The following is a 56,115-nucleotide window of genomic DNA, read 5'->3' as shown; positions in this document are numbered from 1 at the left end:
GGCGCTGAACGACGAGGCGAACGCCGTCCTGTCCGGGCGCCCGGCGGCGGAGGTGGTGCGGCTGGGCGTGCCGGAGGATTACGCGGTGGAGCGGCTGCCCCGCCTGCTCGCCGATTTCGCGCGGGCGAATCGGCGGCTGCGGCTGGACGTGCGCTGCGACCTGTCGGTGCGGCTGCGCGCCGATGTGGAGTGCGGCGACCTCGACATCGCCCTGGTCAAGCAGGAGCCCGGCCACCCCGGTGCGCGGCGCGCGTGGCGGGAGCCGCTCTGCTGGGTCGGCCCGGCGGCGGAGGAGCTGCACCGCGAGGACCCGCTGCCGCTGGTGCTGTTCCCGCAGGGCTGCGTCTACCGCAACCGCGCGGTGCATGAGCTGGAGCGCGCCGGACGGCGCTGGCGGGTCGCCTATTCCAGCCCCAACCACGCCGGGGTGCGCGCCGCAGTGTCCGGCGGGCTGGGCGTCAGCGTGCTTCCCCACAGCGCCCTGCCGCCCGGGGCGCGCTTCCTCGGCGTGGCGGACGGCCTGCCGGCGCTGCCGGAGACGGAGCTGGCGCTGCTGATCGGCGGCGCGGCGCGGCGCGCAGGGGTGGAGATGGTCACCGCGTTGCTGACGGAGAGTCTTCCCGAACCGGTGTGGGCGTGAGGGGCACGGCGGGGCGGACCAAGGGCGGGTTACCCCTTTCGCGCACCCCAAAAAGATCACGCCCCATGCGGCGGTCGGATGGATGAAGACTCCGCTCCCGGATGTTCATTCGGGTGAGACGTATCCTGGAGCCATCATGACGCACATCCGCTTCACCCCCAAATCCCTCGCCATCACGCTGCTCGCCGGTGTGGCGGCCTTGGGCGCTGGAGCGTCCCCGGCCCTCGCCGATCCGCCCGACTGGGCGCCGGCCCACGGCTGGCGCGCCAAGCAGGAGCGCCATGACCGCGACCGGCATGACCATGAGCGGTACGAGCGGCCCCGCTATTACGAGCATGGCTACATCGACGGCGGCTATGGAAACGGCCGCGTGGTCATCGTGCGCCGCCCCCCGCCGGTGGTGGTCTATGAGGAGCCGCCGGTCGTGCATTACGCCCCGGCCCCCGTCTACATCGAGGAGCCGCCGCCGGTGATCGTCCAGCAGCGCCCGCGCGTGGTCCGCGCCGCGCCTCAGGTGGTGGAGTGCGGGCCGCTCGACGGCGACCTGATCGGCGTGCTCGGCGGGGCGGCTGTCGGCGGGCTGGTCGGCTCGCAGTTCGGGCGCGGCGACGGCAAGCTGGCGGCCACCGCCGCCGGCACGCTGGGCGGCGCCATGCTGGGCGGCGCGATGACGCGCGGCGGCGGCTGCTAAGCCCACAGAGCGGTCAGCCCGAGAGGGTCAGCCGACGCCCCAGCCGCCGGTGTCCGGGAAGGGGACCGGCGGCGCCGGGGCCGCGGTGACCGCGGACGGTGCCGTCAACCCCTTGGGCAGCGGCGGCGCGTCCACCGGGGTCGGCAGCAGCCGGGCGGCCTTCGCCCACCAGCGCGGCCGCGCCGCCTGGATCGACCGGGCCGCGGCGGCGGCATGCTCCGCATCGGCGTAGAGGCCGAAGCAGGTCGCGCCGCTGCCCGACAGGCGGGCCAGCAGGCAGCCGTCCGTATGGTCCAGCGCCGCCAGCACCTCGGCGATCACCGGAGCGACGGTCAGCGCCGGCTCGGTCAGGTCGTTGCGCCGCTCTTTCAGCAGCGCGGCCAGCGCCGCGGCGTCGGCGGGCGCCTCGGTGAAGCGGGCCGGGGCGGAGAAGGCCCCCCGGCGCGCCTTGAACACGGCGGGGGTCGGCACCGGCACGCCGGGGTTGACCAGCACCGAGTAGGTCTCGGGCAGGGCCGGCGCCTCCTCCAGCACCTCCCCCACGCCGCCGAAATAGCAGCTCCGCCCGGCGACGCAGACCGGCACGTCGGCGCCCAGCGACGCCGCGACCTCGTAGAGGCGCTGGTCGGCCACCGGCACGCCCCACAGCCGGGCCAGGGCGCGCAGCGTCGCGGCGGCATCCGCCGAGCCTCCGCCGATCCCCGAGGCCACGGGCAGCACCTTCTCCAGCGCGATCATCGCGTCGGCCTCGTGTCCCAGCGCGGCGGCCAGCGCGTAAGCGGCACGGATGACGAGGTTCTGTGCCGGGTTCTCGCCCATCAGCGCCGGGCCGAAGGGGCCGGAGATGGCCAGCCGCGGCCCGACCGGCGGCAGGTCGACCCCGCGCAGCGCGATCCGCGCCACACCCGGCTGCACCGTCACCCGGTCCGCCACCTCGGCGAAGGCGACGAGGCTGTCCAGCTCGTGATAGCCGTCGTCCCGGCGGCCCACCACATGCAGATAGAGGTTCAGCTTGGCCGGCGCGGCTTCGGCGATGGCGCTCATGGTCGGGTCCCCGCAAACGAAAAGCCCTTCCTCCCGGCAGGGGGAAGACGGGCTTTATGCGGCATGGGTGCGGCGAGCGCCAGTCCCCGCATGACCGGGCATCGGACAAAGGGTCAGCACCGGCGCGTCATCCGCCCTTGACGCCTCGCCCCTCCGCGCCTAGCTTTCCGGCCATGACGACGCGCACGCACCACTTCAGCCGTTATTATACGCTGCTCCCATAGGGCGGCGCGTTCAGTCTTGACCACTTGAACCATGCCGCCGCTGACCGGCGGCATGTGCTTCGACAGATGATCTCCGGGACGCGGCCCTTCCCTTCCGGAGATCAGCATCATGGCGACCCCCGCCGCTTCCAGCCCCTTCCAGTCCGACTTCCTGCGCGTGCTCGACGAGCGCGGCTTCCTGCATCAGGGCAGCGATCTGTCGGGCCTCGACGCCCTGCTGCGCCGGGGGCCGGTCGGCGCCTACATCGGCTTCGACGCCACGGCGGACAGCCTGCATGTCGGGCATCTCGTCTCGATCATGGTGCTGCGCTGGTTCCAGAAGACCGGCAATCGGCCCGTCGTGCTGATCGGCGGCGGCACCACGCGCATCGGCGACCCCAGCTTCCGCGACACCAGCCGCCCCATGCTGGACGACGCGCAGATCGCCGCCAACATGGGCGGCATTGGCCGGGCCTTCACGCAATACCTGTCCTTCGGCAGCGAACAGCCGAACGGCGCGGTGATGGTCGACAACGCCGACTGGCTGGACGAGCTGCGCTACATCCCGATGCTGCGCGACATCGGGCGCCATTTCACCGTCAACCGGATGCTGAGCTTCGATTCCGTCAAGCTGCGGCTCGACCGCGAGCAGCCGCTGACCTTCCTTGAGTTCAACTACATGATCCTCCAGGCCTTCGACTTCCTGGAGCTGTCGCGCCGCCACGGCTGCCGGCTGCAGATGGGCGGGTCGGACCAGTGGGGCAACATCATCAACGGGATCGAGCTGGCCCGCCGCGTCGATGGGACGGAGCTGTTCGGCCTGACCACGCCGCTGCTGACCACCGCGTCGGGCGCCAAGATGGGCAAGACGGCGGCGGGCGCGGTGTGGCTGAACGCCGACCGGCGCAGCCCGCACGATTTCTGGCAGTTCTGGCGCAACACGGAGGACGCCGACGTCGGCCGCTTCCTGCGCCTGTTCACCGAACTGCCGCTGGACGAGATCGCCCGTCTGGAGGCGCTCCAGGGATCGGAGATCAACGAGGCCAAGAAGATCCTCGCCCATGAGGCCACATCCCTCTGCCACGGCGCGACGGCGGCGGCCGAGGCCGGGGAGACCGCCCGCCGGGTCTTCGAGGAGGCCGGGGCGGGCGATGGCCTGCCGGTGGTGGAGGCCGCCCGCGCCGACCTCGCCGCCGGCCTTCGGCTGGCCGACCTGCTGGCCGCCGCCGGGCTCGCCGAGTCCAAAGGGGCGGCAAGGCGGCTGATCCGCGACGGCGGGGCGCGGGTGAACGGCGCCCCCGTCACCGACGAGGCGGCGCTGCTGACCTTGGCCGATCTCGACGGCGAGGGGCAGGTCCGCCTGTCCGCCGGGCGCAAGCGCCACGCCCTGCTGCGGACACGTTGAGCGGAACCGGAGCCGGGGCGCCCTCAGCGGCTCCCGGCTTCGGCCACCACCTGCTTCAGGTGATGGGACGACACCGGCTTGTGCAGGATGGCGAAGCCGCTGCGCTGGGCCTCGACGATCCGTTCGGGGGCGGTGTCGCCGGTCAGGATGATGCTGGGGATCGGGAACCGGCAATGGGCGTGGATGGCGCGCAACGCCTCCGGCCCGGTCTTGCCGTGGCGCAGCCGGTAGTCGGCCAGGATGACGTCCGGCCGCCGCCCGGCCTCGTCGAGCAGGCGGATCGCCTCATCCCCCGCGGTGGCGGCGATGACCTCGTAACCCCACCCCTCCAGCATGGCGCGCAGCCCCATCAGGATGATCACCTCGTCGTCGATGATCAGGACGAGCCGGCACCCGCCGCCCTCCGTCCGTCCGACCGCCGGAACCGTCGTCACGGCGGGCCTCGGCGGTTCGGCGACGGGGACGGTGACCAGGAAGGTCGATCCGCTGCCCGGCCGCGACCGCAGGGCCACGGAGTGGCCGAGCAGAGCGCACAGCCGCCGCACGATGGCGAGGCCGAGGCCCAACCCCTTCTCGCGGTCGCGCTCCGGGTTGCCGAGCTGGGTGAACTCTTCAAAGATATCCTCCTGGCGGTCCGGCGGGATGCCGGCGCCGCTGTCGCACACGGCGATGTGGAAGCGGCGGCGCGATCGCCGCACGCCCAGCACCACCCCGCCCCGCCCGGTGTAGCGCAGCGCGTTGTCCAGCAGGTTGCGGATGATGCGCTCCAGCAGCATGGGGTCGCTGCGCGCGTGCAGCGTGGTCGGGACGACGCGCAGGGTCAGGCCGCGCCGCGCCGCCTCCGGCGCGTATTCGGCGGCGAGGCGCTCGAAAAGGGGCTGGATCGCCACGGTGGTGGTCACCGGCTCGACCACCCCGGCGTCGAGCTTGGAGATGTCCAGCAGGCCGTCGAGCAGGCGCTTCAGCGCCTCCAGCGCCTGCTGCATGGTCGTCAGCGTGCCGTGGCCCGGGGTGCCCTGAATCTGCTCGCCCAGCGCCGAGGTGAGGAAGAACAGCGACTGCACCGGCTGGCGCAGGTCGTGGCTGGCGGCGGCGAGGAAGCGCGACTTCGCCCGGTTGGCCCGCTCCGCCTGGTCCTTGGCGCGGCGCAGCGCCGATTCGGTGCGCTTGCGCTCGGTGATGTCGCGCAAAATGGCGGTGAAGAAGCGGTCGTCGCCATCGCTCCAGGCCGAGAGCGACAGCTCCAGCGGCACCGCCAGCCCGTCGCGCCGCCGCCCCTCGACCTCGCGGGCGACGCCGTCGGCCAGCCGGTCCGGGCTGAGGGGTTCCGAAATCAGGCCGCCCGGGATCAGACGGCGCACGTCCATCCCGACCGCGTCGGCCGGGCGATGGCCGAAGATGCGCTCCGCGCCGCGGTTGTAGGTATGCACCGTGCCATTGGCGTCGACCAGAAGGATCGCGTCGGCGGCGGTTTCCAGCAGGGAGCGGTGACGCTCCACGGCCCGCCGGATCGCCCGTTCGTCCTCCTTGCGGCGGGTCACGTCCTGGGCGTAGACGGCCAGCCGGTCGCCGGTGGCGAACAGGCGCAGGGCGTACCAGTCGCCACCGGCCCGTTTCTCGTCACCGGCCAGCCGGATTTCGAACTCCTCCGGCTCTCCCCGGTCCAGAGCGTCGCGGAAGCGCGCGGTGAAGGACTCGGCCACGCCCGGCGGCAGCAGGGCCACGAAGACGTGCCCCATGAGGTCCCCGCCACCGCCGAACAGGCGCGCCGCCTTCTCGTTGGCGAAGGTCACGCGGCCCTCATGGTCCAGCTCCACCACCGCGTCGGTCGAGGCGGCGAGGGTCGCGGCCATGCGGTGTTCGGCGGCGTGGGCGGCGTCGCGGGCCAGTTCCCGCGCCTGGAGTTCCTGAGCCATCGCGTCGAAGGCGCGGCCCAGGGCGCCGATCTCCGACCGGTCGCCCGGCCGCCCGATCCGGGCAGCCCGGTCCCCGGCGCTCCAGCGCCCGACCACCCGCTTCAGCCGGGCCACCGGGCGCAGCACGAACAGGCGCGCGCCGATCCAGGCCGCGGCCAGGGACAGCGCCGCCGCCAGCGCCAGCAGGAAGGCGCTCCGCTCGGCCGCGGCGGTGACCGGGCGCAGCGCTTCCGTCCGGTCCAGCCCCACCGCCAGGAACAGCTCGCGGACCTTCTGGTCGACCGGGGCGTAGGCGAGGATCCGCGGCTCGCCATCCAGGCCGGCGACCTCCGCCACGCCGTCGGACGGCGCGCGCAGCAGGGCCATCAACGGTTCGGGCAGCGGCATGCCCACCCGCTGGTCGTCGCTGCCGGGGAAGCGGCCCAGCAGCGTGCCGTTGCGGTCGGCCAGCACCAGCATGGCGTTCGCCGGCAGCGGCTTCTCCGCCAGATACTCGCGCAGCCATCCGGCGTCGAGCGCGATGGACACCACCCCCGCCATGCGGCCCGCCCCGTCGGTGTAGGGCGCCGCGAAGGGCAGCACGGGGCGCCCGTCCAGCCGCCGCACCGCGTAGTCGCCGACGACGAAGCCCTGCCCGTAGAGCGCCATGCGGATGTGCGGCAGCGCCGCCACCATCAGGCCGTTCAACCTCGAATCGCTGGCGCAGCGGACCGAGCCGTCGAGATCGGTCAGGGCGATGCCCTTCACCCGCGGCAGCCGGCCGCGCAGGCGGTTCAGGGTGGAGGAGCATTGCTGGGGGTCGATGGCGAGCCGCGGCGCCATCTCGGCCACCGTCACCAGAACGCCGCGCATGCCCTCCACGACCCGCTGCTGCTCGTCCTGGATCAGGGTCAGCAGGCGGCGGGCTTCCGCCTCGGCCTGCCGCTCCCCCGCCTCGACGGCGGCCAGGCTGTTGTGGGCCAGGATGCCGATGGCCGGCAGGCTGGCGAGGAGAACAAGCAGGACGAGACGTGTGAGAATGCTCATCGGCGGCCCGGGAACAGCACGGCGGAAGGGAACGGCACAACCCTGCACTTCCCAAGGGACGCATGGCACCCCGGGTCCGATGCACGCCGTCGTATCCGCGGCAGCGGTGCCCCGCCACCTCGCCGGCCACATCCTTACCTTTGCGTTTACCAAATGGGAGGACCGCGCTCAACCGACTATTTCGCATACGAATTATAAAGGCGCCGGAGCAAGGGGTGCCCCGATGCTCTGGCGCCGCGGGCTTGTCCGCCCGTCCTCAGGCGGATTCGGCGATGGTCTCGACGCTGCCGTCGAGCGCCATCAGCAGCAGTTCCACCTCCAGATCGGGATGCCGCGCCTTGATCGCGGCGCCCAGCGCGCGCAGTTGCTCGGCGTGGGCGGCGGTTTCCTTTTCCGGGTCCGCCACCAGATCCGTCCCCAGGAAGACGCGGTAGGCGCCGCAGTCGCGGTGATCCATGACCATCACGCGCCGGATTCCGTGCAACTGCTTGGCGACCGCCACATGGTCCCAGAAGGCCTCGCCCCACGCCTTCTTCCGGTCGGTCAGGGCGCCCAGCGACGCGCCGGCCAGGATCACATGGTCGTAGCGGTTGGTCAGCCCGCGCCCGTCCATGTAGCGGCCGATGTCGTCGATCAGCCGGTAATCCATGCAGGAGAGCAGAAGCGCGTCCACCGCGCCGCCGGGCTGGGCGGCGCCGGCGGCGCCGGAGGTCAGCGGCGCCATCAGCGCAGCCCCGGCGCCCAGCGCGGCGATCTTCAGAAAGGTCCGGCGGGAGTCGTGCCGAAGGCCGCCGCAACAGGTCGAGCCGACGTCAATTCCGGTGCTTTGTCGGTACTGCATGAGGTCTCCGCGTCGTTGAGGTTTCGTGGGGCCGAACGCCCGTGGAGACCGCAGTACCTCACAGCTTCCGAGACCGCATTATTCGTAGACGAATCTTTCATGGACCAGAAGGGCACAGCATGGTGACAGGATTATCCGGACAAACTGGAACGAGAACCTTCGGCCGGTTCGCCGGGCGCCAAAAAGAAACGGGCCGCTTCCCAGGTGGGAAACGGCCCGTTCGGCATGGTGCTGCCGGTGTTGCGTTGCTGGTATCAGCCGCGGGTGCTGCCCGAAGCCCGGTCGCCGGTGGCGACCGTGTCGCTGGCCGGCTTTTGCGTGCCGGCGCTGGCGCTGTGGCTGGAGGAGCAATCCGCGCTGGCGACCCCCGCCGTCAGGAGGGCGGCGAGACCGAACAGAACGGCTACCGGCTTGGCTCCATGAGACATTGGATCACCTCCTTTCAAAACTGTTGAACACCGCAACAGCATGTGAGGACGATCCGGCGCGAGTCAACGCCTTATACCGCCCGTACAGGGTGCGGCGCGCAACGGCGACCGCCTCAGTTCGCGGTCTCCAGCGCCTCGCGCATGGTGCGGAACAGCTCCGCCTTGTCCTCGAAGCCGATGCCCGGCTGGTCCGGCAGGCGGACCCGCCCGTCCTCGACCGCGATGCTGTCGGCGAAGCCGCAGAAGGGCTTGAACACGTCCGGGTAGGACTCGTTGCCGCCCAGATGCAGGCCGGCGGCGATGTTCAGCGACATCTGGTGGCCGCCGTGCGGCACGACGCGGCGGCTCGACCAGCCGTTCTCCGCCAGCATGTCCAGCGTGCGCATGTACTCGACGAGGCCGTAGCTGAGCGCGCAGTCGAACTGCAGCCAGTCGCGGTCCGGCCGCATGCCGCCGTGGCGGATCAGGTTGCGGGCGTCCTGGTGGCTGAACAGGTTCTCGCCGGTCGCCATGGGGCGGTCGTAATGGTTCGCCAGCTCGGCCTGGAGCGCGTAGTCGAGCGGGTCGCCGGCCTCCTCGTACCAGAAGAGGTCGTAGGGCTTCAGCGCCTCGGCGTAGGCGATGGCGGTCTTCAGGTCGAAGCGGCCGTTGGCGTCGACGCAGAGGTTCCGGCCGTCGCCGACCACCTCCAGCACCGCCTCGATGCGGCGCAGGTCGTCCTCCAGCGAGGTGGCGCCGATCTTCATCTTCACGACCTTGTAGCCGCGGTCGCGGTAGCTGCGCATCTCGTCCTGGAGCGCCTCCACCCCCTTGCCGGGATAGTAGTAGCCGCCCGCGGCGTAGACCCAGACCGACTCGTCCGCCACGCCGCCGCGGTAGCGGTCGGCGAGCAGGCGGTAGAGCGGCTTGCCGGCGATCTTCGCCACGGCGTCCCACACCGCCATGTCGATGGTGCCCACCGCGACCGAGCGTTCGCCATGGCCGCCCGGCTTCTCGTTGGTCATCAGCCGCGCCCAGATCTTGAACGGGTCGAGGTTGCCGTTCGCCTCGTCGATCAGGCTGTCGGGGGCGGCCGAGGTCAGGCGGGGGATGAAGCGTTCCCGCATCAGGCCGCCGGCGCCGTAGCGTCCGTTAGAGTTGAAGCCGTAGCCGATCACCGGCTTGCCGTCGCGCACCACGTCGGTGATGACCGCCACGGTGGAACAGGTCATCTGGCTGAAATCGATGTAGGCGTTGGCGATGTCGGACTTGATGCCGACGGTCTTTTCCCGGATCTCGACGATGCGCATGGCGCTGCTTCCCTTTGGCTTTTCCGATGCCCTGGGCCGCAGGATAGGGATGGACGGGACCGCCGGGCCAATGCCAGTTTCAAATCGCGTGATGCGCATCCGGCATGGGCTGAAGAGTCACCGATGGAACTGAACTGGCTCGAGGATTTCCTCGCCCTGGCGGAGTGCGGCAACTTCTCCCGCGCGGCGGAGGGACGCAACCTGACCCAGCCGGCCTTCAGCCGCCGCATCCGCGCGCTGGAGGACTGGACCGGCACGCCGCTGTTCGACCGCAGCACCCAGCCGGTCGGGCTGACCGAGGCCGGACGCCGCTTCCGTCCCTTCGCCGACGAGACGGTGCGCCGCCTTCTGCAGGGGCGGGAGGAGGCACGGCTGGCCGGGGGCGCGGCGGCCACGACGCTGCGCTTCGCGGCGACGCACGCGCTGTCGCTGACCTTCTTCCCGACTTGGCTGAGCCGGCTGGAGGGACAGGCGCGGCTGGGCGCCATCCATCTGCTGTCCGACAGCATGCAGGCCTGCGAGCAGGTGATGACTCAGGGGCAGGCGCAGTTCCTGCTCTGCCACGCCCATGCGGCGGCCCCCTCCCGGCTGGAGGCCGGGGCCTTCCGCTCGACCGCGGTGGGGAGCGATCGCTTGGTGCCGGTCTGTGCGCCCGACGGGTCCGGTGCCCCCCGGTACCCATTGTCGGGTGGGGCTGTGTCCAGCGGCGGGGTCGCCCTGCCCCATCTCGCCTACAGCCCGGAATCGGGCATGGGACGCATCGTCACGGCGGCGCGCGGCGGCTTTCCGGCGCCGCTGGCGCTCGATACCGTCTTCACCTCGCACCTCGCCGCGGTGCTGCGCACGCTGGCCCGCGACGGCCGCGGCGTGGCGTGGCTGCCGGACAGCCTGATCGGCGAGGATCTGGCGCAGGGACGGCTGGTGCGGGCCGGCGGGGCGGGTTGGGAAATCGCGGTCGAGGTGCGGCTCTACCGCCCGCGCGCCCGCCAGAGCCCGGCGGCGGAAGCCTTCTGGGCTTTGGCGGCGGAACAGGCACCCCAGGACGGGAGGGATCGGGAATGAGCGGAGCGGGTTACAGGCTTTATGGGGCCCCCGGCTGGGGGTCCGTCCTGACGGAAGCGATGCTGGTCCAGTGCGGCGTCCCCTTCGTCTTCGAGGACGTCGCGGGTTTCGACGCGCCGGGCGCGGCGCGGCAGCGGCTGCTGGCGCTGAACCCGCTGGGGCAGATTCCAACGCTTGTCCTGCCGGATGGGACGGTGATGACGGAAAGCGCGGCCATCGCGCTGCTGCTGGCCGAACGGCACCCGGACGCCGGACTGGCCCCGCTGCCGGACTCGCCGGAGCGCGCGGCCTTCCTGCGGCTGCTGGTCTGGCTGGTGGCCAACATCTACCCGACCTTCACCTACGGCGACTATCCGAAGCGCTGGGTGACGGAGGCTCCGGAGACGCTCGGCGCGGCGATGGTGGAACACCGCAAGACGCTGTGGCTCTGGCTGGAATCTCAGCTGGGTGATGGCCCGTGGGTGCTGGGGGAGCGCTTCAGCGCGCTCGACATTTACGTCGGGGCGATGGTGCACTGGCGGCCCCGCCGCGCTTGGTTCGCGGAGCATTGCCCGAAGTTGTCGGCCGTGGCGGAGCGGGCGCTGACCCTGCCGACCCTGGAAGCGGTCTGGAGTCGGAACTTCACGCCGGCATCCTGAACCGGGATGCAACGGTTTCAATACAACACGGGGGGCGACCGCTGGGCCGCCCCCCGTTTCACAATCAGCGCTCGTTGAGGGCACGATACACGATGTAGGCCGGGGTCGCGCGCAGCCAGGCGGCGAGGAACTCGCGGACGGCCTGGAGGGCGGAGGACTGGGCGCGGTCGTTGCCGATGTGGCTGTAGGTCGAGCTGTTCATGATGGTCTCCAATCGTTGGGAGGCGTTATCGGGGGTGTTGTTCGTTGAGATCAATATGCCCTGGTATACCTAATACCACACGCGCGCTTCTTGCAGGGCAGACCCCAAAAAATGCAACGCTTTCAATGCTTTAATCATCAGACATTCCGCCCTGGAAACTGTTTGCTGCGCGGACCCGAAATTCTTGCCGCATCGCGGCAGGCGGCGGCCTAGCCAAGGCCGCCGCACCACCCCACTTCTGGTGTCATGCCGCGCGACGACAGCCAGCCCCGCTTTCCCGCCGTCCCGTCCGACCACTGGGACGGGCGCCGTTTCTTCAACCCCCACGCCGACACGGACAAAAGCCCGCGCGAGCTGTGGCGGCTCTACAAGGCGCGCGGCCCGCGCTGGACGCCGCCGGACCCGCAACCGCCCCGCCCTTTCCGTGCCGTCACCCCGGCGCGCGGCGAGGTGGCGGTCACCTTCATCGGGCAGGCGACCTTCCTCATCCAGATCGGTGGAGCGGCCTTCCTGACCGACCCCGTCTATTCCGACCACGCCGGCCCCTTCGGGCGGCTGGGGCCGAAGCGGGTGCGCCCGCCCGCGGTGCGCATGGAGGATCTGCCGGCCATCGACGCGGTGCTGCTCAGCCACAACCACTACGACCATCTCGACGCCCCAACGCTGCGCCATCTGGCGCGGCGGCGCGGCGTTCCGCAGGTGATGACGGGGCTCGGCAACGGGCCGATGATGCGCCGGGCCGGCTTCGACGCGGTGCATGAACTGGACTGGTGGGACAGCCTGCCCGGCCCGCACGGCACCCGGATCACCTTCGTCCCGGCGCAGCACTGGTCCGCCCGCACGCCCTTCGACCGGCGCCGGACCCTGTGGGGCGGCTTCGTGGTCGAAACGCCGGAGGCCGCCGTCTATTTCGCGGGCGACAGCGGCTATTGCCCACATTTCCGGGAGATCGGGCGGCGGTTCGGCGCCATCGACGTCGCCCTGCTGCCGATCGGCGCCTACGAACCGCGCTGGTTCATGGCCGCCCAGCACATGAACCCGGCCGACGCCGTGCGAGCGCACCGCGACCTGGGGGCGCGGCACAGCGTCGCCATGCATTTCGGCACCTTCCAGCTGACCGCCGAGGGCATCGACGCTCCCATCCGGGCGCTGCACCACGCGCTGGCGGAGCAGGCGGTCGACCCCGGCCATTTCGCCATCCCCGGCTTCGGCGAACCCATGCGCTTCCGCCGCCCTTCGGCCTAGTGGGCAGGGGGCTTCGCCCGGCGGCCTATGGCGCAAGCCCGATGGACGCGAGCGCGCGGATCGGAGTAACGCCTTGCGGGACAACAGCCATCACACAGGCGGAGCCGGGCGTAAATGCAGTTGGAAATCAGTGCCTTCGTCAGTTCCCTCGGCAGCGAATCGGACCATGGCCCCGACGCGTTGGAGCGGGTGCGGGACAGCATGCGATCCCTGGTGGACACGCTCGCCGCGCTGAACCTGGGCATCGTTCTGGAAGTGCGCGACGTGCAGCGTCTGCAGACCGTCACCCGCATCGTCCAGGCCGACGCGCCGAACCGCTGACCGCCTATCGCCGCAGCGGACAGGCCCGGCGCGCCAGCCGGGCGTTCAGGTCGCCCGTCTCCACCACCGGCTCGCCCTGGCTGCGCATCACGAAGCCGAAGGTGTCCATCACGCGGTCCAGGACGATCTCCTGGTCGTCCGGGCGGCGGCTGACCATCACCACGGCGTAGCCGGCGGACCGGGCCACCGCCGGCTCCCCGCGCAGGCCGCGCACGCCCCAGCCGGCCAGCGCGCCCTTGCAGCGGAACAGTTCCACCGACAGGCCGGCGCCCCCGGTCGCCCCGGCCACCACATAGCCGGCAGCCACCGCCAGCGGGGCCAGCAGCCCATCCCAGTCCAGACAGTCCTCCCGCGACACCCACATGCCGCCGACCGAGCAGGGGGCGGCGCCGATGGCCTCGCCCAGCCCGGCGCGGAAGGCGCGCAGCACCTCGACCGCGTCGGTCGCGGGCATCGGCTCCACCCGGTTGCCGTCCGGCATCAGCATCAGACGCCCGGCCCACTCGGTGGAGGGGGGAAGCTGTTCGGTGAGGCGGGCGAGGAGGGCTTCGCGCGCCTGGGCGAAGGGAACGACCTTGGACATGGGGAACGGGGACCAGCGGCAGATGACGGGAACCGGGGCCGGAAGGAAGCGAAAGCCGCGCCCTCTGTCAACCGGCGCGCGAGGGCTTCGCCACATTTCGGCCCCATTGTCACGGCCCCGCATCGCCGCCCCGGCTGCCGGACGGAAAATCCCGTCGCCCGTTCGTTTTCCCCTTGCCAGCCCCCGGAAAGGGGCTTATAAGCCGGCCTCCGTTCCGGATTAGCTCAGTCGGTAGAGCAGCGGACTGTTAATCCGCGTGTCGCTGGTTCGAGTCCAGCATCCGGAGCCATATTGCGGGTGTAGCTCAGTTGGTTAGAGCGCCGGCCTGTCACGCCGGAGGCCGCGGGTTCAAGTCCCGTCACTCGCGCCACCTTCCCTCATCGGTGGCCTTTCTCAAACTCCCCCTCATCGCATCACGGTGACCGTGGCGGCCTCCGTCCGGCTGATCACCACCTCGTCGCCGGGCTTCACCGTCTCCAGCCCCTGCACATCCGGCGGCACCGGAACCGTGCGCACGCGCCCCTGCGGCCCGCGCAGCGTGACCGTCCGCCGGTTGAGGTCGATGGCCTCGACGACCTCGGTCACCCGGGTGGTGGTGATCGCCGACGCGTGCGGCATCTCGCCGACCGCCGCGCGGTCCGTGCTGCTGCGTTGCGTGGCGCCCGGCCCGCCGTTCGGCGGCTGGGTGACGATGTTGGTCAGGCGGGCGTACTCGATCTGCACGGTGTCGCCGACCTTGATGCGGTCGAAGTTCCGCACGGCGGTGCCGGCGGTCACCGCCTCCTCCCGCCCGTCCTGGAATTGCAGGATCACCGTCCGCGCCGCCTTGTCGACACCGCGCACCTTGGCGGTTGAGCGGACGTTCTCGACCATGGACAGCCGCGGCGTGGGCTCGATGCTCGCCGGAGCCAGGACGGCGGACGGCGGCGCGGTCTCGGACGCCGGCGCGCAGCCGGTAAGGACCGCGCCGGTCAGGAACACGGCCAGGACGGCATGGGTCTGGTGTTTCATGGGATCGCCTCCACCTCTTCTGGGACCGGCTTCCGGGCCTATGGCCGGTTCGCTTTGGTCCGGTTCGGGCGCTGGAACGGCGCGGTCGCGCGGATGTTCCGCATCCCCGCCCCGCTGGCGGGTGCAACTTACCGTATGTTCGCTCCCTCGACCCGTCCGGCGGAGGGCCGCCGTCACCCGGAAGGGTCAGAATTTGAACACCGCCTCCATCCCGACGAAGTGGATCGTCTTCGCGGGGCCGGTGTCCTGAAGGAAGGCGCCGGGCCGGAACAGCGAGTAGGACAGCAACCCCTCGACCGTGCGGCCGGCGGCGTAGGACAGAACAAGCTCCCCCTGCGTGCCGATGTGGCGCGACCGCGACCCGGCGCCGGAGCGCAGAAGGTTCCCCGACAGGTCGTAGACGCCGTCCTCCAGGCTCATCCGCCAATAGGCGATGGCCGAGGCGGACAGGCTGAAGTCGTCCGACAGCGCCACATCCACGGAGGGATGCAGGTTCATCAGGTTCAGCGGCCCGACCGGAGTCAGCTCCCCGAAATACTTCGCGCGAGGGAAGAGGGGATTGAAGGTGCCCAGCCGCCCGTCGCCGGGATCGCGGTCGCCGCTGGCGATGTTGGCCTTCAGCCCGAGCCGCGGGCGCAGCGGGACACTCTCCCAACGGTGTCCGGTGTCGCTGGCGATCGACCAGGCGGCAATGGTTTCCCCGTCAATGCGCCCGGTCTGGAGCATCGCCTCCCAGTTCCAGTCCCAGCCGTCGGCCTTGCCGAACAGGCGGGTGCCCAGTGTGTGCCGCTCCTCCCGCCCCTGCCCGCCCTCGAAGGACGCCGCCCGGTTGCCGTAGCCGATATAGTAGGCGTCCAACCCCGTGCCCCAGCCCGCGCCCGCGCCGCGCGTGGCGTACAGCCCCCAGGCGGAGCGCCCGCCGTCGCGCCGGTCATCGAACAGGTCCGGCGCCGCGCGGACCGGGCGGCCGAGGAAGCCGTCCACCCGCCAGGGGCCGGACCGCAAGATGCCGGTCACCGCGTCGAAGGCGCGCGGCACGTTGGCGCCGTAGCGCAAACTGATCAACCGCTCCGACCCGTAGGCGAGCATTTGCCGCCCCGCCCGCAGCGTGCCCTGCGCGCCCCCCAGCGGGACGGAGAGGTCGGCGAAGCCCTGCAGCAGGTCGGCGCGGTCGACGTCCGGCGCCCCCTCCGGCCCGAGCTTCCCCGCCGAGCCGGCCATGATCAGTTGCCCGAAGACGCGCAGGGCCGACCCGGCGCGCAGATCGGCGTAGGGCAGCAGGCGCCACAGGCCGTAGGCGTCGTTCCTCGGCTCGTCCTGCCCCCAGCCACTGTTGCGCACCGCCTCGCCGCGCAGCCGCGCCTCCAGTCCGCTGGACAGGGAGACCGTGCCGCCGGGCGTGAGCGGGATCGCCTTGAAGCGCTCCCAAAAGGCGCCGCTGCCCGCCGCGGGGTCGAGGAGGTAGCGGTAGTCCTCGTCGTAGCGGGTGTTGGTGAGGGGCGGCGGCGTCTCCGCTGGGGCCGGGGCGGACGGCAGCAGCAGAGCCGCGACCAGCACCCCGCGCCAGCGCCTCACGAGGCCGGCCCCGCGTGGTGCTCCAGCGCCAGGAAGTGCGACACCCGCGGCGGCCCGTCACCGCGGTGGAAGGCCAACGCCTCCTTCTGCACGTCCGCGTCGGCGTTGGACACGCGGCGGTGCTGGCGCTGGTGCTCGGCCCAGGATTCGACAAAGAACCACTCCAGCACCCGTTCCGGATCGCCGGAATCCTGACTGACGCCCCAGGCGTAGGCGCCGTCCCGCCGCCGCGCCTCCGACAGGCGGCGGAGCGCCGCATGGAAGGCGTGCTGGTCGGCGGCGGCCACCCGGTACTCGATGGTGATCAGCACCGGGCCGCGATCGTTGCGCACCGGCTCGGCGGTCAGCGGCTCCGGCCAATGGTTGGAGGGGGTGAGGTCGGCCTCGCCCTCCGGCAGCGGCACCGCGCGGGACAGCACCGCGACGGCGAGCAGCCCGACGGCGCTGACCCACAGGGTGGCCGGAACGCCGATGGCGTCGGCCAGCGCGCCCCAGCCCAGGCTGCCCGCCGTCAGGGCGCCGTTGAACACGGTCAGGTACAGCGCCAGCCCGCGCCCGCGCACCCAGTTGGGCAGGATCGCCTGGGTGGTGGCGCTCAGCGTCGTCAGCACGGCGATCCAGGCCGCCCCGGCGCCCAGCAGGACCGGCAGGGCCAGCCAGCGCGGCGGGGCCAGGGCGAGGATGCCCATGACGACGGCGGTGACCAGCGCCGCCGCCAGCATCAGGCCGTCCGCCCCCAGACGCTCGCGCAGGCGCGGCAGGACGGTCGCCCCGCCGATGGCCCCCGCCCCCACGGCGCCGAGCAGCAGACCGTAGAAGCCCGGTCCGCCGCCCAGCATCGGCCCGGCGACGATGGGCAGCAGGGCCCACAGGGCGCTGGCGCAGGCGAAGAACAGGCCGGCGCGCAGGAAGACGCGGTGCAGTTCCTTGCTGGCGCGGGCGTAGCGCAGCCCGGCGCGCAGCGCGCCGCCGAACTGCTCCGACAGATCGTCGCGGGGGTCGGGGGTGCGCCGCCACCACAGCAGGGCGGCGATGACGATGATGTAGGAACTCACATCCACCGCGTAGGTGGCGGCGGCCCCGGCGGCGGCCAGGATCGCGCCGCCCGCCGCCGGGCCGATGGCGCGGGCGATGTTGATGCCCAGGCTGTTCAGCGCGACGGCGCCCTTCAGCTCGCCGCGCGGCACCAGCTCCGGCACGATGGATTGCCAGACCGGCGCCATCAGCGCCGCCCCGACGCCGCCGAGGAAGGTCAATCCGGCGATGGAGGCGACGCTGGCGACGCCCAGCCACGCCTGGATCATCAGCGCGGCGCTGACGCAGGCGAGCAGGCACTGGATGACGATCAGCATCCGCCGCCGGTCCATGATGTCCGACAGCACCCCCGCCGGGATCGCCAGCAGGAAGATGGGCAGCGAGCCCGCCGCCTGGATCAGCGCGACGGTGGACGGCGATCCCGACAGGTCGAGCACCAGCCACGCGCTCGCCACGTCGCGCATGAAGGTGCCGACGTTGCCCAGCACCGCCGCCACCCACAGCACGGCGAACAGCCGGTTGCTCAGCGGCGCGAAGGCTCCGGCGGGCTTGGAGGCGGGCGGCTTTTTCCCGGGGTTCGGGACGGCCTCGGCGGTCATGCGCGCCCTCCTCGGCGGTGGGTCAGCACCGCGGCGGCTGCGAAGCCGCCGACGATGGCCAGATGCTCCAGAAAGGTGGCGGTCTGCCGCGCGCGGTCCGGCCCCTCAAAGGTCCAGAAGGCGTGGGCGAGCAGCGTGGCGACCACCGTGAAGCCGGCGAGGATCCCGGCGCCGAGCCAGCACCAGCGCCGCGTCAGGAACAGCGCCGACCCGCCGAGCTGGGTGACGATCACCGCCACCGCGACGAGGACCGGCAGGCCGAGCCCCAGCCCCGCCGCCTCGGCCACGGCGCCGTTGAAGTCCGTCAGCTTGACGAGCCCACTGACGACGAAGGGCGCCGCCAGCGCGAGCCGGGCGAGCCAGGCGGTCCCCGGCCAGTCGAGCAGGGCGGCGATCGGCGCAGCGGCGGCGTCCTTGCGCGTGGAGAGGGTGTCGGCCATCGTTGCGCTCCCCCTCAGACCGCCCAGCAGCCGCAGCCGAACACGCCCCAGAAGCTGCGCGCGTCGGACGAGGGCACGTCGGCGCCCAGCGCCGCCGCGTGGTCGTGGCCGTGCACGGCGCAGCCGGAATGGCAGCCGCACTCCGCCGCCTGCCGCTGCACCGTCTTGGGATCGCGGTGATAGCCGCCGACTGTGGCGACCGGCGACCAGTCGGGCATCGGCTTGGGCAGCGGCGGGGCGAGCGTGTCGTAATCGCCCTCGCCATGCACCACGGCGCCGCCCAGCAGGGTCAGGACCGAGCGGATGTGGGGGATGCGGTCCTCCGCCACCGCCATGTAGTCGTCGCTGAGCAGCGCCGCGTCGGCGAGCTGCCCGGCCTCGATCCGGCCCTTCTTGCCCTGCTCGTTGGAGAACCAGGTGTTGGCCTCCGTCCACAGGCGCAGCGCCGTCTCGCGGTCCAGCCGGTTGGCCATCGGGTAGAGCGACAGCCCGCCCACCGTCTTGCCGGTGACCAGCCAGGACAGCGAGACCCAGGGGTTGTAGCTCGCCACGCGGGTGGCGTCCGTCCCGGCGCCCACCGGCACGCCGGCGGCCATCATCTTCGCGATGGGCGGCGTGGCCTCGGCGGCCTTGGCGCCGTAGCGCTCCACGAAATACTCGCCCTGATAGGCCATGCGGTGCTGCACGGCGATGCCGCCGCCGAGCGCCGCGATGCGGTCGATGTTGCGGTCGCTGATCGTCTCGGCGTGGTCGAAGAACCAGTTCAGCCCTTGCAGCGGGATGTCCCGGTTGACCTTCTCGAAGACGTCGAGCGCCCGGCCGATGGTCTCGTCGTAGGTGGCGTGCAGCCGCCACGGCCAGCGCCGCTCGGCCAGCAGGCGGACCACCGGCTCCAGATCCGTCTCCATGTTGGGCGGCATCTCGGGGCGGGCGACGCGGAAGTCCTCGAAGTCGGCGGCCGAATAGACCAGCATCTCCCCCGCCCCGTTCAGGCGGTAGCGGTCGTCGCCGTCGCCCGGCTTGACCGTGTCCGACCAGGTGGCGAAGTCCTGCAACTCCTCCTTCGGCTTCTGGGTGAACAGGTTGTAGGCGATGCGCAGCGTCATCTCGCCGTCGGCGTGCAGTTTCTCGATGATCGCGTAGTCGTCGGGGTAGTTCTGGAAGCCGCCCCCGGCGTCGATCACGCTGGTGACGCCCAGACTGTTCAGCTCCCGCATGAAGTGGCGGGTGGAGTTGACCTGATACTCCTCCGGCAGCTTCGGCCCCTTGGCGAGGGTGGAGTAGAGGATCATCGCGTTGGGCAGGGCGAGCAGCAGGCCGGTCGGGTTGCCCGCGGCGTCGCGCTGGATCTCGCCGCCCGGCGGGTTGGGCGTGTCCTTGCCATAGCCCACCGCCCGCAGCGCCGCGGCGTTCAGCAGCGCGCGGTCGTACAGGTGCAGGATGAAGACCGGCGTGTCGGGGGCGGCGGCGTTCAATTCCTCCAGCGTCGGCAGGCGCTTCTCGGCGAACTGGTGCTCGGTGAAGCCGCCGACGACGCGCACCCATTGCGGGGCCGGGGTGCGGGCCACCTGGGCGCGCAGCATCGCCATGGCGTCGGCCAGCGTCGGCACGCCGTCCCAGCGCAGCTCCATGTTGTAGTTCAGGCCGCCGCGGATGACGTGGATGTGGCTGTCGATCAGGCCGGGAATCAGGCGGCGTCCCTTGGCGTCGATCACCGTGGCGTCCGGAGATGCGGCGGCACGCACCTCGGCCTCCCGCCCCACGGCGAGGAAGCGCCCGTCGCGGATCGCCACGGCGTCGGCCTGCGGGTTGGCGCGGTCGAGCGTGGTGATCTTGGCGTTGACGATCAGAAGGTCGGAAGAGGGCATGGCGGCATTCCCAAGGCGGGTGAGCAGGGGCGAGGCGAGCAGAGTGGCGGCGGCGCTTCCGGCGATGGCGCCCCGGCGGCCAATGCCGGGACGACCGGTCCCGGTCATGCCCGGCCCCGCGGGGGTGCGTCCGCGGCGGGGACGGGCGGGCTCGCGGCATCAGGAGCGGCGGCGCCGGCCTGCGGCCCCAGGATGTGGCGGGCGCAGTCGTTCTGGATGAAGGCCAGCACCGGCTGCCCGGCGATCAGCCGCTTGACCACCGGCACCGCCTGCTCGCCGACCAGCATGCCGAGCAGGCCGATCAAGGCGATGGTGGGCGGCGCGGGGGAGCGGACGCCGAGCAACGCGTAGAGGACGCCGACCAGGATGCCGGCGCCGAGGGAAAGCAGGTAAGGCATCATGGCGTGCCTGTTCTTCGTCCGGATGGGCGGGAAGAGGCGGACCGGCCCCGGGGAGAGTCGGAACCGGTCCGCCGCGGCGCGGAGCTTTCGGCGCCGCGAAGCCAATACCCTTGGTCAGGCGGCGGCGCTGTGGCCGCCTTCCGACGCGCCGAACATCGTCTTGGCGTAGATGATGCCCAGGCCATAGGCGCCGCCGTACTTCTTGGCGATGCCAGTGGTCATCTCGTAGGTCTCGGTGCGCGCCCAGTCGCGCTGCAGTTCCAGCATGTACTGGAGCGAGGTCATCGGGCGGACGCCGGCCTGGACCATGCGGTCCATGGCGCGCTGGTGCGCCTCGACCGACACGTCGCCGCAGGCGTCGGCGATGACGTAGACCTCGAAGCCCTGGTCCAGCGCCGACAGGGTCGGGCCGACGATGCAGACCGAGGTCCACAGGCCGCAGAAGACCAGCCGGGTCTTGCCCAGGCCGTTCACCCGCTTGATGACGTTCGCGTCCTCCCAGGTGTTCATGGAGGTGCGGTCGGTGACCTCCGCCCCCGGGAAGGCCTCGGTGATCTCGGAGAAGATCGGGCCGGAGAAGCTCTTTTCCGCGACGGTGGTCAGGATGGTCGAGACGCCGAAGCCGGCGGCGGCGTGGGCGACCAGCGCGGTGTTGGTGCGCAGCGTCGTGGCGTCGATCGAATGGGTCGCGAAGGCCATCTGCGACTGATGGTCGATCATGATCAGCGCGTGGTCCTTCGGCGATACGAGCAGTTTGCCGGGAGTCGCGGTGGCGGTGATGGTCATGTCTCTATCCCCGTTGTTTTTGGCGCCGGTGCCAATGGCGTTGCCTCTGGCGAAGTCTGTGGCCCGGCGGTGTGTCGAAGCATCGGTCAGGGACGGAGGACGGCGACATTGAACTTGCGTTTGCCGGCCCTATACCTTGGTATATCAGGCCAAGGCGCCGCTCGCCGCCGGTGCCGGTCAGGGTAAAGGGACGGGGTAAAGGACTGGGCTTGAGGGTTGAAGGCGGACGTGACCCGACGGGCGGGCGAGGGTGATGCGCACGAGCGATGACCCCGGAGACCAACGGTTTCTTCTGGCGACCCTGCCCCCACGGGCGGGTCAGACGCGGCTGGCCGTCGGTACCGTGGCCGGGCTGCTGGTCGCCCTGGCCGTCGCGGCGCCATTCGCCCGCCTGACGCTGGACGGAACGGCGGTCCTGCTGCCCGCCTACGCCACCGCGGTCCTGCTGACCGAGCTGATGACCGCCGTGCTGCTGTTCGCGCTCTACGCCACGCAGCGCACGCCGGCCCTGCTGGCGCTGGCCGCCGGCTATCTGACGACGGCGCTGCTGATCGTCCCCTGGGCGCTGACCTTTCCCGGGGTCTTCGCGCCGACCGGGCTGCTCGGCGCCAGCCTGCAGAGCACCGCCATCGTCGCCGCCGGGCGCCGCATCGGGCTGCCGCTGTTCATCCTGGCCTACGCGCTGCTCAAGGCCGCGGAGGCCGGGCCGCGCGAGGCGCACCGCCCGGCCCTGCCCGCCATCGCCGGCGGCATGGCGCTGGCGGCGGTCCTCGCCGGGGGCCTCACCGCCTTCGCGCTGGCCGACGAGGCCCTTCTGCCGCGGCTGATGATCGACAGCCTGCGGGAAACGCCGCTGTGGATGGTCGTGCCGGTGACCGCGCTGGCGCTCTGCGCCGCCGCACTGGCCGTCCTGTGGCGGCAGCGGCGCTCCGTCCTGGACCTGTGGCTGATGGTCGTGCTGGCCGCCTGGGCCATCGAGACCTGCCTGCTGAGCTTCATCAGCGGCGGGCGGTTCAGCGCCGGCTGGTGGTCGGGACGGGTCTTCGGGCTGGCCGCCTCCAGCATCGTCCTGCTGGTCCTGCTGGCCGAGATGACGACGCTCTACGGGCGGCTGGTCCGTTCGGTGGCGGCGGAGCGGCGGGTGCGCGACGCCCGCTTGGCCAGCCTGGAGGCGCTCTCCGCCTCCATCGCGCACGAGGTCAACCAGCCGCTGGCGAGCATGGTCACCAACGCGGGCGCCGGACTGCGCTGGCTCGACCGCCCGTCGCCCGATCTGGATGAGGTGCGGGCGGCGCTGAAGCGGATTTCCGACGACGGGCACCGCGCCGCGCGGGTGATCGCCTGCATCCGCGATTCCTTCCGCAAGGCGCCGCCCCAGCGCAGCCGGATGGACATCAACGGCGTGATCCGCAGCGCGCTCGACCGCACGGAGGGCGAGCGCCGCCTGAACCGCATCGCCGTGCGCACCGACCTTCAGCAGCGCCTGCCGGCGGTCAACGGCAGCGCCGTGCAGCTCGAACAGGTGCTGCTGAACCTGATCGCCAACGCCGACGACGCCATGGCCGCGGTCACCGACCGTCCGCGCGTTCTGAGCATCCGCTCGCGCCGCCGCGGGCTCACCGACGTCATCGTGTCGGTGGAGGACACCGGCACCGGCCTGCAACCGGCCCAGGAGGAGCGACTGTTCGAACCTTTCTTCACCACCAAGGAGCATGGGATCGGCATGGGCCTGACCATCTGCCAGTCGATCGTGGAGGCCCATGGCGGCCGGTTGTGGGTGGCCGCCAACCAGCCCCACGGCGCCGTCTTCCGCTTCACCCTGCCCGCCGACGACGAGCCGGAGCGGCCGGAGGCCGGAGCGGCGCTGGAGCGGACACCATGAGCGACCGGTCCATGTCCGACCGCCCCCCTTCCGACCGGTCCGCCATGGCCGTGGAATCGCCCTTCGTCGCCATCATCGACGACGATCCGTCCATCCGGGAGTCGCTGGTCAGCCTGCTGCGCTCGGTCGGGCTGACCGCCCTGCCCTTCGCCTCGGCGCAGGAGTTCCTGCAGCAGCGCCTGCCCGACGCGCCCGGCTGCCTCGTGCTCGACGTCCGCCTGCCCGGCCAGAGCGGGCTGGAGTTCCAGCGCGAGCTGAGCGGGACCGACATCCGTCTGCCGGTCGTCTTCATCACCGGTCACGGCGACATTCCCATGTCGGTGACGGCGATGAAGGCCGGGGCCGTCGAGTTTCTGGCCAAGCCCTTCCGCGACCAGGACCTGATCGACGCCGTCCACACCGGCATCGAGCGCGACCGCGACCGCCGCCGCGCCCTGGACGCGCTGTGCGACCTGCGCGAGCGCTTCCGCAGCCTGACCCCGCGCGAGCGGGAGGTGATGCAACTCGTCGCCGCCGGGCAGCTCAACAAGCAGATCGCCGCCGAGCTGCAGCTCAGCGAGATCACCGTGAAGGTCCACCGCGCCAGCGTGATGCGCAAGATGCAGGCGCGGTCCCTGCCCGATCTGGTGCGCATCGCCGACAAGGTGACCCTCGCCGGCGACGCCTGACCGGTCCTTGCCTACGCCCCCTTGATGAAGGCGAGCACATCGGCGTTGAAGCGGTCCTGGTGGGTGGCCGTCAGGCCGTGCGGCGCCCCCTCGTAGACCGTGAGCGTCGCCTGCGGCGCAATCTCCACGGCGCGGCGGGCCGACGCGTCGATGGGCACGATCTGGTCGTCGTCACCGTGGATGAGCAGCGTCGGGATCGCCATCTTCTTCAAATCCTCGGTGAAGTCGCTTTCCGAGAATTGCTGGATGCAGTCGTAGGCGCCCTTGATCCCGGCCATCATGCCCTGCAGCCAGAAGGAGTGCCGCAGCCCCTCCGACACCTTGGCGCCGTCGCGGTTGAAGCCGTAAAAGGGCATGGTCAGGTCGAGAAAGAATTGCGAGCGGTCGTCGTAGGTGCCCTTGCGGATGCCGTCGAAGACCTCCATCGGCAGGCCGCCGGGGTTGGCCGCGGTCTTCAGCATGATCGGCGGCACCGCCCCGACCAGCACGGCCTTGGCGACGCGCCCGGTGCCGTGGCGCCCGATGTAGCGGGCAACCTCGCCGCCGCCGGTGGAATGGCCGACCATCACCGCGTCGCGCACGTCGAGCGCGTCGAGCAGTTCCGCCAGATCGTCGGCATACTGGTCCATGTGGTTGCCGGTCCAGGTCTGGTCCGACCGGCCGTGGCTGCGCCGGTCGTGCGCGATGACCCGGTAGCCCTGCTGGCCGAAGAACAGCATCTGCCCGTCCCAGGCGTCGGCGCTGAGCGGCCAGCCGTGCGAGAACACCACCGGCTGCCCGCTGCCCCAGTCCTTGTAGAAGATGCGGGTGCCGTCCTTGGTGGAAATCGTGCTCAAAACCCCCTCCTTTTTTGGACGCGCGACAGATCCGCGACGGGATCGGCCAGACGGACGAGGGCCGCTCCATGGATGGCGCGGACCGTTGTCTTCCTCACAACTTTGCCGGAGGTCGGCCGGCCTGGATACTATACGGAGGTATCGGTGGACCGGATGCATCGGCGGGCGGCCCGTGCAGCGGGTCCGAGCCACGGCTGCCCGCGGCCCCCATCCCGACCACACGGGAAGGTTTCCTTGGAAATGCCGACATCCGCATGGAGCGCCTCACCGACCCGGAAGAAACGCGAGCCCTTGCGGACATTTCTCGCCCGACAGTGGAAATGTTTCGTTTTTTCAATCAGTTCCGGTGCCATTCATGAGGATTTGCTGTCCTTTGCGTCTTCCGAAGCGGCGCAGCATCGTTTATTGTCGGCTGACGGTGGGCACAAAGCCTATCCATCTGGGAAATAAGCTCACGGTTTCTTGGAGGAGTAGAGCTTGCGGATGCTCGTCGCCGTGGCCGATGAACTGCGCCGGCAGAGCCGCAGCATCATCGTCCGTCTTATGCTGTTTGGACTAGTCTTGGTCTTCGTCGGCGCCTGCGCGCGCATCTGGGTCCTGTCATCCTTCTTGGAGGACAAGATCAACAACCTGACCTCGTCCCAGCAGCAATCGACGGCGTCCTACGTCGCCCACGACATCGACGAGAAGATCAAGGCGCGGCTCGATCTCCTGCGCCGCGCCACCGGAAGCCTGCCATTGGCAGCCCTCGACGATCCCACGGCCCTGCGCGACTGGCTGAAACGGCATCAGGACATCGCGCCTTTGTTCTCGCGCGGGCTGATGGTCGTCCGGCCCGACGGCCACGAGGTCATCGCCGATTATCCGGAACGGCACCGGTCGCCGGATTTCGACGTCTCAAGCCGCGATTGGTTCCAGGCGGCGCTGGCATCCCGTGAACCGGTGATCGGGCGGCCCGCCCGCTCCTCCCTCGACGGCGAGCCGATGATGGTCATGGCGATGGCCGTCACCGACGCCGCCGGCCGCCCGGTCGCGGTCCTGAGCGGCGCCACGGCTCTCTCGTCGCCCGGCTTCCTCAATCTGGTGCAGGGAAACCGCATCGGGCGCAGCGGCGGCTTCCTCCTGGTGTCCCCCCGCGACAGGCTGTTCGTGTCGGCCAGCGACCACGGGATGATCCTGACCGCGACCCCGCCGGAGGGGGTGAACCCGCTACACGACCGGGCCATGGCCGGTTACCGCGGCACCGGCGTCACCGTCAACGCGGCGGGGGTGGAGGAATTGTCCGCCATCGCCGAGGTCCCGACGGCGGGCTGGTTCCTGGTCGCCCGGCTGCCCACGGCGGAGGCCTTCGAAGGGGTGCGCGACCTCCAGGCCTTCATCGCCACCAACAGCCTGATGATCGCCACCTTCGCCGCGACCGTGCTGTTCATCGGCATGCGCCGCTTCTTCCGCCCGCTGACCGAGGCGGCGCGGCGGATGCACCAGATGGCCGATGGGCATGTCGAGCTGGCGCCGCTGCCGGTCCGCCGCATGGACGAGGTCGGGGAGTTGGTGCACGGCTTCAACTATCTGCTGGGCAAGCTGCGGGAGCAGGAGGCCGCCCTGCGGGCGAGCGAGGCGCGGATGGCCCACATGGCCCATCACGACGCGCTGACCGGCCTGCCGAACCGCACCATGTTCCACGACCGTCTGCAACAGGCCATCGACCGGGCGGAGCGCGCCGGCTCCCTGTTCGCCCTGCTCTACATCGACCTCGACGGCTTCAAGCCGATCAACGACACCCACGGCCACAGCCGGGGCGACGAGGTGCTGCGCGTGGTGGCGCGGCGCCTGTCCGGCCTGCTGCGCAAGTCCGACCTGATCGCCCGCATCGGCGGCGACGAGTTCGCCATCGTCCTGGAAGTGGATGTGACCCGCGCCGGGGCGGACACGGTGGCCGACAAATGCCAGGCGGCGCTGGAGGAGCCCATCCTCGTCGACGGCCTGCGGCTTCCGCTCGCCTTGTCCATCGGTGTCGCCGTCTACCCTGAGGACGGGCGGGATGCACAGCAACTCATCGTCCACGCCGATCAGGCGATGTACGCGGTCAAGCGGGGGGCCGCCCGCGTCCCAGCCCTGTAGGGGCTCCGGCTCAATGGCAGCCTGAACCGCCGCCGGCCGGGCCGCAGCCCTTGCACCCGCCGCCGCAGCCAGAGCCCTTCGGCGCGGCCCTGCCCAGCAGGCGGGCGCGCAGCCCGGCCGGCAGGATCACTCGCCACACCGTCCACGCCGCGGCCAGCGCCACCACCACGGCGACCAGCAGATCCTGCCACATGGCCGTGCCCTCCCCTTCCCTTACAGCAGCGCCCCTCACAGCAACGCCAAGGCGACGCGGTAGGTGATGAAGCTCGCCCCGTAGGCCAGCGTGATCATGTAGACGAACATCACCGCCGGCCAGAACCAGCCGTTGGTCTCCCGCTTCACCACCGACAGGGTGGCGACGCATTGCGGTGCGAAGACGTACCAGGCGAGCAGCGACAGGGCGGTCGGCAGGCTCCAGGAGGCGGCCAGCGCCCCGGCCAGCGAGGATTGCAGCGCGTCGCCGCTCTCGCTCAGCGCGTAGATCGTGCCCAGCACGCCGACCGCCACCTCGCGCGCCGCGATGCCCGGCACCAGCGCCACGGCGATCTGCCAGGTGAAGCCGATGGGCGCCAGCAGCGGTTCCAGCGCGTGGCCGATCATGCCGGCGATGGAATACTGGATGGCCGGCTCGGTCGCCCCCTCCGGCGCGCCGGGGAAGCTCGCCAGGAACCACATGACGATCATCAGCGCGAAGATCGTCGTGCCCGCGCGCGCCAGGAAGACCTTGGCCCGCTCGAACAGGCCCAGCGCGATGTCGCGCGGGTTGGGCAGGCGGTAGGCCGGCAGTTCCATCAGCAGCGGCTCGCGCGCGCCCTTGAACACCGTGCCCTTCAGAACGAAGGCGACGGCCAGCGCCGACAGGATGCCGGCGGCGTAGAGCGCGAACATCACCAGCCCCGGAAGCCCGACCAGCCCGCCCAGCAGCGGACGGTCCGGCACGAAGGCCGCGATCAGCAGCGTGTAGACCGGCAGCCGGGCCGAGCAGGTCATCAGCGGGGCGATCATGATGGTCGCCAGCCGGTCGGCCCGGTTCTCGATGGTGCGCGCCGCCATGACGCCGGGCACCGCGCAGGCGAAGCTGGACAGCAGCGGGATGAAGGCCCGCCCGTGCAGCCCCACCCCGCCCATCAGCCGGTCGAGCAGGAAGGCGGCGCGGGCGAGATAGCCGGTCGCCTCCAGCACCAGGATGAAGAAGAACAGCACGAGGATCTGCGGCAGGAAGATGACCACGCTGCCCACCCCGGCGATGATCCCGTCGGTCAGCAGGCTGCGCAACGCGCCGTCCGGCAGGGTGGCGGCGACCCAGTCCTTGAGCCCGCTGACCGCGCCGTCGATCAGGTTCATCGGCGCCTCGGCCCAGGCGAACACCGCCTGGAACATCAGGAACAGCACGAGGAACAGGAAGGCCAGCCCGAACACCGGGTGCAGCAGGACCGCGTCCACCCGCCGGGTCGCCAGCGGCGGCAGGCCGGCGTCAGCCACACAGCCGGCCAGCAGCCCCTCGACCTCCTGGTGGTAGGCCCGAAGGTCGCGCGAGGACGGTTCGCTCCAGCCGCAGGACGCAGGATTCTCCGCCGCATCGGTCGCCATGGCCATGGCGCCATCGATCTGCTCCAGCAGCGGCTGGACGCCGCCGCGGCGGATGGCGACGGTCGGCACCACCGGCACGCCGAGCGCGGCCGACAGCGCCGCCGCGTCGATGCGGCAGCCGCGCTTCTCCGCCGCGTCCATCATGTTCAGCGCCAGGATGATCGGACGGCCCAGCCGCTTCAGCTCCACCACCAGCCGCAGGTTCAGGCGCAGGTTGGTGGCGTCGGCGACGCAGACCAGCAGGTCGGGGCTGTCCTCGTGCGAGAAGCGGCCGAGCACGACGTCGCGGGTCACCTCCTCGTCGGGGGAGCGGGCGCGCAGGCTGTAGGTGCCCGGCAGGTCGATCACCTGGACGCGGCGGCCGAGCGGGCTGACGAAATGCCCGATCTTCCGTTCCACGGTGACGCCGGGGTAGTTCGCCACCTTCTGGCGGGAGCCGGTGAGGGCGTTGAACAGGGCGGTCTTGCCACAGTTCGGGTTGCCGACCAGCGCGATGCGCGGCGGCAGGGCGGAGTCCAGGACCGACATGGCCGGATGTCCTTACAGGAGGTCGCTTTGAAGGAAGGAGATGACGCCGTGGGTCAGATGGCGGGCGTCAGGCGGCGGGCGCCACCCGCACGGCGCGCGCCTCGGCGCGGCGTAGCGCCAGAGTGTGCTCGTTCACGCGGATGGCGATGGGGTCGCGGCCCGGAAAGGCTTCGTGCAGGACCTCGACGTGGGAGCCTTCGACCAGCCCCATCTCGATCATGCGCCGCTCCAGCTCCCCTTCGGGAAGGGTGGTGACGACCCCTCGCTCATCGACGCCGGTCACGCGGGCGCGCTCGCCCTTCTTCAACTCGCCCAAATGCCGTCCGCCGGGGGACTGGCCGGTTTCGGGGGTGGGATGACCGCTCATGGCTGCACCTGATCGCACCGGGAGGTGGGGGGCGCGTTCCTGTCCGCCCCTCTTCGCCGCGGATGATCCTGCGAAGCGTTCGCACTCGTCCAGCCGCCAAATGTCGCAGGAGCCCTGTGAAATTAGCGTAACGACCACAATTTTATTATGGCTTTGCGGAAGCTGCCCCGGCCTTCGCGTCGCCCTTGACCACCGGTGCGGACGCCGGCGCCTTGGCGGAGCGGTCGAGGTTGGCCTGCGCCGTCTTCGCCGCCGCGCTGTTCGGCGTGTTGCGGACGATCTGGCTCCAGTCCTCCCGCGCGCCCGGCAGATTCCCAGTCTGCGCCTTGATGGTCGCGCGCAGCAGCAGCGCGTCGGGGTCGCCGGGACGCAACTCCAGCGCGCGGTCGATGTCGGCGACGGCCTGCCGGTCGTTGGCCAGCGCCTTGTGGGCGGCGGCGCGGTAGAGATAGGCCTCGGCGCGCCGCGGGTCCCTCTTCAACGCCGCGTCCAGATCGGCCACGGCGTCCCAGAAGCGCTCCGTCTCGGCCCGCGCGATGGCGCGGTCGATCAGCAGGTCCACGTCGTCCGGCTGGAGCGCCAGGGCGCGGCTGTAGGCCCGCTCCGCCCGCACATTGTCACCGGCGCGCAGCCACGCCCAGCCCGCACGCCCGAGAATCGAGGCCCCGGCCTTCGGGTCGTCCTTGCCCAGCACTGGGGCCAACTCCTCCAGCCGCGCCCCGGCGGTGGTGAAGTCGCCCTTGTGGAACAGCGCCAGCGCCTGGCACAGCCGGGCATGGTCGCCGCCGCCGCGGTTCAGCCAGGTCTGCGCGCTTTCCAGCGCCTCGGCCGGGCGCTTTTCGGCCAGCGTCAGGCAGGCCTGGAACTCCCGGTTGTGATCGACGGCGGGAGCGGAGAAGGCTGGGCCGGCGGACAGGAGCGCCAGCGCGGCCGTGATGAGGTAAGCGTTGCGTCGGTTCATGGCGGCCTTACACTCCGTCATTGCCGCTTCCGACGCAAGGACCCCGCAAGACATGGCTTCACCCCGTCTGTTCGTCTTCGGCCTGGGCTTCACCGCCCGCGTGTTCGCCGACCGGCTGAAGGCCGAGGGCTGGCGGATCGCCGCCACCTGCCGCGGCGAGGACAAGCGCGCCGCCCTGGAGGCGCAGGGCATCGAGGCGTTCCTGTTCGACCGGGGCCGCCCGCTGGACGACGCCCGCGCGGCGCTCGCCGGCACCACCCACCTGCTGGTCAGCGTCCCGCCCGACGAGCGGGGCGACCCGGTGCTCGACCAGCACGCCATGGATCTGGCGGACCTGCGGACGCTCGACTGGGCCGGCTACCTCTCCACCACCGGGGTGTATGGCGACACCCAGGGCGAATGGGTGGGCGAGGCAGCGTGGCTGCGCCCGACCGGCGAGCGGCAGAAGCGCCGCGTCGAGGCGGAGCGCGGCTGGCTGAACCTCTACCGTCAGTACGGCGTGCCGATGCATCTCTTCCGGCTGGCCGGCATCTACGGGCCGGGGCGCAGCGCGCTGGACAACGTGCGCGACGGCACCGCCCGGCGGGTGGACAAGCCTGGACAGGTGTTCAGCCGCATCCATGTGGAGGACATCGCGGCGACGCTGCGCGCCTCGATGGACAAGCCGACGCTGGGCGCGGTCTACAACGTCGCCGACGACCTGCCCTCCCCCTCCCACGAGGTGGTGAGCTACGCCTGCGGCCTGCTGGGCGTCGAGCCGCCGCCGCTGGTGCCCTTCGAGGAGGCCGGGCTGTCGCCAATGGCCGCCAGCTTCTACGCCGACTGCCGCCGGGTGAAGAACGACCGCATCAAGCGCCAGCTCGGCGTCGCGCTGGCCTACCCGGACTACCGCGCCGGCCTGGACGCGCAATTCGCGGCGGAGAGCGGGCGGTAGAGTCGCGGCGACGCGAATCGCGTGCCCTCCCGCCCCGGCCGCAATCCCCCTACGGCGGCACCCCGCGGGGGCGTCACGGGCCTCCGGATGGGCTGGAATCGTCGTTTCCGGCGACCGCCCGACCGCGCCGAACGAATTTGGTTCGGCAAAACCGACGTTGTGGTATCATGCGCCCCCGTTCCGGCCCGCTGGATTGCGGCCGGACCGGCATGGGTACGCCTGCGAATCGCAAAAAACACGACCTGCCGAGACGACGACCAGCATGAACATCATCATCGAACGCGCCGCCCTTCTCCGGTCCCTTGGTCATGTGCAGAGCGTGGTGGAGCGCAGGAACACCATCCCCATTCTGTCCAACGTGCTGCTGCGGGCGAGCGACGGCGAGCTGTCGCTGGCCGCCACCGACATGGACCTGGAGATCGTCGAGACGGTCCCGGCCACGGTGACCCGCTCCGGCGGCACCACCGCCCCGGCCCACACGCTGTACGACATCGTGCGCAAGCTGCCCGACGGCAGCCAGGTGGAGCTGGACATCGGCGGCCCGAATGGGGGCGGCGACGGCACGATCCTGACGCTGCGCGCCGGCCGCTCGCAGTTCAAGCTGTCCTGCCTGCCGGTCGATGATTTCCCGCAGCTCTCCGGCGGCGACCTGCCGCACCGCTTCGACCTGACGGCGGGCGATCTGCGGGCGCTGGTCGACCGCACGCGCTTCGCCATCTCGACCGAAGAGACGCGCTACTACCTCAACGGCATCTACCTGCATGCCGCCAAGGCCAAGGCCGGCGGGGCCGAGCTGCCGGTGCTGCGCGCCGTGGCGACCGACGGCCACCGTCTGGCGCGGGTCGAGATGCCGCTGCCGGAGGGCGCCGCCGGCATTCCCGGCGTCATCGTTCCGCGCAAGACCGTCAACGAGATCCGCAAGCTGATCGACGAGGCCGCCGACCGCATCGAGCTGTCGCTGTCGGACAACAAGATCCGCTTCGCCTTCGATTCGGTGGTGGTGACCTCCAAGCTGATCGACGGCACCTTCCCGGATTACGAGCGGGTCATCCCGGTCGGCAACGACAAGACGATGGAGGTGGACGCCAAGCTGTTCGCCGCCGCCGTGGACCGCGTCGCCACCATCTCCACCGAGAAGAGCCGGGCGGTGAAGCTGTCGCTGACCCGCGGCACGCTGACCCTGTCCGCCACCAGCCCCGAAGCCGGCAGCGCCACCGAGGAGCTGGAGGTCAATTACCAGGAAGGCCCCCTGGAAATCGGCTTCAACTCTCGCTATCTGCTTGATATCACGCAGCAGATCGAGGGCGAGGGCGCGCGCTTCTCGCTGGCCGACGCCGCGTCGCCGACCATCGTGCGCGACGTCGCCGACGCCACGGCCCTTTACGTGTTGATGCCGATGCGTGTGTGACCGGTCCGGATGGATCGGCGCTTTTCGGGCCGGCGCGCTCCGGACCCCGTGTCTGACGGGGTGCGGCGGCCCGGCCCCCGCATCCCGGATCGGACGCTTTGCTCGACGCCAGACAGACTTCGCCCTACCCCACCCCCGTGGGGGACGCTCCGGCCGCTTTGGCGGTGACGCGCCTGACCCTGACCCGCTTCCGCGGCTATGACAGCGCGCGCCTGGAGCCCGACCACCGGCCGGTGGTGCTGACCGGACCGAACGGCGCCGGCAAGACCAACCTGCTCGAAGCGGTCAGCTTCCTTGCCCCCGGGCGCGGCCTGCGCGGCGCCAAGCTGTCGGAGGTCGAGCGGATCGGTGGCAGCACCGGCAATGGCGCCGGCTGGGCGGTCGCCGCCGTTCTGGACACCCCCACCGGCCCGGTGGAGATCGGCACCGGCCGCGAGATCGGGCCCCAGGCGGCTTCGGGCGTCGAGCGCGACCGCCGCGTCGTCCGGGTGGACGGACATCCCGCCAAGGGCCAGACCGTGCTGGCCGAGCATGTCGCCGTCGTCTGGCTGACCCCGCAGATGGACCGGCTGTTCCTGGAGGGCTCCAGCGGGCGCCGCCGCTTCCTCGACCGCCTCGTCTTCGGCTTCGACCCCGCCCACGCCGGCCGGCTCAGCCGCTACGAGCACGCCCTGCGCGAGCGCGCCCGCCTGCTGCGCGAAGGGCACCGCGGCTGGAACGGCGACGAGGGCTGGCTGGGCGGGCTGGAGGACCAGATGGCGACCACCGGAGTCGCCGTGGCCGCCGCCCGCCGCGACGTGGTGCAGCGGCTGCGCGCCGCCTGCGGGCGGGCCGTCGGCCCCTTCCCCGGCGCCGACCTGACGGTGCAAGGCACGGTGGAGCGCTGGCTCGACGAGGGTCCCGCCCTGGCCGCCGAGGACGCTCTGCGCCGCTCGCTGCGCGACAGCCGGCGCGCCGATTCGGATGGCGGCGGCGCCACGCTGGGGCCGCACAAGAGCGACCTCGCGGTGCGCCACGCCCAGAAGGACATGCCGGCGGCGCTCTGCTCCACCGGAGAGCAGAAGGCGCTGCTGATCGCCATCATGCTGGCAAACGCCCGCCTTCTGGCGGCGGAGCGCGGCGCCGCCCCCCTGCTGCTGCTCGACGAGGTGGCCGCCCATCTGGACCCGCAGCGGCGCGAGGCGCTGTTCGACGAAATCCTGGCGCTGGGCGCCCAGGCCTGGATGACCGGCACCGACGATTCGGTCTTCGGGCCGCTCGGCGGTGCGGCCAAACGCTTCCACATCGAGGATGCGACCGTGACCCCGGCCTAGCCCCCCAAAAGACCCGCGAAAAAGGGCTGAAAAGCCCAGAAAATCGCCCGCGGAACAACGGTATTCCGCCGAAACCCAACGCAGTCTGCTATAGTCGAGCCATGGCACAGGAAGCACTGAAGAACGACCTCCCGCAGCAGGATTACGGCGCGGAATCGATCACCGTCTTGCGCGGGCTGGACGCCGTGCGCAAGCGTCCGGGCATGTACATCGGCGACACCGATGACGGCTCCGGACTGCACCACATGGTCTACGAGGTCGTGGACAACGCGATCGACGAGGCGCTGGCCGGCTACTGCGACGCGGTCGTGGTGCAGCTGAACGCCGACGGGTCGGTCACGGTGCGCGACAACGGCCGCGGCATTCCCACCGACATCCACTCCGAAGAGGGCGTGTCGGCGGCGGAGGTCGTGATGACCCAGCTCCACGCCGGCGGCAAGTTCAACCAGAACTCCTACAAGGTGTCGGGCGGCCTGCACGGCGTGGGCGTGTCGGTGGTGAACGCCCTGTCGGAGACGCTGGAGCTGCGCATCTGGCGCAACGGCCGCGAATGGTTCATGCGCTTCCGCCACGGCGTCGCCGACGAGCGGCTGGCCGACATCGGCGCGGCCCCGATGGTCGACGACGGCAAGGGTGGGCAGAAGCCGCTGTCCGGCACCGAGGTCACCTTCCTGCCGTCCAAGGACACCTTCACCAACACCGAATTCGACTTCGCGACGCTGGAGCACCGGCTGCGCGAGCTGGCCTTCCTGAACTCCGGCGTGCGGCTGGTGCTGACCGACGCCCGCGGGGTGGAGCCGAAGGTCCAGGACCTGCACTATGAAGGCGGGCTGGAAGCCTTCGTGAACTGGCTCGACCGCTCCAAGGTGCCGCTGCACAAGCCGGCGATCTCGATCAAGGCGGAGCGCCCGACCGAGCATGGCGGCGTGGTCACCGTGGAATGCTCGCTCCAATGGAACGACAGCTACCACGAGACGACCCTCTGCTTCACCAACAACATCCCGCAGAAGGACGGCGGCACCCACCTCGCCGGCTTCCGCGCGGCGCTGACGCGCGCGATCAATAACTACGCCAACGAGTCGGGCATCGCGAAGAAGGAGAAGGTCAACCTCTCCGGCGACGACGCGCGCGAGGGCCTGACCTGCGTGCTGTCGGTGAAGGTGCCCGATCCGAAATTCTCCAGCCAGACCAAGGACAAGCTGGTCTCCTCCGAAGTCCGCCCGGTGGTCGAGGCGGTGGTGGGCGAATGCCTCGCCCAGTATTTCGAGGAGCATCCGGCGGACGCCAAGCGCGTCGTCCAGAAGGTGGTCGAGGCCGCCGCCGCCCGTGAGGCCGCCCGCAAGGCGCGCGAGCTGACCCGGCGCAAGGGTGCGCTCGACATCGCGTCCCTGCCCGGCAAGCTGGCCGACTGCCAAGAGCGCGACCCGGCGCTGTCCGAACTCTTCATCGTGGAGGGCGATTCGGCGGGCGGCTCGGCCAAGCAGGGCCGGTCGCGCCAGTTCCAGGCCATCCTGCCGCTGCGCGGCAAGATCCTGAACGTGGAGCGGGCGCGCTTCGACAAGATGCTGTCCTCGGCCGAGATCGGCACGCTGATCGCCGCGCTGGGCACCGGCATCGGGCGCGACGAGTTCAACCCGGACAAGACGCGCTACCACAAGATCATCATCATGACCGACGCGGACGTGGACGGCAGCCACATCCGCACGCTCCTGCTGACCTTCTTCTTCCGGCAGATGCCGGAGCTGATCGAGCGCGGCTACCTCTACATCGCCCAGCCGCCGCTCTACCGCATCAAGCGCGGCAACGCGAAGGAGCGGTACCTGAAGGACGACCGGGCGCTGGAGGAGTATCTGATCGAGGCAGCGCTCGGCGACCTGTCCGTGCGCCCCGCCGACGGTTCCCTGCTGACCGGCGAGCCGCTGCGCGAGATGGTCGAGCAGGCCCGCGGCGGCCGCCTGCACATCGAGACGCTGGCCCGCAAGGCCGGCAACCTGTCGGTGGTGGAATCGGCGGCGGTCAGCGGCGCCCTGTCGGTCGCCCTGTCGCAGGACACCGCCCAGGCGCAGCAGGCGGCCGAGACGGTGGCCGCCCGGCTGAACGCGCTGGACGTGGAAGGCGGCTGGCGCGGCGAGAGCCTGCTCCAGGGCGGCTACGCGCTGGTGCGGACGCGCCGCGGCGTGACCCACCGCCATCATCTGGACGCCGACCTGCTGAAGAGCGCCGAGGCGCGCAAGCTGGACGCCATCGCGGCGGACCTGAAGCGCGTCTACGCCGAGCCGGGGCGCGCCTTCGAGAAGCAGAAGGAGAGCCGCAGCCTGACCGGCCCCGTCGCCCTGTTCGACACGGTGATGGAACTGGGCCGCCGCGGCGTGACGATCCAGCGCTACAAGGGTCTGGGCGAAATGAACCCCGACCAGCTCTGGGAAACCACGCTGGACCCGACCAAGCGGTCGCTGTTGCAGGTGAAGGTCAACCACGCCGACCAGGCGGAGGAGGTCTTCTCCACCCTGATGGGCGACATCGTCGAGCCGCGCCGCGAGTTCATCCAGGAGAACGCCCTGAAGGTCGCCAACCTCGACGTGTAAGGAAATTTGTCGGTTGTCTGATAAACCGAGGTTTCGCCACATTAAGCGAGGCGGGTGGAACACCCCGCCTCGCTTTTCTTTTTGAGATTGCGGGAAACATTCCTAGCCTCTCTTTGAGAGCCTCGGCGCGCCGCTTGTCAACATTGCCCGTCCCCGCCGACCGGGCGGAGGATGCGAGGTAACCCGGTCGGCGAAACGCGCCCCGCCCACACCCCCGGGCCGCGCCCCTCAAACTGTCCTTGGCACCGCTCGCCACCGCCCCAGAGCGTCGGGCGTCCCTCAATGTTGACAGTGTAATCGCCCCTTTCCTTTCCCGTACTCGCGAAGATAGATCCCCGAAGCCCCGGCGCCTAAAGACAGACCAGAAAAGGATAGGTGCGCCCGAAAGCGGTCCTGAGAATATTCGCTCGTTGCTTCGAGGACACCCGCGCTCCATCATCTTCGCATTTCTCCTTCACGGAACCATCGAGTAGGGGCGAAGGACACAGGGAACACACGGGAGAAGCCATCCTCTCCCATCCGGTGCGTCGGCGGACCGGAGGCGGAGCAGTAACCCATCCGATCGGTCCGACCGGCCGGAACCATCGGCGCCATCGTCGGAAACGGTGCCGGATCGGACTACCCCCGGGCGTACCCCGACTGCATCCGTGCGCCGGTAAATGTTCCCGTTGTGTTCTCAGCGCGGCTGGGTCATGGGAATATATGCCCGACAAGGGACGGGGTGCGAACCAGGAAGACCGATGTCCTGGTCCGCATGGCAGCGCATGAGGTGGAGGGACCACATGAACGAAGACGACGACGTCGCCGGTCCGGAAGAGGCTTCCTTCGGGACCGATGGCCCAGCCCCGGATGTCCGGACTCCGCCGCGGAAGAACGGCGGCGAGACCACCGTCCAGAGGAACCGCAACGAACGCGGCCTCGTCGCCAGCCGGAAGAACGGTATCCCGATGCCGTGGAAGCGAGAGGCGGAGCGGGACTTCATGCACCTCCTGGAGTCCGCCCCCGAGGTCCGGTCCTACGAGGGCCGCCAGGACGCCATCGCGGTCAACGTCGACGGCGAGATCCGCGAACATCGGGTCCAGTTCAAGGTGGAGGTGGCCGACGCCAGCGGAAGGGCGCACACGGTGATGGTGGACGTGTTCGGCAACCTCGACGGCGCCAAGGGCCGATTGGTCGATGCCGTCGCGGATCACTACTCCGCGCGCGCGATTCACTACGTCGCCGTCACCGAGGCGGAGGTTGCCCGCCAACCCCGTCTCGGCAACGCCAAGGCCGTCCTGGCCGGAGGCGCCGTCGAGCCGCCGGAGGACTTTCTCCTCGCCCTCCCCGCCGCCCTCGCCCGCGCGCCCGCGACACTCGGCGAACTCGAACGCGCCCTCTCTGACTGGCGCCCCGCCGCGCCGACCGATCCGCCCACGCCGCTTCGGAACCTGATCTACGCCGCCGCCCTGCGCGGGTGCCTGCGGCTGGAACTCCATAAGGAACCCATCTCGGAACACACCCCCATCCTCACCTGACGGAGGCACCTATGGCACGCCGGTTCACGCCCAAATTGATCTTCCTACCCGCCCAGCCGGTCGAGATCCGAGGACGGCGCTACCGGTATGTCCGGCGGGCGCCTGACGGCAGTGCGGTCTTCGAGGACGAACAGACCCAGGAACAGATCCGGCATTCGGACGCCGAGCTCGCCCAACTTCTCGAAGCCAAGCAGTTCGACGTCCTGCCCTGGCCTGTCGTGAAGGCTCCGGACATGGCGGAGGAACTCGCGGCGATGCGGGACCGCGTCGCCAACGACGAAGGGTTGCACGCGGAGACGATACGGTGGTGGCGGTATGTGCGCGCATGGGTGAAGAGCGGGAACGCCTCCTACACCAAGGACATCCTGAAGCCTCTGATCGAGCGGGTGGCGAACGACATCGGCGATCCCGAGCCGCCAGGCCCGAGCACCGTTCAAAAGTGGATCAAGCGGTTCCGCGAGCGCGGTCGAGTGTTCGAGGCGCTGGTGCCGATGACCCACCGGCGAGGCAACAGGACCACAAGGTTCAGCGGCGAGGTCATGGACCTGGTCGATAGGGCCATCGACGAGAGCTACCTTCAACCCGGCGAGCCGCCGCTTACGTTCGCGCACAACAAGCTCCTCGCGCTGGCCGCCGACCGCAACTCCTCGTTGCCCGAGGGCATGAAGATCAAGATCCCCTCGGCGCGGACCCTCTACCGGATGAGGGATCGGCGTATCGACGCGTACACCCTGGTCGCCACCCGCCAGGGCAAGGAGGAGGCCGACGCGCTGTTCCAGCCGGTCGGCTCCGCTCCTGGTGTCGATGCCATCAACCGGATATGGGAGATCGATCATACCGAGGTCACGAGCTTCCTCGTCTGCTACGGCCCGGAACCCGATCCTGATCGTATCATCGGACATCCATGGATCACGGTCGCCCTCGACCGGCATAGTACCATGCCCGTTGGACTCTACGTCGGCTTCGAGGGGCCGAGCCTGTTCACGGCCTTCGAATGTTTGCGCAACGCGATCCTGCCGAAGGGCTACATGCGGGAGAACTACCCGCAGATCCAGAACGACTGGCCGTGCTTTGGCGTTCCGCGCTGCGTCGTGCCCGACAACGCCGCCGAGTTCCGGTCCCCGCAATTCCCGACCGCCTGCGCCGCCCTTGGCATCGACGTCCAGTTTACCCCCGTCGGCAAGCCGCGGTTCAAGGGCAAGATCGAACGGTTCTTCGGAACCCTACAGACGCAATGCCGCTCCGTCACGGGCGCGCGCTTCGCCGACTACTACAGGCGTGTGCGCCGCCCGACGCCGGAGACCGCCAGCCTGGTCACCCTGGAGCAACTCGAGTACCTGCTCCACCGGTGGATCGCCGACGTGTACGCCGTCAGCCCGCGCCGCCGGTTTGACGGGCGCTCCGCCCGCGACATGTGGGAGAACAGCGCACGCATCCATGCGATAGCCCCGCCGAGCCGAGAGCGCGTCCTGACCTCCCTGTCCCTGACCGAATTCCGCGTGCCGCGCAAGGACGGCATCACATTCCTGGGACTTCGTTACAACAGTACGGAACTCGCGAACCTCCGCATCGCTCCGAAGGCGCCTCCCGAGTTCCGCATCAGGATTGACCCCGGTGATCTTGCCGCGATCCAGGTACACGACGAGGCGAACGACCGGCACATCAGGGTCGAGGTCGATCCGGAACAGCGTGACGTCGCCGTCGGGAAAACTCTGCACCAGTACAAGGTCGCCCGCGCCCTCGTCCGCAATAACCCATTGCGGTACGCCGGGAGCGAGGACATCGCGCGCGCGATGGTAGAGATCACAGAGTACGGGCTGAAGCGCCAGGGTAAAGGCACCCAGAAGGAACGCCGCGCCCTCGCGAAGCTCACCCAACAGCCGGGCGGGCGTCGACGCCAGGCCGATGCCCCCGATACCCCGCCGCGCCCGATCGTCGACCTCCTCCTCGAAGGCGTGGAGGCGGGCGCCGCCCCTAGCCCCGGGGAGGGTCCGGCGGACGACACGGACCAGATCACCGGCGAGGCGCACCAGGACGACATCGACTTGGAGCGCGTCGCCCGCCGCCGCGGAATCCGGACCGACACCATGCGCCCGCGGGGAGGCGGCGATGGAGTGGAATGAACGGAACCGCCGGGTCGCGGCCTTCCGGAACGTGTACGTCGGAACTGGGCGGGCCGAGTTGGCCGAGGCCCGCATCCGTGACCTGCACCTCAGCCACGGCACCGGCCTGGAAGGGCGGTGCCTGCTCCTAGTCGGCCCGCCGGGGGCGGGAAAGTCCGTGGCGCTGCAACGCTACGCCGCCCGCTACCCGGACGTGGAGGAGGATCTGCGCTCCCGCCGCCGGATACTCCGCATCGAGGTGCCGCCGGGATGCAGCTTGCGCTCCCTCGCCAGGACCATGCTGGCCGACCTGGGGGATGTCGCGCCGTCGCGGGCAAACCAGGTCGAGGCTACGAAGCGCGTCCATACGCTGCTGAAGGCGTGCGGCGTTGAACTGGTGATCATGGACGAGGCGCACCGCCTGATCCACACAGATACCGACCGAATCGCCTACGACGCCGCCGACTACATCGTCGGGTTGCTGAACACGAACCTCTGCCCGATTGTGCTGGCGGGCCAGCCGCACATTGAACGTGTGGTCACAACCAACGCCCAGTTGGGGCGCCGCTCGGTCGGCGAAGTTTACATTGGGGCCTACGACTGGGAGGACCGGGACCAGAAGGAAGAGTTCCGGCTGATCCTGAACGCCTTCGAGCGAGCGCTCCGTCTTCCGCTCCCGTCCCGGCTCGGCAGCGCCGAGACGGCTCTGCGCATCCACCATTTCTCACGGGGGTTGCTCGGACCGGCGGTCCTCCTGATCGAGGAGGCGTTCAAGTTGGCCCTGGACCGCTCGCTCGGAGCCCTGTCGCATCCGCTGTTCGCCGAGGTCGTGGACCGGCTCCGGATCGGGGATGGTCGGCGCCTGGTCAACCCGTTCCGGGTCGAGGCGCTTGCCCCGGCCCCGGCGGCCGGGCGCGACGAGGCGGTCCGACCGAGGGTCGAAGAGGAGTCTGCCCGCCGACGACGGAGACGCCAACCGACCGGATCGGCGGGCGGCCATGCCGACTGACGACGTCCCCATACTTCCGATTCGGGTTCAGCCGGAACCCGACGAAAGTCTGTTGGGCTTGCTGCTGCGCATGGCTGCGGCCAACGGTTTCGAATCCCCGACCCCGCTGATCCAAGCCTGCGGCTTACCCATAGCGGACATCGCGGCGCTGGCGACCAGTGTTTCGGCGGTCCCGCTCTTGTCCCGCCTGCTGGCGCTCGACGAGACCGCCGTCGCCGCCATGTTTTACGCCGGGCCGGACGGCGGCTCCCGCCTCCTCGGCCATCCCGTGCACCCCCATTTCATTTCGGAGCTATAACCCAGAATCAGATGCGATTGATAATCAACATCATATTCAAAAAAACGTGAGTGTCACCGGCCATATTTCCGGTATCATTGTTGTTCGACCCATCCATTCAACCCTACATACATAAGCGTATGGTCCGGTGGTGGGTCTTGAATGGTTTTTTGCCAAAATGACAATCCGGGGTGTGTTATGAAGTATCCAGTGCAGGACCTTGTGGTACGTAGTGTTGGACCAACGCAAATGCCGTCCGGTCCCGTGTATGCCGCATTGATAGAGCATACCCCTACCGGGAACCCTTTGGTGGCGGTTTATACTGACGATAAGGCGGTTGCTGATAGCTTGGCACAGTCCCTCGCTATTGGACTGCAAAAATCTCTAATTTTGGAAATTCCGTGAAATGGCGGGGGACTCCAAACAGAGTCCCCTCTGCCCAAATTGTATCACTGAGATTCCGGCGTACTTTCAAATGTGAATTGGTGTCGTGTCGGACTATTTGCGGCCCGATAGATCAACGTCGTGTCTTCAAGCATGGCGGATTGCATTTCTCGATGACCGGTCACCGAATAAACTTTGCATCGATCTGTGTCATTTGTTGATTTGGCTTCTTCTGTCATGGCGATACCTTTCTGATGGTTTGGAGAAATCAGATTATTTAGTATGTTGAAGGCGTTCAATATTAATAACTTGGACAAGATCTACAGGAAGCGACTGCAATTCCACCTGTGATGCGATCCCGCCGGACCTGACACCCCACGGCATGGACGAAAATGGTCCGGAGCCGGTCCAGCAGGGGCATCTTCTCCATGAAGACCCGCACGACCCGCTGGCCCCTGTGGGTGACCTCGCGTTCGACCGCCACCCGGAGGTTCCACCGCGACATCACGTCGTTGACGTACCGCTGGAGGTGCGGCTTCGACACGAAAAAGTGGACATCCCGCATGTGCTCGACCCAGGAGTTGAACGACTCGGCGGTGTTGTTGTGGACCCCATCACGGGCGAAATCCCAATCCCGGTGGCTGCACTGGCTGTGTAGGGCGAAGGACCGGGCAATCTTGGCGAAAGCCCCGTCACCGTCCGACATGATGTGGGCCTGGGGATCAACCTGGGCTTCGGCCAACGGCCGGATCGTGGCTTCGCTCTCGTCCGGAACCACGGTGGCCCTGACCTCACCCTGGCGTTCGGCTGCGACGAACACCGGCTGCTTGTCCGTGCCCCGGCCCCGCTTGTTCTTGACCTTCTGGCCGGTTTCGCCCTTGGCCTTGCGGGGCTTGCCCCCGACGTACTTGGTGTCGAATTCCACGGTGTTGGCGAGCTTGTCCGCCATGGTGAGCCAGAAGCCTTGAAGCTCGCGGAAAGCCTGGAGGATCTTCCAGACGGATTTCTGCGAGACACCAGTCCATTCGGCGATCCGCGTGGATGCCATCCCGAAACTGCTGTTCACGGAATAATACAGAATCTCGAAATACTTGGTCAGTGGGAGTTTCCGCGAGTGGAGCCACGTCCCGCTGGTCACGGTAAACTGCTTGTGGCAATCCCGGCAATGATACAGGTGGCGTGCCGCAGCCTTGCCGGCCAGTGGTACGGTATTCAGGCAGCCGCAATCCGGGCAATGCCGGCCATTGGCCCATACGGTTTCCTCAAGGAACCGCATGCAGGCCGCGTCATCCGGGAAGGCTTCTTGGAAATCCGTGAGTTTCATGGCCGGTATCCTTTACCGGCTCATTGTCTTATGAGTCAGCGAGGAGTCAATGACTCCACCATGGATTCTTTTATCATAGTGTTACTTGAGTTTTACTCAGCCCCGCCATTGCGAAGCGGTCGCGTCTGATTCTGGGTTATAGCCCCGTTTCATTTCGGCCCGGCGGCGCAAGGTGTGCCCCCGGTGCCTGAATGAAAACGGTCACCACAGAGGCTTGTGGGACATGGCCTTGACGACGGTCTGTCCGGTCCACCGCCTGCGCCTGGTCGAGCGGTGCCCCGCGTGCGGGCGCCGCCTCGGCTGGCGTGTGCCGTCGCCGTGCGCCTGTCGCTGCGGGCACGATCTGAGGCGGGGGCCGGGCGTGCCGGTACCCGTCGGCGAACTTGCCGGAGCCGGGGCGCTGCGACGCCTGTTCCTCACCGCACCCGACACCCTGGACGGGTTGGCCGCCGAGGTCGGCGTCGGCGGGACGCTCCGACTGATCTACGCGCTCGGCGGCACGGAGCTCGGTGTCGGCCACCGGGCCAAACCGGCGCGGTTCGCCGAAAAGCACCCGGACCGCGTGCACCTGCTGCTCGACGCCGGGTGGCGGGCATGCGCCGACTGGCCCGGGTCGTTCCACCGCTTCCTCGACGGCCTCGCCGAACGACCCGCCGCGCGCCACGGCCGCTACGGGGCCGCCAAGCGGTACGGCGGGCTTCCGGCCTGGTTGGGTAGCGTCGCCGACGAACCCTACGGCCGCGTCGCGTGGGAGGGGTTCACCGACCACGTCGCCCTGCGCCCCGAGCTCGCCACCCGCCTGCGCGCCGTCCGGCGAAAGCGCGCCGATGCCGCCCTTCCCGACGCGTGCGTCACCCTGGTCGGGGCCGCCCGGGCGCTGGGCGTCGCATTCGACACCCTCAGGGCGTTCGTCGACCGCCACGGACTCGTCGTCGCCGGAAGCGGCGGACAGGGCGAGCCGGTGCTGTTGCGCGCCGCCACCGTCGATCGTCTCCGCGCCGACCTGCGGGAACTGGTTGACCAGGACGCGGCATGGCGCCTCCTGGGAATCGGCAAGCGAACCTTCGTCGGGCTGCGCGGCACCGACCTGCTGCCTTCGCCCGCGTCCGGTATGGCGGTCGATTTGTTGGGGCGCACCGCGTGGCGCGTCGCCGATCTGGAGGCGTTTCTCAGGCGCATCGAGGCTGCCGTCGGTCAGGGGCGCTGCACCGGGGAACTCGTCGGTCTGCCGACCGCGGCGCGCGCCCTTGGCGGCCTGGGGATGGGTGCCGAGGCGGTCCTCCGCGCCGTCCTGAAAGGACGGTTGCATCCTGCGGCCCTGCGCTCCGAAAGGCGCGGACTTGCCCGGCTGGCGTTCTACAAGGCGGATGTCGAGACGCTCCGGGACGCCTTGGCGGCGGCGGCGCGGCGCACGCTGTCGATCGACGGGGCGGCCAAGGCGCTCGGCGTCAAGCAGGAGGTCGCGTACCACTGGGTCCGCCGCGGCTGGCTGTCGACCGTCGAGGTGCCGGGGGCGACGGCCGAACGGGGTGGACGGGTCACGGAGGAGGCGCTCGCGGCGTTCCGGCGGGAGTACGTGACGGCGTCCGACCTGCGCGGGACGCATGGGTTCGGCACGTCGAAGAAGCTGGCGCTCCATCTGGTCGACATGGGCGCGCGGCCGGTGTCCGGACCGTCGGTGGACGGCGGGCGGCAGTTTCTGTTCCGGCGCGCCGAGATCGACGCTTTGCTCGCGCGGCGCCGAATCGCGGACTCCGACCGGCGACGTACGGGCAACGCAACGACGGACGGAGGGGAGGACGACGGTGGGCCTGAACAGCATCCCCTGCGACCGGCTGGCCCGGGCCTCTGACCGGCTCGGCCACACGGATCCCGCGTATGGGATCGACGCTGTCCGCACCGCGCGTGGAGCGCCGTCGCGGCCGAGCGCCGACCGCATGACTACGACGTTTGCTCCATCCGGTCGGCGGGACGGCGGATCCGACGCCCCGCGCACCGACGGACGGGGCGGTCCGGTGGCATCGAATGGAAGCGGGAGACGACGATGGCGGTGGAACGGCACGGCGACTTTCTGGTGCTGCGCGATCTGGCGGGCTGCCGACGGGCGCTGCGGGTCACCGACATCTCCGAGGTGCGCGACCACGACGACACGTGCATGGAATCGGCCATCGTGACCCGCCGCGGGGAGGCCGTCGTCCTGCCCGACGACTTCGACGAGGTGCTCCCGCTCGTGGTCGCCCGGTGGGACCGGCGCTGATCGCTCGCCCTTCGCGAACGGACGGGCGGGTATCCGCGGTCACCCTTCAACCGCACGGATTCGCGTGTGCATGAAACCCAGTGCCCGATGCGCCGGACTTTGACGGCAGGGCGACCGTCCTTATACTGTTAGTTGATTCGCCTCACCAAGCCGCACTCCAGCCGGGCGGCGCGGCTTGGGAATCGTTTGCGACCTGAAGGGAGCGACCGACGGCGATCACCTCAATCGGACGGGAACGGCACCCCATGGCCTTGGACCAGCGCCAGAAGAAGATCCTGAACTTCTGGAGATCCCTGGAGATGTTGAATCCCCAGGAGCCTCCCAAGCTCAAGGAGCGTGGAAAGAAGCCCCCGTATTCCCAGGTGGTCGAGACGCGCGCCACGCAGGCCATGCCGTGGGAGTCTGCCTCGCCGCATCGGATTCCCGCACGTGCGGAGTGGACCGTCAACCACCGCCTGCATTTCGGCATCTACACTCTCAAAGACTATGCCGATGACACGCAGAAGGCGTTCGGTACCGAACCATCACAGGAAGGGGAGCCGCCTCGCGGCAGGCGGTACTGCGTGTCGATGCTGCTGCTCGCGGACGGCCATCCTGTCCGCGGCTCGGTGTCCCTGTCGTCCGTACCATGGGCGATTGGACGCGTGGAGCGGTTCGGCGCGAAGGCGATCACGGACTGCGGGGACTGGAAGGCGACGGAGGCGCTGGTCAAGGAGGAGATCGACGCCGTCCTGCCGCCGATGCCCGACAAGGAAAACGGCATACCGTCGGTGCCCATGGACTTCGGACTCGTCAGGCGAATCGAGGACATCGTCCGTCGGCGGTGCGGGTGGCTTCCGGACCGCGCGTCGCCGGTGGTCGTGGCGTCGTGGGAGAGCAAGCGGCGGACGGACGACGAGGAGGAATCCGACGACGGTATCCTGAATAGCTTCTTCGTCGACGACCTCCAGGCCGTCATGGCGTCCGAGAGAACGGGGAGATGCCTAGAGGAGTATCTGACGGAAGGCCGCAAGGCCGTCGAAACCGAGGTCGTCCGCGACGTCTCATCCGTCCTGGAGGCGCTTGCCCCCGCAAAGGCGCCGACCGGCGCGTGGCCCGGAAAGGGGCATTACCCGCTCGTCCTAGCGCAACAGTTCGCCGTCAACCAACTCGTCTCGCGGCTTAAGGACACGACCGGGCTGTTCTCGGTGAACGGCCCTCCGGGAACGGGGAAGACCACCATGCTCCGCGACGTCATCGTCGCCCTCGTCGTGGAGCGCGCCTCCCGCATGGTCGCGTTCGACGATCCGGAGGCGGCGTTCTCGTACCGCGGAAAGGTGTCCGTGAACGATCGGGATCAGCCCTGGTACCTTCCCCACGAAACGCTGACCGGCTTCGAGATGGTCGTCGCCTCCTCGAACAACGGTGCCGTCCGCAATGTGACCAAGGAGATCCCGGCGGCAGCGGAGATCGATCCGTTATGGCTTCGAGGCGGCGCCGCCTACTTTACGGAGAGCGCAAGGCAGATCGCCGGGAAGCTGCCGTCGGAGGTCAGCCCCAAGAACCCGTGGGCGTTGCTCGCGACGACGCTCGGCGCCGCGAAGTACAGGAATGCCTTCGCAGATGCGGCTTGGCCACGCAAGAAGTCGGAGAATCCGGAGGCAGACCGTTCCCTGAACAGGGTGTTCTGGAACGTGGTCCCGGACGGCGTCGATTGGGAGGGCGCCAGGGCGCGCTTCCGCAACGCGGTAGCGACCGTCGAGACATTGAACCGGCCCCGGAACCATTGGCACAGACAAGCTGTCGACGCGCTCGCGGCCGCGCGGCGGCGCGCGCATCACATGTCGCGGCTCGCCGCCTTGCAGGTGGACTTGGACGGCATGAAGCCCGCGCTCGATGCGCTCGTCGCCACCACGGCCCTTGTCGCCCGGATGCGGGCGGACAGGAACTCCTTCTCGTGCAAGGTCGATGCAGCGCGGCAGGAGACCGTCGCCGCCGACCTGAAGCGCAGGATCGGAAACCTCACGGCGGAGAGGGCACAGGCGGCCAAGAACGTCGGTGCCGCCGAAGTCGAAGAGGACGCCACCCGGCGGGAGTACGAGGAGGCGAGGGAAAGACGCGAGGGCATGAAGGCCCGAAAACCGGTGTGGCTCGGTCCCTTCAACCGCCGCACCAGGCTTGCATGGCAGGCCGGGTTGGACGCCATCAACGACCGGATCGAGGCGCTAAGCCATGCCCTCACGGACGTCCGGAGGCGAATGCACGACATCCGATCCATGGTCGAGGAGTGCGATCAGGAGATCGCCGAGGCGGGACGGGCGCTGGAGAAGGCCGAGGCGGAACTCGGCAGGCTGCGAGCGATACCCGCCTATGCCGCACCAGCGCCGTCCGAAGCGCCGTCCCCCGGCTCCCCCGGGGCCGCGACATGGCTCTTGCGTCTCGACGAGACGATCACCGAGAGGGAGGTCGCCGTCGCCGCGGTCCGTCGTCGGGAGGACGAACTGTCCCGTGGCATCCGAACGGAATCGGAGGCCATTGCCGCCATCGACCGATCCGCCCGCCCCGTCTCGAAGGACGCCATGTCCGCGCTTGGGGCAAACATGCCGGACGTGGCGGCGTGGGCATCGGGGAACGATGAAATCCACCTGACCTCGCCGTTCATGGACGAGCCGCCCGCCAAGGGCGCCGCCCCGGGGCCGCTCCACGCCGCAAGGGTCGAGGTGTTCCTCGCCGCCCTGGCGGTGCACGAGGCTTTCCTGCTGAAGGCCGCCAAGCGGGTCCGCGGCAACCTGCACATCGCGTTCAACCTCCTGCGGCGGAACGTGCCGCACCGGCCCGCGGGCGTGGCGGCCGCAGCGTGGCAGACGCTGTTCCTCGTGTGCCCCGTCCTGTCGACGACCTTCGCCTCGTTCGGGCGGCTCTTCGCCGACCTGGGGGCCGAGGACATCGGGTGGTTGCTGGTCGACGAGGCCGGGCAGACAACGCCGCAGTCGGCGGTCGGGGCGATGTGGCGGAGTAAGCGCATGTTGAGCATCGGCGACCCCATCCAGCTGGAGCCGGTCGTCCCGATCCCAAAGGGGGTCGTCGCCGCCGTGCGGGACACGTGGGGCGTGGAGACGTCGGCGTGGGACGCGGGAAAGGAATCCGTCCAGACCCTGGCCGACCGGCGCAACCCGATCGGGACGACGATCTCGCCGGGTACCGACAGAGAGACCTGGGTGGGATCGCCGCTGCGCGTCCACAGGCGCTGCGAGAAGCCGATGTTCACCGTCGCCAACCGGATCGCCTACGAGAACCTGATGGTGTACGGAACGGTCGAGAATCCCGCGTTCGAGACCCCGCTCCCGGGATGCCTGTGGATCGACGTCCGCGGCAGGATGGACCAAGGCAACTATTCGTCCAAGGAGGGAGAGATCGCCGTCGAACTGTTCCGCATGATCCGGGAACACCGGGAGAAGTCGGCGGGACGGATGGACTTCGCGTCCTTCGACCTGAAGACCTACGCGATATCGCCGTTCCGGGACGTGGCGGACAACCTTCGCGACGCCTTGGTCGACGCGGGCTTCCCGAAGGTGTGGGCGTCGCAGTCCGTCGGGACCGTGAACACATTCCAGGGCAAGGAGGCGGACGAGGTCGTCATCGTCCTCGGCGGGAAACCGGGAGCCAGGACTAGGATGTGCCGGAAGCCGAACCTGCTCAACGTGGCCCTGACACGCGCCAAGCGTCGGGTCTACGTCGTCGGCGATTACGGCGGCTGGTCGCAGTTGCCGTACTTCGATGTCCTCGCCGGGGCGGACGGAATCACGAGGGTGATGCCGGAAGACGTTCTGGCGGTGCCGGGCACCCTCCCCTAAGGGGTTGGAGTCCCGGCGATATCGGAAAACGACCGGCTTGGCGGGGCGTCCCCCGCAGATTCGGAATACGGGCGCCCCGTCCCGGGACGAGGCGCCCGCCGGACCGCCCTACAGCTTGAACGGGCCGCTCGCGGCGAAGCCCCGCGGCTCCACCGTCTGGCGCGCGATGACCGGCAACAGATCCCTCCGGAACGCGTTCATCGGCTTGTCGGGGGACTGGAGCCACTTGCCGTCCTTCCGCTCCAGCCACCCGGAGGCGAACGCGTCGCCCGCGAGGAAGCCAGCGTTGGCGGTCCGGACGAACTCCGCCGCCCGCTCGGTCGGCCTCACGGCCACGCTCACCCCCAACTCGCCGAAACCGGCATCGCGGACGCTGGCGATCGCCGGGAGACCGGCGAAGTCGAAGCGGTAGACCCCCTCCCCGTCGCCCCAACGGTTGTCGCCCGCGTCCAGGCCGAACAGCCCCCGGTCCAACCCGGCGTTGATTGCGGCCACCATCATGTTCCGCCACGCCGCCGTCCGGGTCGGCCCGCCGACGCTTTTCGCCAGCATGTCGTCTCCCCGTCTGCGCCGCGGCCGGTCCGCGGGGGCGATGTTCAGGAAGGCGTTCGGCCCGATCCCGTCCCATTTCACCGTGAACCCAAGGTGCAGCGCCGCCGCGATGAACATGCCGTTGCTCACGTAGCTGTCCGGCTCCCCACGCTCGCTGTGGAACCGCTCCGCCGCGTGCTTCCAGCCGTAGCTGGTCGAGTTGCGGTTCACTGTGGCGCGCCTCGGAACCTCGGTGAGGAACTCGCAGGCCCTCACGAACTGGAGAATCCCATCGGCCGACGGCATCTCTTCGCGCAGGCGGCGGAAGTCGTCCTCCCTCTCCTGGCGGCTCTTGCGGAAGTCGTCCGTACGGAACCCGTTCATCGACAGGCCCGGCTCCGCTGCCATGACCGCCTCGACCGCCGAACGCGCCTCGGCGAACTTGCACCGCACCACGGCCTCCTCCAAGGCGCCGTACTTGACGGCCTGGAAGCCATGGTCCTTCAGGTACTCCGAGAACACTCGGCTGTCGGGCGACCGCGTCTGCGGCCCGACGGCCAACTCGGCGCGCAAGGCGGCGTTGCTGCCCCAGCCGAGGCCGCGGGCCATGGCCTCGACGCGGTGGGACGACTTGACGTCCGGCAGCATCCCGATGAGTTCACGCTTGATGGACTCGACATCGTCGAGCGAGATCAACGTCTTCATGACGGTTTCCCTAAGTTTGGATGTGGATGCCGCAGATCGCCGATTACCAGCGGCCCATCGAACCTGGGACCGTGAAGACCTGAACCTTATGCTTGTGGCGTCTGACTCGGCGACAAGTCACGGGTGCCACGGACCACGCCACGAACGTAATCGCTGCGTTTCGGCATGTCAACGCGCCAAATCGGTGCGGTGCCGTCGCGGCGTCCGGCACGGCTCCAGGCGAGCACCCTAGGATGACTCTCCTCTTCGGATTGACATCTACTGGCAATGCCCGAAAACCCTTGCGCGCCACAATATGAGCGCTACCTTGGCGGGCGTCAGCGTGCCGTGGTCCGTGGGCCGGTCCGGCGGGACGCCTTGCGGGGATTGGCAATGCGCATCGGCAGGGACATCCGGCAGACCATCTTCGACGGCCTGAGGATTGAGAACGTCCGGTGGTGGGGCGCGCTCGACGAGGTCGCGTTCCTGTCCGCCATCTTCGACCTCGAAACCCTGCCGTCCCACGACAGCCGTTTCCAGGACGCCGCCGGGGACATCTGGCAGCACCGGGAGAACAACCCGGACGACTGGCCCGACGACTGGGTGTTCGGAGACCGCCGCCTGAACCTGCTCGGGTGCGTCGATGAAACCTTCCTGGCGTTCCTCTGCCGCATGCTCCATCCGGTGGTCCGTCCCGACGGGAACGAGGCGAGGGGCTTGGCGGCCAAGCTGAACGAGGCGCTGGCGCCCGCGGGCATCGCTCTGGTCGAGGAGCGCTCCATCTTCGGGCGCCCCGTCTACGCCGCGCGCCCGTTGCCTCGGCCCGTTCGTTCCTGAAGCACGCCAAGGCGTCGGCGGACGTCCTCGACGCCGGGTGGATGGCGAACGAGGTGCTCCGGCTCGAACGCGCCGTCGATGCCGATCCGGACGCCGCCCTCGGCGGCACCAAGGAACTGATCGAAAGCTGCTGCAAGACCATCCTCGCCAAGCGCGGCGCCCCGGCCCTGGCCGGGGTGGACCTGCCCAAGCTGGTCAAGCTGGCCCTGGCGGAACTGAAGCTCGTGCCTGACGACATCCCCGACAGCGCGAAGGGCGCCGACGAGATCCGGGTGCTGCTGAACAACCTCGCCACGGTCGCCGTGAAGATCGGCAACCTGCGGAACTGGTATGGGACCGGCCATGGCCGGGCGGGGAACCACAAGGGCCTCCAGCCCCGCCACGCCCGGTTGGCGGTCATGAGCGGCGTCGCCTTCGTCACGTTCCTGGCGGACACCTTCCGGGAACAGGAGGCGCAACGGCCATTGGCTACAGCTACCCCCTGAGCCCGGTCGCGAACTTGCCGGACGCTCCCTTATGCCACTGGCACTGCCCTATACCCAGATCAGAGGTTGGTTGGAGTTGCGCCTCGCGTGAAGACTGCCTATTATGTTGATAAGGAGACAAAATTATGCCGATGCCTGTGGATATTGTTCAGTTTGTATCGGTCAGTCCAGAAAGCCAACACTCACAGGCGATAGCGGCTGTTGGCGCGCCGTTCGTGTCCCAAAGGGACATGGAACGCTGGGGGCGGCGACGGGATTTGGAAGACGTCCGGGCTGATGCACGAGCGATGTTCGAGCGCGCCAAGGTTCTCTGCGAAGCAGCAATAGCTGAGCTGAAATAACGCGTTCAGGAATCTTATTCGTGTCTACATCTGACTTTGAGCAGATTACTAGAACTGCTCTTGTTTACCTTGAAAAGCGCTTGAATATTAAGGCTGCTTTTGAACTTTCCAAATTCAGGCAAATTATTGCACTATACGATCAGAAATCTGACGGCTTGGAGCCCGAAGTCCACCCGGCTCTCGCTGCTCAAATGTTATTTTTTAGCAACCCTCTCGATACCAATCGGGCCTACAAACACTACAATGCCCACCTTGCGATGGTGGTGGGTCTGTTGATGAGTGGGAAGCCGCCAAACACAATTGACATTGAAGAAATAGCCAAGAAGTCATTGCAGTTGCATGGCAGGGGTGATCTTACTGATTTCTACGATTTTCTCAGTAAATGGTAGTAGTAGAGCGCCTTTCTACCCCTAATTGATCGGAAATGCCCTGCATAACCACGCAGTGGCGCCGATAGTGAGGAACGCAGCTTCGCCGGGAGCACGTACGAACTCAACTCCATCCTCAAGCGCGTCACCAGGGACAAAAGTAAGCTGTAAAATTGGCTGGACGGGAAACCTACCGTATGGGACGACCTCGTGGTGATGAACGTCCACGACTGGTCCCCCGCGCCGCGCCTGGTCAAGGATCTCCAGCAACAGTCAGGAAGCAAACAAGACGGGCGTCGTCCACCAGGAACACCATCGGGTTCCGCTCGTCCTGACGTCCCAGGAAGAACACGCACACGGAGACGCCCGCCTTCTGGTCGACGTTCGCCTTCTGCTGTTCGACCGCGCGAGCCAACTCGTCGAGGAAGTGGTTCCGGCGCCGGGCCGACCAGCCCGCCATGTCGACGCGCACGGTGTAGTGGGCGCCCGGCCTCGGCTTTGGCAACCCCTCCTCGAACACCCACAGCACGGCGTTCACGGTGAACGCCACGACATCGCCGTCGATGACCGGCGCCTTGAACCGCATCGGGGAGAAGTGGACTTTCGCGGGAAGAAGGCGCGCTTCCCTGGTGTTTCCGAGCTTCGCGAAGCACTCCCCGTACGTCCGCCCATCGCAGTCGGGTATGGTCAGCCTCCGGTCCCGATGCCTGGGGAACAGGCAGTAGTGCTCGGCTATCCGCTTCAGGCTCGATGCGGTGTAGTCGTGCCTCTCCCGACGCTCCCCTTGCCCTCGGCCGCCCCCCGCATGGCGGTCGCGGACATCGTCCGCCGGTTGCCCCGGGGTCGCGACCTGGTCGCGCCGCTCGACGAGCTTCAATGCGCTCGGCCATCCCACGGGGTGACCGGCCTCGTTCCGGACCGGACGGACGACGCCGTTGCGGACGATGTTGCGCAGGCCGTCGGCGTCGCAGTCGGCGCCGTGCGGTCCGTTGGCCCGGAAGTACGGGGAGACCTTGTACCTGCGCCTGCCGTCGCAGGCCACAGGGACCATCTCGACCCCGCAGACGTGACATTCGAACTCGTTTGGGTGCCAGCCGTCGAGCAGGGGCAGTTCGGCGGCGTCGTAGACTTCCCGATCGCGGCGGTTGCGGGCAAGGTCCGGCATGTTCCCCCTCGTGGCGATTCGGCATGTCGGATACCACTTCCGGACAGCCAGATCACCGGTATCCGCAAAGGCACATCGCCGCATCCCCAACCTCATCCCTAGCCGCACCGTGGGTGGGACAGGGCCTCAAGGGCGACATGGAGCCGCAGTCCCTGGCCGTCGCCGGTGCACGGCGACGGCGCAATGCGCTTCCGATGGCGTCCCAGGCTGCGATCCCCATCAGCGGATACGGCATTCGGAACACCTAGAGTCCGATGTTCAGGGCGGCCGGGACGAATACGAATTCCCGCTTCGCCGCGCCGGGATCGGTGAGTTTGGGAAAGAAGGCGATGACGCCCACGTTCCACGCCCCGATGCGGGTGTCCGCCTCGTAGGTGGCGTGCAACGCGTTGTAGCCCCGGCGCTCGACGGCCCGAACGTCGGCCAGAAACGAAGTGTAGATATCACGCTTCTTCACCGTCTCGCCGGGGATGGCGAGATCCCCCAGTGCGCACGAATAGAAGTTTAGGTTCCCTCGCAGGATGGCGACGGACTCCGCCACATCCTGCGTGCATCGGCCGTCATCGACCAAGTAGCAATGGCAGCCGAGCAAGGCTGCGGCCTGGGGCTGCGTCTTCAGCGGGGCGCAGGGCACGGCCACCTTCCCCGCGAAGAACTCCGTCACATGCGCCAGGGCCTCTTCGAAGCTCCTCAAACGCCGAGGGCGATGGAAGTCGCCTACCTCGAACCGGAGCGCCACCGCCACGCGGTCCAGCGACTCGGCGCTCACCGCCTCGCCGCGCTCGATCCGTTCGATCGTGGACAGCGAGACGGCCGCGAACTGCGCCAACGTCTCCCGCTTCCAATTCAGCAGGCGACGCCAGGTGTTGACCAGCGCACCGACCTCCTGTGAGGTCGGAACATACAGCGCGCCGTGGTCTTTCATGCGGTCGGTGGAACCGGCGAAGTTCGGATCGTGGAAGCCCATTGTCATCTCCATGGTCATTCGGATGCCGGGGATGATGACCTCGTCCGCCAAACCGAAGGAGGCCGAAAAACCCTTCAGCCATCCCCTACCGAGACTGCCGTCTGGTAGACCGTCGGGACCGCCGCGCCGACCACGCCGCCGACCATGGTCGGCCTGATCCACAGGAGCTTCGTCTCCGTCAGACCCTTCCCATGGCGATGATGCCGCCAATGCCCGCGGCGCCAGTGCGCCGGTAGGGCGCCGCCAGCGCCGGGCTGGGCGCTCCGTTCCGCACGATAGCCGCAGAATTCGATCCAGCGCGCGCCGTCCTTCAGCGCATGGGCTTCGGCGGCGGCGCGGCCCTTGCGGGTGGACGCGCGTGCAACACGGGCGTGGGCGTGCGCATCGTTCAGACGCCGCTCCTGATCCCGGTCTGGCCAGTTCAGGTAGCACATCACGTTGAATACGAGCCGGACGACATCGTCGATGTGTTCAGGCTGACTGATCACATGGCGCAGGTCGTCCTCGCCATAGCTGTCCTCTTCATAATAGGTGTCAATCGGCAGCCCATGACGGCGCTCGTACTCAATGGCCTCGGCCACCGTGTTGCGGTGAGAGGGAAAGCTCACCGCGAACCGCAGCCACGGCATGTCCAAGAGCTCGGCCGTGGACAACGGCGCCGGTCCGCGGCCCCGAGGCTTGAAGGTAAAATCGACCATGATCGACCAGAAGGGCGACCATCCCTTTTGGGCAGGATCAAGACCTTTGTCTGCCGCCTCGTCGAGAACGGTGTCCGGATCGCCCATGAACCGGTGGTACTCGCTCCAGGCTTCAGCGTTTTCCGCCAAGCGCCCGGCAAGGTGCGTCTCGTAGTCGGGGTACGGGGCCAGGCCGTACGAGCGTAGCCATTCGACCATCCGTGGGTCTGCCCACAGTTTTCGGGTGTCGGCGACGATCTCGTCATCTGGCGGCGGAGGCCGACGCATGCTGGTCGCCAAGTCGACCTCGCACTCGATGTAGAAGCCATCGATCTCGAAACGGGGATGGAAGTCAGGCTGGAAGGTTCCAGGAGGCAGGGCGACGTAGGAGGTGTCGTACGGCATCCTGAGCGTCTTCACCGGCAGGGCCATGACATCGGTGTGGCCGAGCATCTCCAGCAGCGTTTGACTGAAGGCGAACAAGGCCCTGCCGTCACGCTGCCACTTCGACAGGAGGTATTCGAAGTGCTCCTCGCGGCGGATCACCTCCCACACCTGGCGCTCGGTGGAACTGGCCGGGAACGCGGCCTGGATGCGATCCTCGATGGGCTTCAGGACGCTCTGGTAGTATCGATCCGACGGCAGCGCGGAGTGATGGCGAGCCTCCTCAGCTTGTCGGTATCGGTCGAGCAGATCTTGAATAGGCCGGAGTTGGACGGCGTGCCGCCGGAAATGCAATTCCGAAAGCCGGATTTCAGGTTCAGAGCGGGTTCGCATGCCTACCCTCCATCAGCACCAGAGTGCGCGCAGCATACGGCGGTTGCAATGCTGGAACTAATTTCTGGCAGATACTTTCCGGGGGTCGTGTCCCGAGGCGTGGTGTAGGAGCCGGGGCGCTCATCTGGTCACCGGCGT

General features: G+C 69.1%; 49 protein-coding genes, 2 tRNA genes and 1 pseudogene (1 of these 52 only partly in view). 28 read left to right on the top strand and 24 right to left on the bottom strand.

What is annotated here, in order from left to right; genetic code table 11:
• Window positions 1-640, top strand: the 3' portion of a protein-coding gene (locus DXK32_RS12710) for a LysR substrate-binding domain-containing protein (RefSeq protein WP_114858840.1). It extends 236 nt beyond the left edge of the window; 640 of the gene's 876 nt are visible here — the last part of the coding sequence; the start codon falls outside the window, past its left edge; the stop codon is at window positions 638-640.
• A gap of 136 nt (window positions 641-776) precedes the next feature.
• Complete coding sequence (locus DXK32_RS12705) at window positions 777-1,331, top strand: glycine zipper 2TM domain-containing protein (protein ID WP_114858839.1); 555 nt, start codon at window positions 777-779, stop codon at window positions 1,329-1,331.
• A gap of 27 nt (window positions 1,332-1,358) precedes the next feature.
• On the opposite strand, the gene DXK32_RS12700 is transcribed toward DXK32_RS12705, so the two are convergent.
• The gene (locus tag DXK32_RS12700; RefSeq protein WP_114858838.1) at window positions 1,359-2,375 is read right to left on the bottom strand and encodes a 4-(cytidine 5'-diphospho)-2-C-methyl-D-erythritol kinase; all 1,017 of its coding nucleotides are present in this window, start codon (window positions 2,373-2,375) and stop codon (window positions 1,359-1,361) included.
• Between the two features lie 333 nt (window positions 2,376-2,708).
• Here DXK32_RS12700 and tyrS point away from each other — a divergent pair, with 333 nt between their 5' ends.
• Window positions 2,709-3,983, top strand: a complete 1,275-nt coding sequence (tyrS, locus tag DXK32_RS12695) for a tyrosine--tRNA ligase (protein ID WP_114858837.1) — start codon at window positions 2,709-2,711, stop codon at window positions 3,981-3,983.
• A gap of 23 nt (window positions 3,984-4,006) precedes the next feature.
• Here tyrS and DXK32_RS12690 read toward each other — a convergent pair whose 3' ends face one another.
• From DXK32_RS12690 to DXK32_RS12675, 4 genes are all read right to left on the bottom strand, one after another.
• Window positions 4,007-6,925: a PAS domain S-box protein gene (locus tag DXK32_RS12690; RefSeq protein WP_162801156.1), complete on the bottom strand. Its 2,919-nt coding sequence runs from the start codon at window positions 6,923-6,925 to the stop codon at window positions 4,007-4,009.
• 256 nt (window positions 6,926-7,181) lie between these two features.
• Complete coding sequence (locus DXK32_RS12685) at window positions 7,182-7,766, bottom strand: carbonic anhydrase (protein WP_114858835.1); 585 nt, start codon at window positions 7,764-7,766, stop codon at window positions 7,182-7,184.
• Window positions 7,767-8,020: 254 nt separating this feature from the next.
• Window positions 8,021-8,194: a hypothetical protein gene (locus DXK32_RS32125; protein ID WP_155903579.1), complete on the bottom strand. Its 174-nt coding sequence runs from the start codon at window positions 8,192-8,194 to the stop codon at window positions 8,021-8,023.
• A gap of 113 nt (window positions 8,195-8,307) precedes the next feature.
• Window positions 8,308-9,483, bottom strand: coding sequence for a mandelate racemase/muconate lactonizing enzyme family protein (locus DXK32_RS12675; protein ID WP_114858833.1), 1,176 nt, complete (start codon window positions 9,481-9,483; stop codon window positions 8,308-8,310).
• A 123-nt stretch (window positions 9,484-9,606) separates the two neighbouring features.
• On the opposite strand from DXK32_RS12675, the gene DXK32_RS12670 reads away from it, so the two are divergent.
• Together DXK32_RS12670 and DXK32_RS12665 are read left to right on the top strand one after the other, a co-directional pair.
• Window positions 9,607-10,545, top strand: coding sequence for a LysR family transcriptional regulator (locus DXK32_RS12670; RefSeq protein WP_114858832.1), 939 nt, complete (start codon window positions 9,607-9,609; stop codon window positions 10,543-10,545).
• Window positions 10,542-11,183: a glutathione S-transferase family protein gene (locus DXK32_RS12665; protein WP_114858831.1), complete on the top strand. Its 642-nt coding sequence runs from the start codon at window positions 10,542-10,544 to the stop codon at window positions 11,181-11,183. The genes DXK32_RS12670 and DXK32_RS12665 overlap by 4 nt, the downstream gene beginning before the upstream one ends.
• A gap of 64 nt (window positions 11,184-11,247) precedes the next feature.
• Here the strand turns inward: DXK32_RS12665 and DXK32_RS32635 are convergent, their stop codons facing one another.
• A complete protein-coding gene (locus tag DXK32_RS32635) occupies window positions 11,248-11,385 on the bottom strand; it encodes a hypothetical protein (RefSeq protein ID WP_175428756.1) in 138 nt (45 codons plus the stop codon).
• Between the two features lie 246 nt (window positions 11,386-11,631).
• Between DXK32_RS32635 and DXK32_RS12660 the strand changes: the two genes are divergently transcribed.
• Together DXK32_RS12660 and DXK32_RS12655 are read left to right on the top strand one after the other, a co-directional pair.
• Window positions 11,632-12,630 (top strand): MBL fold metallo-hydrolase, encoded by a 999-nt coding sequence (locus tag DXK32_RS12660; protein WP_063922685.1) that lies wholly within the window; start codon window positions 11,632-11,634, stop codon window positions 12,628-12,630.
• 114 nt (window positions 12,631-12,744) lie between these two features.
• The gene (locus DXK32_RS12655; RefSeq protein WP_114858830.1) at window positions 12,745-12,951 is read left to right on the top strand and encodes a hypothetical protein; all 207 of its coding nucleotides are present in this window, start codon (window positions 12,745-12,747) and stop codon (window positions 12,949-12,951) included.
• Window positions 12,952-12,955: 4 nt separating this feature from the next.
• Here DXK32_RS12655 and DXK32_RS12650 read toward each other — a convergent pair whose 3' ends face one another.
• Window positions 12,956-13,534, bottom strand: a complete 579-nt coding sequence (locus DXK32_RS12650; protein ID WP_114858829.1) for a hypothetical protein — start codon at window positions 13,532-13,534, stop codon at window positions 12,956-12,958.
• A 213-nt stretch (window positions 13,535-13,747) separates the two neighbouring features.
• Between DXK32_RS12650 and DXK32_RS12645 the strand changes: the two genes are divergently transcribed.
• Together DXK32_RS12645 and DXK32_RS12640 are read left to right on the top strand one after the other, a co-directional pair.
• Window positions 13,748-13,823, top strand: a tRNA-Asn gene (locus tag DXK32_RS12645).
• Between the two features lie 4 nt (window positions 13,824-13,827).
• Window positions 13,828-13,904, top strand: a tRNA-Asp gene (locus DXK32_RS12640).
• A gap of 35 nt (window positions 13,905-13,939) precedes the next feature.
• Here the strand turns inward: DXK32_RS12640 and DXK32_RS12635 are convergent.
• The 7 genes from DXK32_RS12635 to DXK32_RS12605 all read right to left on the bottom strand — a co-directional run bounded on the left by DXK32_RS12635 (window position 13,940) and on the right by DXK32_RS12605 (window position 21,249).
• Window positions 13,940-14,545: a hypothetical protein gene (locus tag DXK32_RS12635; RefSeq protein WP_114858828.1), complete on the bottom strand. Its 606-nt coding sequence runs from the start codon at window positions 14,543-14,545 to the stop codon at window positions 13,940-13,942.
• A 186-nt stretch (window positions 14,546-14,731) separates the two neighbouring features.
• The gene (locus DXK32_RS12630; protein ID WP_114858827.1) at window positions 14,732-16,120 is read right to left on the bottom strand and encodes an alginate export family protein; all 1,389 of its coding nucleotides are present in this window, start codon (window positions 16,118-16,120) and stop codon (window positions 14,732-14,734) included.
• Entirely contained in the window at window positions 16,117-17,754 is a 1,638-nt protein-coding gene (locus DXK32_RS12625) for an MFS transporter (protein WP_114858826.1), read from the bottom strand. Before DXK32_RS12625 ends, DXK32_RS12630 begins: the two co-directional genes overlap by 4 nt.
• Window positions 17,751-18,194, bottom strand: a complete 444-nt coding sequence (locus DXK32_RS12620; protein WP_205215701.1) for a DoxX family protein — start codon at window positions 18,192-18,194, stop codon at window positions 17,751-17,753. The genes DXK32_RS12625 and DXK32_RS12620 overlap by 4 nt, the downstream gene beginning before the upstream one ends.
• A gap of 14 nt (window positions 18,195-18,208) precedes the next feature.
• On the bottom strand, window positions 18,209-20,170 hold the full coding sequence (locus DXK32_RS12615) for an amidohydrolase (RefSeq protein WP_114858825.1): 1,962 nt from the start codon (window positions 20,168-20,170) through the stop codon (window positions 18,209-18,211).
• Window positions 20,167-20,463, bottom strand: coding sequence for a XapX domain-containing protein (locus DXK32_RS12610; protein ID WP_114858824.1), 297 nt, complete (start codon window positions 20,461-20,463; stop codon window positions 20,167-20,169). The genes DXK32_RS12615 and DXK32_RS12610 overlap by 4 nt, the downstream gene beginning before the upstream one ends.
• Window positions 20,464-20,577: 114 nt before the next feature.
• Window positions 20,578-21,249, bottom strand: a complete 672-nt coding sequence (locus DXK32_RS12605) for a hydrolase (protein ID WP_014197758.1) — start codon at window positions 21,247-21,249, stop codon at window positions 20,578-20,580.
• Window positions 21,250-21,502: 253 nt separating this feature from the next.
• Between DXK32_RS12605 and DXK32_RS12600 the strand changes: the two genes are divergently transcribed.
• Both DXK32_RS12600 and DXK32_RS12595 read left to right on the top strand, forming a co-directional pair.
• Complete coding sequence (locus tag DXK32_RS12600; protein ID WP_114858823.1) at window positions 21,503-23,131, top strand: sensor histidine kinase; 1,629 nt, start codon at window positions 21,503-21,505, stop codon at window positions 23,129-23,131.
• Entirely contained in the window at window positions 23,128-23,799 is a 672-nt protein-coding gene (locus tag DXK32_RS12595) for a response regulator transcription factor (RefSeq protein ID WP_348981592.1), read from the top strand. Before DXK32_RS12600 ends, DXK32_RS12595 begins: the two co-directional genes overlap by 4 nt.
• Window positions 23,800-23,810: 11 nt before the next feature.
• Here the strand turns inward: DXK32_RS12595 and DXK32_RS12590 are convergent, their stop codons facing one another.
• Window positions 23,811-24,635 (bottom strand): alpha/beta fold hydrolase, encoded by an 825-nt coding sequence (locus DXK32_RS12590; protein ID WP_114858822.1) that lies wholly within the window; start codon window positions 24,633-24,635, stop codon window positions 23,811-23,813.
• A gap of 483 nt (window positions 24,636-25,118) precedes the next feature.
• Between DXK32_RS12590 and DXK32_RS12585 the strand changes: the two genes are divergently transcribed.
• Window positions 25,119-26,756 carry a bifunctional diguanylate cyclase/phosphodiesterase gene (locus tag DXK32_RS12585; RefSeq protein ID WP_114858821.1) on the top strand — a complete coding sequence of 546 codons (1,638 nt, stop codon included), beginning with the start codon at window positions 25,119-25,121 and terminating at the stop codon, window positions 26,754-26,756.
• 10 nt (window positions 26,757-26,766) lie between these two features.
• Here DXK32_RS12585 and DXK32_RS12580 read toward each other — a convergent pair whose 3' ends face one another.
• From DXK32_RS12580 to DXK32_RS12565, 4 genes are all read right to left on the bottom strand, one after another.
• Window positions 26,767-26,949, bottom strand: a complete 183-nt coding sequence (locus tag DXK32_RS12580; RefSeq protein WP_114858820.1) for a hypothetical protein — start codon at window positions 26,947-26,949, stop codon at window positions 26,767-26,769.
• Between the two features lie 35 nt (window positions 26,950-26,984).
• Entirely contained in the window at window positions 26,985-28,874 is a 1,890-nt protein-coding gene (feoB, locus tag DXK32_RS12575; RefSeq protein ID WP_114858819.1) for a ferrous iron transporter B, read from the bottom strand.
• 67 nt (window positions 28,875-28,941) lie between these two features.
• Entirely contained in the window at window positions 28,942-29,241 is a 300-nt protein-coding gene (locus tag DXK32_RS12570; RefSeq protein WP_114858818.1) for a FeoA family protein, read from the bottom strand.
• A gap of 145 nt (window positions 29,242-29,386) precedes the next feature.
• Window positions 29,387-30,202, bottom strand: a complete 816-nt coding sequence (locus tag DXK32_RS12565) for a tetratricopeptide repeat protein (protein ID WP_247877118.1) — start codon at window positions 30,200-30,202, stop codon at window positions 29,387-29,389.
• A gap of 52 nt (window positions 30,203-30,254) precedes the next feature.
• Here DXK32_RS12565 and DXK32_RS12560 point away from each other — a divergent pair, with 52 nt between their 5' ends.
• The 8 genes from DXK32_RS12560 to DXK32_RS12525 all read left to right on the top strand — a co-directional run bounded on the left by DXK32_RS12560 (window position 30,255) and on the right by DXK32_RS12525 (window position 41,368).
• Window positions 30,255-31,136 (top strand): SDR family oxidoreductase, encoded by an 882-nt coding sequence (locus tag DXK32_RS12560; RefSeq protein WP_114858816.1) that lies wholly within the window; start codon window positions 30,255-30,257, stop codon window positions 31,134-31,136.
• A 262-nt stretch (window positions 31,137-31,398) separates the two neighbouring features.
• On the top strand, window positions 31,399-32,544 hold the full coding sequence (gene dnaN, locus DXK32_RS12555) for a DNA polymerase III subunit beta (RefSeq protein WP_114858815.1): 1,146 nt from the start codon (window positions 31,399-31,401) through the stop codon (window positions 32,542-32,544).
• A 98-nt stretch (window positions 32,545-32,642) separates the two neighbouring features.
• Window positions 32,643-33,857, top strand: coding sequence for a DNA replication/repair protein RecF (recF, locus tag DXK32_RS12550; RefSeq protein WP_247877117.1), 1,215 nt, complete (start codon window positions 32,643-32,645; stop codon window positions 33,855-33,857).
• A 101-nt stretch (window positions 33,858-33,958) separates the two neighbouring features.
• Entirely contained in the window at window positions 33,959-36,442 is a 2,484-nt protein-coding gene (gene gyrB, locus DXK32_RS12545; protein ID WP_114858813.1) for a DNA topoisomerase (ATP-hydrolyzing) subunit B, read from the top strand.
• Between the two features lie 782 nt (window positions 36,443-37,224).
• Window positions 37,225-37,959 carry a hypothetical protein gene (locus DXK32_RS12540; RefSeq protein WP_114858812.1) on the top strand — a complete coding sequence of 245 codons (735 nt, stop codon included), beginning with the start codon at window positions 37,225-37,227 and terminating at the stop codon, window positions 37,957-37,959.
• Between the two features lie 11 nt (window positions 37,960-37,970).
• Window positions 37,971-40,082, top strand: a complete 2,112-nt coding sequence (locus tag DXK32_RS12535) for a Mu transposase C-terminal domain-containing protein (protein ID WP_114858811.1) — start codon at window positions 37,971-37,973, stop codon at window positions 40,080-40,082.
• 31 nt (window positions 40,083-40,113) lie between these two features.
• Window positions 40,114-41,070: an AAA family ATPase gene (locus DXK32_RS12530; RefSeq protein WP_162801155.1), complete on the top strand. Its 957-nt coding sequence runs from the start codon at window positions 40,114-40,116 to the stop codon at window positions 41,068-41,070.
• Entirely contained in the window at window positions 41,060-41,368 is a 309-nt protein-coding gene (locus DXK32_RS12525; RefSeq protein WP_114858809.1) for a hypothetical protein, read from the top strand. Before DXK32_RS12530 ends, DXK32_RS12525 begins: the two co-directional genes overlap by 11 nt.
• Before the next feature lie 664 nt (window positions 41,369-42,032).
• Here the strand turns inward: DXK32_RS12525 and DXK32_RS12520 are convergent.
• Window positions 42,033-43,055, bottom strand: a complete 1,023-nt coding sequence (locus DXK32_RS12520; protein WP_114858808.1) for an IS1595 family transposase — start codon at window positions 43,053-43,055, stop codon at window positions 42,033-42,035.
• A 151-nt stretch (window positions 43,056-43,206) separates the two neighbouring features.
• Here DXK32_RS12520 and DXK32_RS33670 point away from each other — a divergent pair.
• The 4 genes and pseudogenes from DXK32_RS33670 to DXK32_RS12505 all read left to right on the top strand — a co-directional run.
• Window positions 43,207-43,308 (top strand): annotated as a pseudogene (locus DXK32_RS33670) (TniQ family protein); the annotation flags it as partial.
• Between the two features lie 108 nt (window positions 43,309-43,416).
• Window positions 43,417-44,907 carry a hypothetical protein gene (locus DXK32_RS12515; protein ID WP_247877116.1) on the top strand — a complete coding sequence of 497 codons (1,491 nt, stop codon included), beginning with the start codon at window positions 43,417-43,419 and terminating at the stop codon, window positions 44,905-44,907.
• Window positions 44,908-45,099: 192 nt separating this feature from the next.
• Entirely contained in the window at window positions 45,100-45,312 is a 213-nt protein-coding gene (locus DXK32_RS12510; protein ID WP_114858806.1) for a hypothetical protein, read from the top strand.
• A 245-nt stretch (window positions 45,313-45,557) separates the two neighbouring features.
• Window positions 45,558-49,145 (top strand): DEAD/DEAH box helicase, encoded by a 3,588-nt coding sequence (locus DXK32_RS12505; RefSeq protein WP_114858805.1) that lies wholly within the window; start codon window positions 45,558-45,560, stop codon window positions 49,143-49,145.
• Between the two features lie 108 nt (window positions 49,146-49,253).
• Here DXK32_RS12505 and DXK32_RS12500 read toward each other — a convergent pair whose 3' ends face one another.
• The gene (locus DXK32_RS12500) at window positions 49,254-50,381 is read right to left on the bottom strand and encodes a hypothetical protein (RefSeq protein WP_114858804.1); all 1,128 of its coding nucleotides are present in this window, start codon (window positions 50,379-50,381) and stop codon (window positions 49,254-49,256) included.
• A 372-nt stretch (window positions 50,382-50,753) separates the two neighbouring features.
• Here DXK32_RS12500 and DXK32_RS12495 point away from each other — a divergent pair, with 372 nt between their 5' ends.
• The 4 genes from DXK32_RS12495 to DXK32_RS32115 all read left to right on the top strand — a co-directional run bounded on the left by DXK32_RS12495 (window position 50,754) and on the right by DXK32_RS32115 (window position 52,412).
• Entirely contained in the window at window positions 50,754-51,197 is a 444-nt protein-coding gene (locus tag DXK32_RS12495; protein WP_114858803.1) for a hypothetical protein, read from the top strand.
• A 41-nt stretch (window positions 51,198-51,238) separates the two neighbouring features.
• A complete protein-coding gene (locus DXK32_RS12490; protein WP_114858802.1) occupies window positions 51,239-51,682 on the top strand; it encodes an abortive infection family protein in 444 nt (147 codons plus the stop codon).
• A gap of 125 nt (window positions 51,683-51,807) precedes the next feature.
• On the top strand, window positions 51,808-52,023 hold the full coding sequence (locus DXK32_RS32120; RefSeq protein WP_162801153.1) for a hypothetical protein: 216 nt from the start codon (window positions 51,808-51,810) through the stop codon (window positions 52,021-52,023).
• 20 nt (window positions 52,024-52,043) lie between these two features.
• Window positions 52,044-52,412, top strand: a complete 369-nt coding sequence (locus DXK32_RS32115; RefSeq protein WP_162801152.1) for a hypothetical protein — start codon at window positions 52,044-52,046, stop codon at window positions 52,410-52,412.
• 232 nt (window positions 52,413-52,644) lie between these two features.
• Here DXK32_RS32115 and DXK32_RS12485 read toward each other — a convergent pair whose 3' ends face one another.
• The 3 genes from DXK32_RS12485 to DXK32_RS12475 form a co-directional block, all read right to left on the bottom strand.
• Window positions 52,645-53,556 carry a hypothetical protein gene (locus DXK32_RS12485; RefSeq protein ID WP_114858801.1) on the bottom strand — a complete coding sequence of 304 codons (912 nt, stop codon included), beginning with the start codon at window positions 53,554-53,556 and terminating at the stop codon, window positions 52,645-52,647.
• Between the two features lie 244 nt (window positions 53,557-53,800).
• Window positions 53,801-54,574: a helix-turn-helix domain-containing protein gene (locus tag DXK32_RS12480; protein WP_205215700.1), complete on the bottom strand. Its 774-nt coding sequence runs from the start codon at window positions 54,572-54,574 to the stop codon at window positions 53,801-53,803.
• Between the two features lie 23 nt (window positions 54,575-54,597).
• Complete coding sequence (locus tag DXK32_RS12475) at window positions 54,598-55,977, bottom strand: hypothetical protein (protein ID WP_114858800.1); 1,380 nt, start codon at window positions 55,975-55,977, stop codon at window positions 54,598-54,600.
• Window positions 55,978-56,115: the final 138 nt, after the last annotated feature.

It is taken from the genome of Azospirillum brasilense, assembly GCF_003349955.1.
Taxonomy (GTDB): domain Bacteria; phylum Pseudomonadota; class Alphaproteobacteria; order Azospirillales; family Azospirillaceae; genus Azospirillum; species Azospirillum brasilense_B.
Note: the sequence above shows the minus strand (reverse complement) of the source record. Positions and strands in the feature narration are given on the sequence as shown.

What these genes read in the sequence shown, in the direction of transcription:
- DXK32_RS12705 (WP_114858839.1), top strand. Translation starts at nt 777, where the DNA reads ATGACGCACATCCGCTTCACCCCCAAATCCCTCGCCATCACGCTGCTC.
- DXK32_RS12700 (WP_114858838.1), bottom strand. Translation starts at nt 2,375, where the DNA reads ATGAGCGCCATCGCCGAAGCCGCGCCGGCCAAGCTGAACCTCTATCTG.
- tyrS (WP_114858837.1), top strand. Translation starts at nt 2,709, where the DNA reads ATGGCGACCCCCGCCGCTTCCAGCCCCTTCCAGTCCGACTTCCTGCGC.
- DXK32_RS12690 (WP_162801156.1), bottom strand. Translation starts at nt 6,925, where the DNA reads ATGAGCATTCTCACACGTCTCGTCCTGCTTGTTCTCCTCGCCAGCCTG.
- DXK32_RS12685 (WP_114858835.1), bottom strand. Translation starts at nt 7,766, where the DNA reads ATGCAGTACCGACAAAGCACCGGAATTGACGTCGGCTCGACCTGTTGC.
- DXK32_RS32125 (WP_155903579.1), bottom strand. Translation starts at nt 8,194, where the DNA reads ATGTCTCATGGAGCCAAGCCGGTAGCCGTTCTGTTCGGTCTCGCCGCC.
- DXK32_RS12675 (WP_114858833.1), bottom strand. Translation starts at nt 9,483, where the DNA reads ATGCGCATCGTCGAGATCCGGGAAAAGACCGTCGGCATCAAGTCCGAC.
- DXK32_RS12670 (WP_114858832.1), top strand. Translation starts at nt 9,607, where the DNA reads ATGGAACTGAACTGGCTCGAGGATTTCCTCGCCCTGGCGGAGTGCGGC.
- DXK32_RS12665 (WP_114858831.1), top strand. Translation starts at nt 10,542, where the DNA reads ATGAGCGGAGCGGGTTACAGGCTTTATGGGGCCCCCGGCTGGGGGTCC.
- DXK32_RS32635 (WP_175428756.1), bottom strand. Translation starts at nt 11,385, where the DNA reads ATGAACAGCTCGACCTACAGCCACATCGGCAACGACCGCGCCCAGTCC.
- DXK32_RS12660 (WP_063922685.1), top strand. Translation starts at nt 11,632, where the DNA reads ATGCCGCGCGACGACAGCCAGCCCCGCTTTCCCGCCGTCCCGTCCGAC.
- DXK32_RS12655 (WP_114858830.1), top strand. Translation starts at nt 12,745, where the DNA reads ATGCAGTTGGAAATCAGTGCCTTCGTCAGTTCCCTCGGCAGCGAATCG.
- DXK32_RS12650 (WP_114858829.1), bottom strand. Translation starts at nt 13,534, where the DNA reads ATGTCCAAGGTCGTTCCCTTCGCCCAGGCGCGCGAAGCCCTCCTCGCC.
- DXK32_RS12635 (WP_114858828.1), bottom strand. Translation starts at nt 14,545, where the DNA reads ATGAAACACCAGACCCATGCCGTCCTGGCCGTGTTCCTGACCGGCGCG.
- DXK32_RS12625 (WP_114858826.1), bottom strand. Translation starts at nt 17,754, where the DNA reads ATGACCGCCGAGGCCGTCCCGAACCCCGGGAAAAAGCCGCCCGCCTCC.
- DXK32_RS12620 (WP_205215701.1), bottom strand. Translation starts at nt 18,194, where the DNA reads ATGGCCGACACCCTCTCCACGCGCAAGGACGCCGCCGCTGCGCCGATC.
- DXK32_RS12615 (WP_114858825.1), bottom strand. Translation starts at nt 20,170, where the DNA reads ATGACCGGGACCGGTCGTCCCGGCATTGGCCGCCGGGGCGCCATCGCC.
- DXK32_RS12610 (WP_114858824.1), bottom strand. Translation starts at nt 20,463, where the DNA reads ATGATGCCTTACCTGCTTTCCCTCGGCGCCGGCATCCTGGTCGGCGTC.
- DXK32_RS12605 (WP_014197758.1), bottom strand. Translation starts at nt 21,249, where the DNA reads ATGACCATCACCGCCACCGCGACTCCCGGCAAACTGCTCGTATCGCCG.
- DXK32_RS12600 (WP_114858823.1), top strand. Translation starts at nt 21,503, where the DNA reads ATGCGCACGAGCGATGACCCCGGAGACCAACGGTTTCTTCTGGCGACC.
- DXK32_RS12595 (WP_348981592.1), top strand. Translation starts at nt 23,128, where the DNA reads ATGAGCGACCGGTCCATGTCCGACCGCCCCCCTTCCGACCGGTCCGCC.
- DXK32_RS12585 (WP_114858821.1), top strand. Translation starts at nt 25,119, where the DNA reads ATGCTCGTCGCCGTGGCCGATGAACTGCGCCGGCAGAGCCGCAGCATC.
- DXK32_RS12580 (WP_114858820.1), bottom strand. Translation starts at nt 26,949, where the DNA reads ATGTGGCAGGATCTGCTGGTCGCCGTGGTGGTGGCGCTGGCCGCGGCG.
- feoB (WP_114858819.1), bottom strand. Translation starts at nt 28,874, where the DNA reads ATGTCGGTCCTGGACTCCGCCCTGCCGCCGCGCATCGCGCTGGTCGGC.
- DXK32_RS12570 (WP_114858818.1), bottom strand. Translation starts at nt 29,241, where the DNA reads ATGAGCGGTCATCCCACCCCCGAAACCGGCCAGTCCCCCGGCGGACGG.
- DXK32_RS12565 (WP_247877118.1), bottom strand. Translation starts at nt 30,202, where the DNA reads ATGAACCGACGCAACGCTTACCTCATCACGGCCGCGCTGGCGCTCCTG.
- DXK32_RS12560 (WP_114858816.1), top strand. Translation starts at nt 30,255, where the DNA reads ATGGCTTCACCCCGTCTGTTCGTCTTCGGCCTGGGCTTCACCGCCCGC.
- dnaN (WP_114858815.1), top strand. Translation starts at nt 31,399, where the DNA reads ATGAACATCATCATCGAACGCGCCGCCCTTCTCCGGTCCCTTGGTCAT.
- gyrB (WP_114858813.1), top strand. Translation starts at nt 33,959, where the DNA reads ATGGCACAGGAAGCACTGAAGAACGACCTCCCGCAGCAGGATTACGGC.
- DXK32_RS12540 (WP_114858812.1), top strand. Translation starts at nt 37,225, where the DNA reads ATGAACGAAGACGACGACGTCGCCGGTCCGGAAGAGGCTTCCTTCGGG.
- DXK32_RS12535 (WP_114858811.1), top strand. Translation starts at nt 37,971, where the DNA reads ATGGCACGCCGGTTCACGCCCAAATTGATCTTCCTACCCGCCCAGCCG.
- DXK32_RS12525 (WP_114858809.1), top strand. Translation starts at nt 41,060, where the DNA reads ATGCCGACTGACGACGTCCCCATACTTCCGATTCGGGTTCAGCCGGAA.
- DXK32_RS12520 (WP_114858808.1), bottom strand. Translation starts at nt 43,055, where the DNA reads ATGAAACTCACGGATTTCCAAGAAGCCTTCCCGGATGACGCGGCCTGC.
- DXK32_RS12510 (WP_114858806.1), top strand. Translation starts at nt 45,100, where the DNA reads ATGGCGGTGGAACGGCACGGCGACTTTCTGGTGCTGCGCGATCTGGCG.
- DXK32_RS12505 (WP_114858805.1), top strand. Translation starts at nt 45,558, where the DNA reads ATGGCCTTGGACCAGCGCCAGAAGAAGATCCTGAACTTCTGGAGATCC.
- DXK32_RS12500 (WP_114858804.1), bottom strand. Translation starts at nt 50,381, where the DNA reads ATGAAGACGTTGATCTCGCTCGACGATGTCGAGTCCATCAAGCGTGAA.
- DXK32_RS12495 (WP_114858803.1), top strand. Translation starts at nt 50,754, where the DNA reads ATGCGCATCGGCAGGGACATCCGGCAGACCATCTTCGACGGCCTGAGG.
- DXK32_RS12490 (WP_114858802.1), top strand. Translation starts at nt 51,239, where the DNA reads ATGGCGAACGAGGTGCTCCGGCTCGAACGCGCCGTCGATGCCGATCCG.
- DXK32_RS32120 (WP_162801153.1), top strand. Translation starts at nt 51,808, where the DNA reads ATGCCGATGCCTGTGGATATTGTTCAGTTTGTATCGGTCAGTCCAGAA.
- DXK32_RS12485 (WP_114858801.1), bottom strand. Translation starts at nt 53,556, where the DNA reads ATGCCGGACCTTGCCCGCAACCGCCGCGATCGGGAAGTCTACGACGCC.
- DXK32_RS12475 (WP_114858800.1), bottom strand. Translation starts at nt 55,977, where the DNA reads ATGCGAACCCGCTCTGAACCTGAAATCCGGCTTTCGGAATTGCATTTC.